General features: G+C 37.5%; 38 protein-coding genes and 2 tRNA genes (1 of these 40 cut by a window edge). 9 read left to right on the top strand and 31 right to left on the bottom strand.

Annotation, left to right across the window (positions count from 1 at the left end):
• Positions 1-125: 125 nt before the first annotated feature.
• The 4 genes from RMR09_RS03765 to dnaE form a co-directional block, all read right to left on the bottom strand.
• Positions 126-199 (bottom strand) — tRNA-Asp (locus RMR09_RS03765).
• An 86-nt stretch (positions 200-285) separates the two neighbouring features.
• Entirely contained in the window at positions 286-1,212 is a 927-nt protein-coding gene (locus tag RMR09_RS03760) for a DUF58 domain-containing protein (RefSeq protein WP_310594477.1), read from the bottom strand.
• A gap of 90 nt (positions 1,213-1,302) precedes the next feature.
• A complete protein-coding gene (gene trxA, locus RMR09_RS03755) occupies positions 1,303-1,620 on the bottom strand; it encodes a thioredoxin (protein WP_229318210.1) in 318 nt (105 codons plus the stop codon).
• A 120-nt stretch (positions 1,621-1,740) separates the two neighbouring features.
• A complete protein-coding gene (gene dnaE / locus RMR09_RS03750) occupies positions 1,741-6,282 on the bottom strand; it encodes a DNA polymerase III subunit alpha (protein WP_310594476.1) in 4,542 nt (1,513 codons plus the stop codon).
• A gap of 643 nt (positions 6,283-6,925) precedes the next feature.
• Between dnaE and leuC the strand changes: the two genes are divergently transcribed.
• The 4 genes from leuC to leuB all read left to right on the top strand — a co-directional run bounded on the left by leuC (position 6,926) and on the right by leuB (position 11,773).
• On the top strand, positions 6,926-8,320 hold the full coding sequence (leuC, locus tag RMR09_RS03745; RefSeq protein ID WP_310594475.1) for a 3-isopropylmalate dehydratase large subunit: 1,395 nt from the start codon (positions 6,926-6,928) through the stop codon (positions 8,318-8,320).
• 95 nt (positions 8,321-8,415) lie between these two features.
• Positions 8,416-9,012: a 3-isopropylmalate dehydratase small subunit gene (gene leuD, locus RMR09_RS03740; RefSeq protein ID WP_310594474.1), complete on the top strand. Its 597-nt coding sequence runs from the start codon at positions 8,416-8,418 to the stop codon at positions 9,010-9,012.
• Positions 9,013-9,149: 137 nt separating this feature from the next.
• Positions 9,150-10,673, top strand: coding sequence for an alpha-isopropylmalate synthase regulatory domain-containing protein (locus tag RMR09_RS03735; protein ID WP_310594473.1), 1,524 nt, complete (start codon positions 9,150-9,152; stop codon positions 10,671-10,673).
• A 38-nt stretch (positions 10,674-10,711) separates the two neighbouring features.
• Positions 10,712-11,773 (top strand): 3-isopropylmalate dehydrogenase, encoded by a 1,062-nt coding sequence (gene leuB, locus RMR09_RS03730; RefSeq protein WP_310594472.1) that lies wholly within the window; start codon positions 10,712-10,714, stop codon positions 11,771-11,773.
• Between the two features lie 69 nt (positions 11,774-11,842).
• Here leuB and RMR09_RS03725 read toward each other — a convergent pair whose 3' ends face one another.
• Positions 11,843-12,190 (bottom strand): RNA-binding protein, encoded by a 348-nt coding sequence (locus RMR09_RS03725; protein ID WP_310594471.1) that lies wholly within the window; start codon positions 12,188-12,190, stop codon positions 11,843-11,845.
• Positions 12,191-12,428: 238 nt separating this feature from the next.
• Between RMR09_RS03725 and RMR09_RS03720 the strand changes: the two genes are divergently transcribed.
• From RMR09_RS03720 to RMR09_RS03705, 4 genes are all read left to right on the top strand, one after another.
• Complete coding sequence (locus RMR09_RS03720) at positions 12,429-13,070, top strand: 30S ribosomal protein S16 (RefSeq protein WP_310594470.1); 642 nt, start codon at positions 12,429-12,431, stop codon at positions 13,068-13,070.
• 15 nt (positions 13,071-13,085) lie between these two features.
• Complete coding sequence (gene rimM / locus RMR09_RS03715) at positions 13,086-13,610, top strand: ribosome maturation factor RimM (RefSeq protein WP_310594469.1); 525 nt, start codon at positions 13,086-13,088, stop codon at positions 13,608-13,610.
• Between the two features lie 142 nt (positions 13,611-13,752).
• Positions 13,753-14,415 carry a methyltransferase gene (locus RMR09_RS03710; protein ID WP_310594481.1) on the top strand — a complete coding sequence of 221 codons (663 nt, stop codon included), beginning with the start codon at positions 13,753-13,755 and terminating at the stop codon, positions 14,413-14,415.
• Positions 14,416-14,516: 101 nt separating this feature from the next.
• Positions 14,517-15,299 carry a DUF3050 domain-containing protein gene (locus RMR09_RS03705; RefSeq protein WP_310594468.1) on the top strand — a complete coding sequence of 261 codons (783 nt, stop codon included), beginning with the start codon at positions 14,517-14,519 and terminating at the stop codon, positions 15,297-15,299.
• A 45-nt stretch (positions 15,300-15,344) separates the two neighbouring features.
• On the opposite strand, the gene RMR09_RS03700 is transcribed toward RMR09_RS03705, so the two are convergent.
• The 7 genes from RMR09_RS03700 to RMR09_RS03670 all read right to left on the bottom strand — a co-directional run bounded on the left by RMR09_RS03700 (position 15,345) and on the right by RMR09_RS03670 (position 19,545).
• A complete protein-coding gene (locus RMR09_RS03700; RefSeq protein WP_264533929.1) occupies positions 15,345-15,662 on the bottom strand; it encodes a 2Fe-2S iron-sulfur cluster-binding protein in 318 nt (105 codons plus the stop codon).
• Between the two features lie 48 nt (positions 15,663-15,710).
• Positions 15,711-15,950, bottom strand: coding sequence for a NifU family protein (locus RMR09_RS03695; RefSeq protein ID WP_296687247.1), 240 nt, complete (start codon positions 15,948-15,950; stop codon positions 15,711-15,713).
• Between the two features lie 11 nt (positions 15,951-15,961).
• Complete coding sequence (locus RMR09_RS03690; RefSeq protein WP_310594467.1) at positions 15,962-17,089, bottom strand: Mrp/NBP35 family ATP-binding protein; 1,128 nt, start codon at positions 17,087-17,089, stop codon at positions 15,962-15,964.
• Positions 17,090-17,251: 162 nt separating this feature from the next.
• Positions 17,252-17,584, bottom strand: coding sequence for an MGMT family protein (locus tag RMR09_RS03685; protein ID WP_310594466.1), 333 nt, complete (start codon positions 17,582-17,584; stop codon positions 17,252-17,254).
• Positions 17,585-17,591: 7 nt separating this feature from the next.
• Positions 17,592-18,227, bottom strand: coding sequence for a LysE family transporter (locus tag RMR09_RS03680; RefSeq protein WP_310594465.1), 636 nt, complete (start codon positions 18,225-18,227; stop codon positions 17,592-17,594).
• Positions 18,228-18,288: 61 nt separating this feature from the next.
• On the bottom strand, positions 18,289-18,963 hold the full coding sequence (trmB, locus tag RMR09_RS03675; protein WP_310594464.1) for a tRNA (guanosine(46)-N7)-methyltransferase TrmB: 675 nt from the start codon (positions 18,961-18,963) through the stop codon (positions 18,289-18,291).
• A gap of 84 nt (positions 18,964-19,047) precedes the next feature.
• Positions 19,048-19,545, bottom strand: coding sequence for a nuclear transport factor 2 family protein (locus tag RMR09_RS03670; protein ID WP_310594463.1), 498 nt, complete (start codon positions 19,543-19,545; stop codon positions 19,048-19,050).
• 109 nt (positions 19,546-19,654) lie between these two features.
• Between RMR09_RS03670 and RMR09_RS03665 the strand changes: the two genes are divergently transcribed.
• Entirely contained in the window at positions 19,655-21,244 is a 1,590-nt protein-coding gene (locus RMR09_RS03665; RefSeq protein ID WP_310594462.1) for a L,D-transpeptidase family protein, read from the top strand.
• Between the two features lie 10 nt (positions 21,245-21,254).
• Here the strand turns inward: RMR09_RS03665 and RMR09_RS03660 are convergent, their stop codons facing one another.
• The 19 genes from RMR09_RS03660 to RMR09_RS03570 all read right to left on the bottom strand — a co-directional run.
• A complete protein-coding gene (locus RMR09_RS03660) occupies positions 21,255-23,477 on the bottom strand; it encodes a TonB-dependent receptor (protein WP_409070953.1) in 2,223 nt (740 codons plus the stop codon).
• A 93-nt stretch (positions 23,478-23,570) separates the two neighbouring features.
• Entirely contained in the window at positions 23,571-24,560 is a 990-nt protein-coding gene (locus RMR09_RS03655) for an aspartate-semialdehyde dehydrogenase (protein ID WP_310594461.1), read from the bottom strand.
• A 109-nt stretch (positions 24,561-24,669) separates the two neighbouring features.
• Positions 24,670-25,107 (bottom strand): large-conductance mechanosensitive channel protein MscL, encoded by a 438-nt coding sequence (mscL, locus tag RMR09_RS03650; protein ID WP_310594460.1) that lies wholly within the window; start codon positions 25,105-25,107, stop codon positions 24,670-24,672.
• A gap of 18 nt (positions 25,108-25,125) precedes the next feature.
• Positions 25,126-27,570: a bifunctional UDP-N-acetylmuramoyl-tripeptide:D-alanyl-D-alanine ligase/alanine racemase gene (locus RMR09_RS03645; protein WP_310594459.1), complete on the bottom strand. Its 2,445-nt coding sequence runs from the start codon at positions 27,568-27,570 to the stop codon at positions 25,126-25,128.
• 79 nt (positions 27,571-27,649) lie between these two features.
• On the bottom strand, positions 27,650-28,372 hold the full coding sequence (locus RMR09_RS03640) for a porin family protein (RefSeq protein ID WP_310594458.1): 723 nt from the start codon (positions 28,370-28,372) through the stop codon (positions 27,650-27,652).
• A gap of 232 nt (positions 28,373-28,604) precedes the next feature.
• Entirely contained in the window at positions 28,605-29,891 is a 1,287-nt protein-coding gene (locus RMR09_RS03635; protein ID WP_310594457.1) for a hypothetical protein, read from the bottom strand.
• An 8-nt stretch (positions 29,892-29,899) separates the two neighbouring features.
• Positions 29,900-31,057 carry a hypothetical protein gene (locus RMR09_RS03630; protein ID WP_310594456.1) on the bottom strand — a complete coding sequence of 386 codons (1,158 nt, stop codon included), beginning with the start codon at positions 31,055-31,057 and terminating at the stop codon, positions 29,900-29,902.
• A 10-nt stretch (positions 31,058-31,067) separates the two neighbouring features.
• On the bottom strand, positions 31,068-32,339 hold the full coding sequence (locus RMR09_RS03625; protein ID WP_310594455.1) for a tail fiber protein: 1,272 nt from the start codon (positions 32,337-32,339) through the stop codon (positions 31,068-31,070).
• 7 nt (positions 32,340-32,346) lie between these two features.
• A complete protein-coding gene (locus tag RMR09_RS03620; RefSeq protein WP_310594454.1) occupies positions 32,347-33,759 on the bottom strand; it encodes a tail fiber domain-containing protein in 1,413 nt (470 codons plus the stop codon).
• 17 nt (positions 33,760-33,776) lie between these two features.
• Positions 33,777-40,652, bottom strand: a complete 6,876-nt coding sequence (locus RMR09_RS03615) for a hypothetical protein (RefSeq protein WP_310594453.1) — start codon at positions 40,650-40,652, stop codon at positions 33,777-33,779.
• A 6-nt stretch (positions 40,653-40,658) separates the two neighbouring features.
• A complete protein-coding gene (locus tag RMR09_RS03610) occupies positions 40,659-41,285 on the bottom strand; it encodes a hypothetical protein (RefSeq protein WP_310594452.1) in 627 nt (208 codons plus the stop codon).
• A 4-nt stretch (positions 41,286-41,289) separates the two neighbouring features.
• Positions 41,290-41,766: a T9SS type A sorting domain-containing protein gene (locus tag RMR09_RS03605; RefSeq protein WP_310594451.1), complete on the bottom strand. Its 477-nt coding sequence runs from the start codon at positions 41,764-41,766 to the stop codon at positions 41,290-41,292.
• Between the two features lie 238 nt (positions 41,767-42,004).
• A tRNA-Ser gene (locus RMR09_RS03600) sits at positions 42,005-42,091 on the bottom strand.
• A 53-nt stretch (positions 42,092-42,144) separates the two neighbouring features.
• Positions 42,145-43,173, bottom strand: a complete 1,029-nt coding sequence (locus RMR09_RS03595) for an asparaginase (RefSeq protein WP_310594450.1) — start codon at positions 43,171-43,173, stop codon at positions 42,145-42,147.
• Positions 43,163-44,299 carry a 1-acyl-sn-glycerol-3-phosphate acyltransferase gene (locus tag RMR09_RS03590; protein ID WP_310594449.1) on the bottom strand — a complete coding sequence of 379 codons (1,137 nt, stop codon included), beginning with the start codon at positions 44,297-44,299 and terminating at the stop codon, positions 43,163-43,165. Before RMR09_RS03590 ends, RMR09_RS03595 begins: the two co-directional genes overlap by 11 nt.
• A 63-nt stretch (positions 44,300-44,362) precedes the next feature.
• Positions 44,363-45,130: a TatD family hydrolase gene (locus tag RMR09_RS03585; protein WP_310594448.1), complete on the bottom strand. Its 768-nt coding sequence runs from the start codon at positions 45,128-45,130 to the stop codon at positions 44,363-44,365.
• A gap of 19 nt (positions 45,131-45,149) precedes the next feature.
• Positions 45,150-46,364 (bottom strand): TCR/Tet family MFS transporter, encoded by a 1,215-nt coding sequence (locus RMR09_RS03580; RefSeq protein WP_310594447.1) that lies wholly within the window; start codon positions 46,362-46,364, stop codon positions 45,150-45,152.
• A gap of 120 nt (positions 46,365-46,484) precedes the next feature.
• Positions 46,485-47,705 carry a 2-oxoglutarate dehydrogenase complex dihydrolipoyllysine-residue succinyltransferase gene (odhB, locus tag RMR09_RS03575; RefSeq protein WP_310594446.1) on the bottom strand — a complete coding sequence of 407 codons (1,221 nt, stop codon included), beginning with the start codon at positions 47,703-47,705 and terminating at the stop codon, positions 46,485-46,487.
• 27 nt (positions 47,706-47,732) lie between these two features.
• Positions 47,733-48,215: the 3' end of a 2-oxoglutarate dehydrogenase E1 component gene (locus RMR09_RS03570; RefSeq protein ID WP_310594445.1), read on the bottom strand. The gene runs 2,289 nt beyond the window's last position; only the last 483 of its 2,772 coding nucleotides appear in the window; its start codon lies beyond the right edge, outside the window; the stop codon is at positions 47,733-47,735.

The raw sequence follows: 48,215 nt of genomic DNA, 5'->3' as shown, positions 1-48,215 counted from the left end.
AGCTTTTCATTGGTCTAACTACTAAACCCGGTCAGCTTACAAGGCCGACCAAACAACACAACTAGCCTTAGATACCATTTTTGGGCAAAAAAGCACTTCTTTACGAAGTGCTTTTCCCAATTTAGCGGTCTGGACGGGACTCGAACCCGCGACCCCATGCGTGACAGGCATGTATTCTAACCAACTGAACTACCAAACCTCTGCTTAATTGCGGTTGCAAATATACAACAGATTTCCATTTACGCAAGTGTTTTTAGAAAAAAAATTAAATATTAGTTCTTGAAATCAACCAAAGTTTTGTTTCTCAACCAAATAGGTCAATAGGATTTTTTCAAAATTTTCACCAACCGCTACGGGAACATATTGAATTCGATTTTGAGCACAAGTCAACGCTACCTTTTTGAAATAGGTTGTGACTTCATTTTTATATTCCTGTTGAACTGAATCGGCAAAAACAGCCACTTCTTCTCCAGTTTCCATATCCACAAATTTTCGAGGAGCCGTATCAAAATCAAAGCTTAATTCTGTTTTGGCATCATAAACGTGAAATAGCACCACTTTGTGCTTATTGTGTTTCAAATGTTGCAAAGCCGTAAACAACGCTGCTTCATTTCCGGATTGAAACATATCAGTGAACAAAATAATCATCGAACGACGATGAATTTTTTCGGCGATTTGATGTAAGAAAGTAATCGTATCGGTATTTTTTGAAACTTTGGGTTGTTCCAAAAGTCCCTCAAGCGCATTCAAAATCATTCGATGGTGGCGATCACTTCCTTTTTCGGGCGCATAATATTCATAGGTGTCTGAAAAAACACTTAATCCTACGGCATCACGTTGCTTTTTCAGTACATTCATTAAAACTGCTGCTGCCAATACAGAAAAACCGATCTTACTTTCATAAAAATTCTGATTGGGTTTTAAAACAGGATAGTGCATCGAAGACGAATTGTCGATAATAATATGACAGCGTAAGTTGGTTTCTTCCTCAAATTGTTTGGTGTACAAACGATCGGTCTTGGCAAATAATTTCCAATCGATGTGCTTTGTACTCTCACCAGAATTATACACTTTATGCTCAGCAAATTCAGCAGAAAAACCATGAAAGGGACTTTTGTGCATGCCTGAAATAAAACCTTCCACCACTTGATGAGCCAATAACTCCAAATGCTGAAAACTAGAAATTTTATCTCTTTGCGCTTCAATCTTCATCTTTCAAATATAGGAAAACGATCGGTATTTTTATACTAAAAAAGGGCTGACTTTCGTCAACCCTTTTTAGTATATATTATAATCTAATGATTACAACAAAGCATCTAAACTATCTGCGTAGGTTTGTTTTGGAGCTACTCCTACTTGTTTCCCAACTACTTCTCCATTTTTAAAAATCAAAACTGTTGGAATGTTTCTAACACCATATTTTGCCGCAAATTCTTGGTTAGCATCTACGTCTACTTTACCCACAACTACTTTACCTTCGTATTCATTGCTTAATTCGTCAACGATTGGCCCAACCATTCTACATGGTCCACACCAAGCTGCCCAAAAATCTACTAATACTGGTTTGTCTGATTTTAAAACTACTTCGTCAAAAGTAGCATCTGTTATTGCTAATGCCATAATATCTTTGTTTTTGTTTGTTTATTAATTGTACTGCAAATTTATAAATTAAAAACCATTCCTCTATCAATCCTAAATTAGTTTTGATTATGAATGTATTGCCTTTTTTTATGTGTTCGGCTAATTCAACTTAAAGTTGATTTGTCTTTTTTCTAATTCCAACAACAACTCATTGGATATTTTGACTTTTAATTTTCTACTAGGCATACTTAATTTAGTTACCACATTGATTTCTTCTACTTCAGTGGTTGTACTGATCTTTTGTGCTTCCATCAAAGGAACGTCAACATCTTCTGTATCCGTTTCTTCTACAAATACTTCCTCATCCGTTTCAGCAATTTCAGCGGTGGTTTCAACAATTTTGGTAATTTTTTCTAATTCCATAATTTCGAAAGTAACCGTATTATCCCCTTTATTCTCTTGAAAAAGTTGGTTCAACTGCTGAATAAAATCAGTTTGAATATCGTTGATATTCAATAAAAGAACCAGTTTTTTTGCAAATGACGGCAATACATCTTGTAGATATTGAATCAACGTAAATTGCAAACGAGGCTCTCCTTTTTTGCCTGTCTCTTTGTCGGCCCAACCTTCTTTAACCAACACTCGCATATAGGTAAAGTTATTCTGAATTAGAAAGTGACGAAATTTCAAATATTCTTCACCAAAAATTCTAAATTCATAACTTTCATCATAACCTTCTAAAGAAAAAGAAGCCCAACCTTTACCATTTTTAGCTACACGATGTTGTACATTATTAATAATTCCACCAAACGAAAGGGTTTTACCAACGAACTGTTCTAAGTGTTTTAGCGCTTCTAGTTTAGCGTTACAGAAGTATTTCATTTCGAATTTATAATCATCCAAAGGATGTCCAGAAATATAAATCCCAACTACTTCCTTCTCCTTAGCTAATTTCTCCATCGTACTCCAATCCTCACAAGGCGGCACAACTGGCTCAGCAATTTGTACATCGCTGCTTTCGCCAAACAAACTCACCTGTGAAGAATTTTCGTTTTCTTGAAACTTAGCTCCGTAGCGCATCGCTTTTTCATAGAAAGTAATTCCATCTCCATCATCATGAAAATATTGCGCGCGGGTGGTTCCTTCAAACGAATCAAATCCGCCGGCTAACGCTAAATTTTCTAAAGCTTTTTTATTGGCTGCACGCAAATCAATACGTTTAGTCAAATCAAAAATGGACTTGTATTTTCCGTCTTTTCTATTTTCTACAATTGTAGCTACAGCACCCGAACCTACTCCTTTTATCGCTCCCATTCCAAAACGAACGGCATAATCATCATTTACTGTAAACTTATAGAAAGACTCGTTGACATCTGGACCTAAAACTTGCAATCCCATTCGTTTACATTCTTCCATAAAGAACGACACTTGCTTGATATCGCTCATGTTATTAGAAAGTACCGCCGCCATGTATTCAGCAGGATAATTCGCTTTCAAATAGGCTGTTTGATAGGCAATCCAAGCGTAACAAGTAGAGTGCGATTTGTTGAACGCATATTCGGCAAAGGCTTTCCAGTCGTTCCAAATTTTCTCTAATTTGTCTTTGGCGTGTCCTTTTGCCATGGCTTGTTCAATAAATTTTGGCTCCATTTTAGCCAAGACATCGATCATCTTTTTTCCCATCGCTTTACGCAAAACGTCGGCATCTCCTTTAGAGAAATCGGCTAGTTTTTGCGACAAAAGCATTACTTGTTCTTGATACACCGTAATTCCGTAGGTGTCTTTCAATAATTCTTCGCAATCGGCCAAGTCATATTTTATAGGCTCTTCACCATTTTTACGTTTAATAAAACTTGGAATGTAGGCAATCGGTCCCGGACGGTACAAGGCATTCATGGCAATCAAATCAGGGAAAACCGTTGGTTTTAATTCCTTCATATATTTTTGCATTCCAGGACTCTCGTACTGAAAAATCCCTACTGTCTCACCACGTTGAAAAAGCTCGTATGTTTTTAGATCATCAATAGGAAATTCATCAGGATTCAATTCGATACCCGTTCTGTATTTCACTAATTTAACCGTGTCTTTGATTAAAGTTAGGGTTTTCAAACCCAAGAAGTCCATCTTCAATAACCCGGCACTTTCTACCACTGAGTTGTCAAATTGGGTCACGTACAAATCCGAATCTTTGGCAGTCGAAACTGGTACAAAATTCGTAATGTCATCGGGGGTAATAATCACACCGCAGGCATGAATTCCTGTATTTCGAAGATTTCCCTCTAATACTTTAGCTTGCTGAATGGTTTCTCCTCCTAAATCAGTTCCGCCTGCTAAAGCAATTAATTCTTTAATTTTATCGTATTCTTCTGGACGAACCGTTTTCTTGATTAAAGCGTCGTCTTCATTTAAAAAACGAGCCAAATTCCATTTCGACGGCATCATTCCCGGAATTAATTTCGCTATTTTATCCGCTTCAAACAAGGGTAAATCCAATACACGCGCTGTATCACGAATGGCTGATTTCGTTGCCATTTTACCATAGGTAATAATTTGAGCCACTTGTTTAGAACCGTATTTTCGAATTACATAATCCATTACACTGCTTCTACCTTCATCATCAAAATCAATATCAATATCGGGCAATGACACACGATCTGGATTCAAGAAACGCTCAAAAAGTAGGTTGTATTTCAGTGGATCAATGTTGGTTATTTTCAAGCAATATGCCACCACCGAACCTGCTGCAGAACCCCTTCCTGGTCCCACAGACACCCCCATATTTCGAGCCTCAGCAATGAAATCTTGTACAATCAAAAAGTACCCTGGGTAGCCTGAATTTTCAATCGTCATCAACTCAAAGTCCAAACGTTCTTGAACTTCGGGAGTGATTTCTGCATATCTATTCTTTGCCCCTTCAAAAGTCAAATAGCGCAAATACTTATTTTCTCCTCGTTTTCCTCCATCAACTTCATCTTCTGGAACTAAAAACTCGGCGGGAATTTCAAACTTGGGCAATAAAACATCTCGGGCTAAATCGTAAATCTCAATTTTATCTACAATTTCGGCAATATTCGAAATCGCCTCAGGCAAGTCGCCAAAAAGCTGCTTCATTTCATCGCCTGATTTGAAATAATATTCCTGATTGGGCAATCCGTAACGATAGCCTCTTCCACGACCTATCGGTGTAGTTTGTTTTTCACCATCGCGCACACATAATAAAATATCGTGCGCATTGGCATTTTCTTTATCGATATAAAAGGTATTATTAGTCGCTACAACCTTCACTTCATGTTTTCTTGCCAAAGCAATCAAAGCGGTATTCACCCGATTTTCATCTTCTTGATTGTGGCGCATGACTTCTATGTAAAAATCATCTTGGAATTCGTTTTTCCACCAAAGCAAGGCTTCTTCCGCTTGGTTTTCACCCAAATTCAATACCTTATTTGGAATTTCTCCGTAGAGATTTCCAGACAAAACAATAATATCTTCTTTGTATTCTTGAATGACTTTTTTGTCAATTCTTGGCACATAATAAAACCCTTCTGTGTAGGCAATCGAAGACATTTTAGCCAAATTATGGTAGCCTTTTTTGGTCTTTGCCAAAAGGACAATTTGATAACCATTATCTTTTCTTGACTTGTCTTTATGGTCTTCGCACACAAAAAATTCACATCCTACAATAGGTTTCATAGGAACTTCGGTAGGCTCCTCTCCATTTTCAACGGCAGCTTTATTTTTGGCTGCCACCGATTTATTATGCGCTAAAATATCACGAACAAAATGAAATGCTCCCATTAAATTAGCGTGGTCTGTCATCGCTACAGCAGGCATTTTTTGCTGTGCTGCCGCTTTTACCAAAGCCGCAATACTTATAGTAGATTGCAAAACCGAAAATTGAGTATGATTATGAAGATGCACAAAATCAGCGTCAATCAGTACTTTTTTATTCTCCGAAAGAGTGGCTTTAGAAACGGTTGTCGCTTGTTTTTCTCCAAACTGCTGACGAATTTTATCCGAAGCTTCCTTTAGATTGATATGTTGCAATCCAATTAACTCAATTTCTCTTGGATTTCTATTTTGAAAATCCTGGAAATAAGAAGCTGGTACATCAAGTTCTTCTTTTGTAAATATTTCGCGACGAATTAATTCTAGAAAACATCGAGTAGTAGCTTCCACATCGGCAGTCGCGTTATGAGCTTCTGCAAAAGGTCGTTTAAAAAGATAACTATGTAATTCTGTTAAGGTAGGCAATTTGAACTTTCCACCTCGTCCACCTGGCAGTTGCAAAAGAGACGCTGTTACTTCGGTACACGTATCCAAAACTGGCATCGAAGCCATTGGCGACTCCACTCCCATTCGGTGAAATTCACACCCCATAATATTGATATCAAAACCTAAATTTTGACCCACAATAAATTTGGCTTTCGCCAACGAAATATTGAATTTTTCTAAAACTTCTGCCAAAGAAATTCCTTCGGCTTCCGCCAATTCGGTAGAGATACCGTGAATTCGTTCCGCATCATACGGAATATTAAACCCTTCTGGTTTGACCAAATAATCTTGATGCTCGATGAGTTTTCCCATATCATCATGCAACTGCCAGGCAATTTGAATGCATCGCGGCCAGTTGTTAGTGTCGGTGATTGGGGCATCCCAACGCTTTGGTAATCCTGTGGTTTCGGTATCGAATATTAAGTACATAAATCTCCGTCCCAGCCCGTCCTGATAGGTCGGGAATCAAAATCGGTCGAATTTTGATTGTTTATTTAACTGGTTGTAAACATTTTAAAATTAGTAAAGCTCCTGAAAAAGGAGTTTCAAATTTAGTTTTTTTTAGCCTAAAATAATCGGTAAGTTATTAACAAAAAAACGAGGTTTGATTTTTTTGGATGTCGTAAAATTAGTTCAAAAAAATAGTCAAAAACATCCGCTTCTTTTTTTTAAAAAAAGACTACTTACACCTTAAAAAAGTAATGCAAACCCAAATCTTAAATTGGCCATTTTTTTCAAATTATGACTATTTTACACCCAAATGTTACATTTTTTCACTCAAAAACCATCAATTTAGACCAAAACAAGCCTAAATTTGCAAATTCTCAAAAGAGAGTAAATTGCATTAAAAAGAAGTTTCAAAAGGACTCTTATTACTAAACTGTAGAAAAAACTATTCGAAACCCACTCCTTTAGAATACTAATAGTATCATTAAAGGTATTTTGGGTATCGTATATACTACATATTGTATCAATAGTACTTTAATTCTTTTTTTAAATTTGCATAAATTGTTACAATTGTGCCTTATAAGCCTGTTGTGAAATACAGAAATACATTTAAAAAATAGTTACAATGAGTAAGACATTATTTGACAAAGTATGGGATTCGCACGTAGTGCGCAAAATTGAAGATGGACCAGACGTGTTTTTTATTGACCGTCATTTCATCCATGAAGTTACTAGTCCTGTTGCTTTTTTAGGTTTAAAAACAAGAGGTATCTCGGTTTTATACCCAGAGCGTACTTTTGCTACTGCCGATCACAATACACCAACCATAAATCAACACTTACCAGTTGCAGATCCGCTATCCGCTAATCAATTAAAAGCGTTAGAAGTGAATGCAAATGAATATGGTATTTCTCACTGGGGATTGGGTCACCAAAAAAATGGAATCGTTCACGTAGTAGGTCCTGAAAACGGAATTACTTTGCCTGGAGCCACTATTGTTTGTGGTGATTCACATACTTCTACTCACGGAGCTTTTGGTGCCATTGCTTTTGGTATCGGAACTTCTGAAGTTGAAATGGTATTGTCTACACAATGTATTATGCAGCCAAAACCTAAAAAAATGCGCATCAACGTTAATGGTCAATTAAGTAAAGGTGTGGGTCCAAAAGACGTAGCACTTTATATTATTGCACAATTAACTACTTCTGGTGGAACTGGATATTTTGTAGAATATGCAGGGGATGTTTTCGAAAACATGACCATGGAAGGACGTATGACTGTGTGTAACCTAAGTATCGAAATGGGTGCGCGTGGAGGAATGATTGCTCCAGATCAAACTACTTTTGATTTCCTAGAAGGAAGATTACACGCTCCAAAAGGTGAAGCTTGGGATAAAGCCGTAGCGTATTGGAAAACATTAAAAACAGATGCTGATGCCGTATTTGATGCCGAATTAAACATCAATGCTGCGGATATTGAACCAATGATTACGTATGGTACTAATCCAGGAATGGGAATTGGTATTTCTAAACATATTCCAAATGCTAATCAAGTTGAAGGTGGCGAAGAAACTTACAAGAAATCATTGGCTTATATGGGCTTCGAAGAAAATGATGTAATGATTGGAAAACCAATTGACTACGTTTTCTTAGGAAGTTGTACTAATGGTCGTATTGAAGATTTTAGAGCCTTTACTGAAATTGTAAAAGGAAGAAAAAAAGCAGACAATGTTACCGCTTGGTTAGTTCCAGGTTCTCATGTTGTGGAAGCACAAATAAAAGAAGAAGGATTATTGGATATTCTTACTGAAGCAGGATTTGTATTGCGTCAACCAGGTTGTTCAGCCTGTTTAGCAATGAATGACGACAAAGTACCTGCAGGAAAATATGCAGTAAGTACATCCAACAGAAACTTTGAAGGTCGTCAAGGACCAGGTTCTAGAACCTTATTGGCAAGTCCAATTATGGCTGCTGCAGCTGCAGTTACAGGAAAATTGACAGATCCTAGAGATTTATTTTAAGAATATATAGATTACATAAAAAATAGTGATCGAGATTTACTTTTCTGTACAGAAAATCAAAACTCTTCAATCGCTAATCAAAAATCAAAAATCAAATGGCATACGATAAATTTAATGTTCTTAGAAGTAGTGCGGTGCCACTACCTATAGAAAACGTAGATACCGACCAAATCATCCCAGCACGTTTCTTAAAAGCAACAAAACGTGAAGGTTTTGGAGATAATCTTTTTAGAGACTGGAGATACAATGGAGATGATACTCCAAAAACTGATTTCGTTTTAAACAATTCAACTTACAGTGGTAAAATCCTTGTGGGTGGCAAAAACTTCGGTTCGGGTTCTTCAAGAGAACACGCTGCTTGGGCAGTGTACGATTACGGATTCAGAGCAGTAGTATCTAGTTTCTTTGCTGATATTTTTAAAGGAAATTGTTTGAATATTGGCGTACTTCCTGTTCAAGTAAGTCCAGAATTTGCTGATACCATTTTCAGCGCTATTGAAGCAGATCCAAAAACTGAATTGGAAATCAATTTACCAGCACAAACGATTACGCTATTGGCTACAGGTCAAAGCGAATCATTTGCTATCAATGGATACAAAAAGAACAATATGATCAACGGTTTTGATGATATTGATTACTTACAAAGTATGAAAGAAGAGATTGTTGGTTTTGCCAACAAATTGCCTTACTAAAAATAGACCAAACAAATGCAGTTACTTGATGTCAAATCTACCATTTGACTGAGTAACTGCTTTTACCGTTTTAGACCAAATAGAATAATCTGATTTCAAAATACAGAAATCAAAGTGCTTTTAGAATCAAATTTATAATGGGAAAAAGAAAAATTGAAATAATGGACACGACACTTCGCGATGGAGAACAAACATCGGGAGTATCTTTTTCTGCTGCAGAAAAATTAACCATTGCACAATTGTTGCTTGAAGAATTAAATATTGATCGCATCGAAATTGCTTCGGCGCGCGTGAGCGAAGGAGAATTTCAAGGAGTGAAAGGCATTATGGAATGGGCTTCAGCCAAAGGTTATACTGATAAAATTGAAGTATTATCCTTTGTAGATGGCGGTGTTTCTATCGAATGGATGAAAAAAGCAGGTGCCAAAGTTCAAAATCTATTGACCAAAGGTTCGCTCAACCATTTGACCCATCAATTAAAGAAAACTCCTGAACAACATTTTACTGAAATTGCTCAGGCAATCGCTTTAGCAAAAGCAAATAACATTGAAACCAACGTATACTTAGAAGATTGGAGCAACGGAATGCGAAATTCTCCTGACTATGTTTTTCAATATTTGGATTTTTTAACACAGCAACCAGTTAAAAGAATCTTATTGCCAGACACTTTGGGCGTATTAATTCCGTCAGAGACATTTGAATTTATTTCAAAAATCACGGCCAAATACCCAAACACTCATTTTGATTTTCATGCGCACAACGACTACGATTTAAGTGTTGCCAATGCTATTGAAGCAGTAAAAGCAGGGATTCACGGCTTACACGTTACTGTAAACGGAATGGGAGAACGTGCTGGAAATGCACCATTAGAGAGTACCGTAGCGGTTATCAATGATTTTATTCCAGAGGTAAGCATCAACGTAAAAGAATCTTCATTGTACTCCGTAAGTAAGTTGGTTGAAACCTTTACAGGCTATAGAATTCCAGCCAACAAACCAATTGTAGGCGACAACGTCTTCACACAAACTGCAGGAATTCACGCCGATGGAGACAACAAAAACAATCTGTATTTCAATGATTTACTTCCAGAACGTTTTGGAAGAAAAAGAAAATATGCTTTAGGGAAAACTTCCGGAAAAGCGAATATCGAAAAGAACCTTCAAGAATTAGGATTACACCTGAACCAAGAAGATTTAAAATTAGTTACCCAACGAATTATCGAATTGGGCGACAAAAAAGAAACCGTTACCAAAGAAGATTTGCCTTATATCATTTCCGATGTTTTGGATAGCCAAACCTATGAAGAACGTATCACCGTGGAATCGTATGTATTAGTTCACTCCAAAGGAATGCGCCCATCGACTACGCTTTGTCTAAAAATTGACGGAGAAATTATCGAAGAAAACGCACAAGGTGACGGACAATTTGATGCTTTTATGAATGCGTTAGCTAAAATTTACAAAAGCAAAAAAATGAGTTTGCCAAAATTAGTGGACTACGCCGTGAGAATTCCTCCTGGAAGTAGCTCGGATGCGTTGTGCGAAACCATTATCACTTGGACCAACAACGGTAAAGAATTCAAAACTCGCGGATTGGATTCTGATCAAACCGTAGCCGCTATTGTTGCCACTCAAAAAATGCTGAATGTAGTAAGCATCTAAATAGATAAACAAATAAATAACACGAAAAATAATACCAAATGAAATTCAATATTGCTCTTTTAGCCGGAGACGGAATAGGACCAGAAGTAATTAATGAAGCTGTAAAAGTTTCGGATGCTATTGCAAAAAAATTCAATCACGAAATCAACTGGACACCAGCACTAACGGGAGCTTGTGCTATCGATGCGGTTGGCGTTCCTTACCCTGATGAAACACACGAAATCTGTATGAAAGCCGATGCGGTTTTATTTGGTGCCATTGGTCACCCAAAATACGATAACGATCCTTCAGCAAAAGTTCGTCCAGAACAAGGGTTGTTGTTGATGCGTAAAAAATTAGGATTGTTTGCTAATGTACGTCCAACTTTTACTTTTCCTTCATTGATTGACAATTCTCCTTTAAAAAGAGAGCGTATCGAAGGAACTGATTTAGTTTTCTTAAGAGAATTAACAGGAGGTATCTACTTTGGTGAAAAAGGCAGAAAAGACAACGGCGATACTGCTTTTGACAACTGTGTTTACACTAGAGCAGAAGTACAACGTTTGGCTAAAAAAGGGTTTGAACTAGCGATGACCCGTAGCAAAAAACTATGTTGTGTAGACAAAGCTAACGTATTAGAAACCTCTCGTTTGTGGAGAGAAACCGTTCAAGCAATGGAAAAAGACTATCCAGAAGTGGAAGTGTCGTATGAATTTGTGGATGCCGTTGCGATGCGTTTGGTACAATGGCCTAATTCGTATGATGTCTTAATTACTGAAAACTTATTTGGAGACATTTTAACAGATGAAGCTTCTGTAATTTCAGGATCAATGGGATTAATGCCTTCGGCTTCTGTGGGAGAACACACTTCATTATACGAACCAATTCACGGATCGTATCCACAAGCAACAGGATTGAATATCGCTAATCCATTAGCAACTATTTTATCAGCAGCGATGATGTTTGAAGATGCTTTTGGATTAAAAGCAGAGGCAGAAGCGATCAGAAACGTAGTTAACAAATCATTAGAAGAAGGAATTGTTACTGAAGATTTAGCTCCAAAAGGATCAAAAGCTTACAAAACAAGCGAAGTAGGCGATTGGTTAGTGGCGAATTTGTAATAGAAATCAACTTAAAATAAAAAAGGTGTCAATTTTCATTGACACCTTTTTTTATATAAAGAAAAAATACTAATATCCTCCTCTACCTCCACGGTCTCCACCGCCACGGTTGTTTCCGTAACCTCCGCGTGAATCTCCACCACGGTTGTTGTTAAAACTTCTTCTTTCGCCTTCTGGTTTAGGCTCAGATTTGTTTACTACAATTGTACGTCCTTGAACAGTAGCACCATTCAATTCATCAATTGCTTTTTGAGCTTCCTCGTCGCTTGGCATTTCAACAAAACCAAAACCTTTACTTCTACCAGTAAATTTGTCAGTAATAATTTTAACTGAATCTACTGCTCCGTAAGCCTCGAAAGACTCTCTTAAATCTGCTTCCTCAATACTGAATGGAAGACTTCCCACAAAAATGTTCATATAAACTTGTTTAATTAAGGGACAAATGTAGTCTTAATTAATCCTAATCTACTATGATTGAACTTATTTATGATTTATTTATCATAAAGGGAATTCAAAGTCAGCTAATTAGTACAAAAAATGCTAAACAATTATCTATCATTAAAATACGATTCAGATTAGCATTTTTAAATAAAAAATGTATCTTTGCACCCTTAATTAACCGAGGTCGAGTACCTCAAAATTTAATCATAAGATTATGTCAGTAAAAATTAGATTACAAAGACACGGTAAAAAAGGAAAACCTTTTTACTGGGTAGTAGCAGCAGACGCTCGCTCAAAAAGAGATGGTAAATACTTAGAGAAAATCGGTACTTACAACCCAAACACTAACCCAGCAACTGTTGAATTAAACCTTGACAGCGCAGTAAAATGGTTACACAATGGTGCACAACCAACGGATACTGCAAAAGCAATCCTTTCTTACAAAGGTGCCTTATTGAAACACCACTTAGATGGAGGAGTTCGTAAAGGTGCATTAACTCAAGAACAAGCTGATGCTAAATTAGCTGCTTGGTTAGAAGCAAAAGCTGGTAAAGTAGATGCTAAAAAAGATGGTTTATCAAAAGCGCAAGCTGATGCTAAAGCAAAAGCTTTGAAAGCAGAAAAAGAAGTTAACGCAAAACGTATCGCTGCTGCGGCTCAAGCTGAAGCTGATGCAATTGCTGCTGCAACTCCTGCTGTAGAAGAAGAAGTAGCTGTTGAAGCTGCTGCTGAAGAAGTAACTGAAACTGAAGAAGTAGTTGTTGAAGCTGCTGCTGAAGAAGTTGCAACTGAAGAAGCTCCTGCTGTTGAGGAAACTCCAGCTGCAGAAGAAAGTAACGAAACAACTGAAGCATAAATTCTCTAAGCGACAATGCGTAAAGAAGATTGTTTCTATTTAGGTAAAATCGCTAAAAAATTTAGTTTCAAGGGTGAAGTCTTAGCTTATTTAGATACTGACGAACCCGAGTTATACGAAAATCTGGAATCAGTGTTTGTTGAATGCAACAAACACTTGGTTCCTTTTTTTATTGAAACATCTTCACTTCATAAAAACGACTTTCTTAGAGTTCGCTTTGAAGATGTAACTACAGAAGAAGAAGCCGAAGCCTTATTAGGCAATGACCTTTACCTTCCTTTAAGTATGTTACCCAAATTAAGTGGTAATAAATTCTACTTTCATGAAGTAATTGGGTTTGAAGTAGAAGACCAACGTCTTGGTATAGTTGGAAAAATTCAATCCATCAACGATTCCACCGCGCAACCTCTTTTTGAAGTACTTAAGGGCGATGTCGAAATCCTAATCCCAATGATTGACCATTTCTTGGTAAAAATTGATCGCGAAAATAAAAAAGTAGTGATGAATTTGCCAGAAGGATTGATTGAGATGTACCTTTAAGCCATTTTAGATTCGCTGCGCTTTTAGATTAATAGAAACGTCTGCGACTTTAGAAAAAATCGAAGAAGTCTAATATTCTAAAAAATCTAAGTTGTCTAAATTCCAATTCAAACAATTTTCTGTTCAGCAAGAGCAATGCGCCATGAAAATTGGCACAGACGGAGTTCTATTAGGGGCTTGGGCGCCAGTCGAGCAAAATCCGTTTAGCATTTTAGACATTGGAACTGGAACTGGTATTATTGCTTTAATGTTGGCACAACGCTCTACTGCGCAACAAATTGATGCTTTAGAAATTGACGAACAAGCTTACGAACAAGCGACCGATAATTTTGAAAATTCACCTTGGAACGACCGCTTATTTTGTTTTCACGCAGGTTTAGACGAATTCATGAAAGAGCCAGAGGATGAGTACGATTTAATTGTATCTAATCCACCTTTCTATGCCGAAGATTACAAAACTAATAACGATCAACGTGATTTGGCTCGCTTTCAAGACGCACTCCCATTTGAAGATTTAATTGAAGCTGCAGATTTATTACTTTCTGAAAACGGAATATTGGCAGTCATAATTCCTTTCAAAGAAGAAGACCGATTTTTGGCTATTGCCAAGGAATTCGAACTGTATCCAACAAGAATTACACGAGTTAAAGGAACCCCAACTGCCGAAATAAAACGCAGTTTATTGGCGTTAAGCCGAAATAAAACTACCCTATTCTCTATTGACGAACTGACCATCGAAATTGGACGTCATGAATACACCCCTGAATACATCGCACTAACTCAGGATTTTTATTTAAAAATGTAATTGTTTTCTGGAAGTAAACAACTATTAAAGTATTTATAAAATCGATACTAAAAGTAGCTGTAAAACAAGAAGCTTTTCTATTTTTACAAAAAATTCAAGACATGAATATCGAAACAATTAACCACAGTATTCAATCTCAAAAAGAGGTATTATTACAACACCCCTTATACAATAAAGTACAGTCCATTGAAGACTTGCACCGATTTTTAGAAAGTCATGTGTATGCCGTTTGGGATTTTATGTCTTTGCTTAAAGCATTGCAATCTAAACTGACTTGTACCACAACCCCTTGGTTTCCTACAGTCAATACCGAAACACGGTACTTAATCAACGAGATTGTTGTTGCCGAAGAAAGCGATTTAACTTTAGACGGTCGTCGTCAGAGTCATTACGAAATGTATTTGGAAGCGATGCAAGATTGTGGTGCAGACACAACAGAAGTAGCAGGTTTTTTAGCGAATATCAATTCGTTAAACAATATTTTTGTAGCCATCAAAACAAGCAACTTACACCCTAATATAAAAGCCTTTTTAGATTTTACTTTTAGAGTAATTGAGGAAGGGAAAACGCACGAAATCGCAGCTGCTTTTACCTTTGGTAGAGAAGACTTAATTCCGAGTATGTTTACTTCGATTTTGAAAAATTTTCAAGCCAATTTTCCTGAAACAGATTTAAAAAAATTGATCTATTATTTTGAAAGGCATATCGAATTGGATGCAGACGAACATGGTCCTATGGCAATGCAAATGATTACCGAGTTATGCGGAACCGATACTCAAAAATGGAAAGAAGTCGAGGCTGTTTCTATTCTTGCTTTGGAAAAACGTATTGGACTATGGAATGCTATTGAAGAAAGTATTTCTTTGAAAACTGAAATGGCTTAAAACCATCAAACATAAAAAAAGCGAGAAAAATTTCTCGCTTTTTTATTAACTCTCTGGGGCCAATTCCAGTTCCAAACCATCTAACTCTTCAGTGATAGGAATTTGACAACCCAAACGGCTATTGGATTTCACATAAAAAGCTTCGGATAACATAGCCTCTTCATCGTCTCCTTTTTCAGGTAGAGGCACATCATTCAAAACATAACATTGACAAGAAGCACACATCGCCATTCCGCCACAAGTCCCTTCTACCGGAAGCTCATAAGCCTTGCATAATTCCATGATATTCATCGCCATGTCTGTAGGCGCCTGTAATTCATGTACCACTCCTTCTCTGTCTTTAATTTTAATTAAAACGTCCATTCTTATTTATTTCTAGTTGTGTGTATATATTCAAAAAACAGAAGCTATTTAAAGCACGTTAACTACTGTTTCTATTTGGGGTGCATATTTTTTGATTGTAGTTTCCACTCCTGCTTTTAAAGTCATTTGGTTTACACTACAACTAGTACAAGCTCCTTCTAAACGAACTTTCACATGCTTGTCTTCTTCAATTTCAACTAGTGAAATGTCTCCACCATCTGAATTTAAAAAAGGTCTAATTTCGTCTAAGGCTTTTAGCACATTAGCCAATACTTCTTCTGTTGTCATATCTTCAAAAATTATTTTTTAACCGCTGAACAACCCGCCATTGTGGTAATTTTTATCGCTTCGGTAGCAGGTAAACTATCATTTCTATTCACTGTTTGTTGGACTACATTTCGTGTAATTTCTTGGAAAACCGATTCAATTAGAGATCCTTCTTGCATTGCTGCAGGTCGTCCAAAATCTCCCGCTTCGCGAATGGATTGTACTATTGGTACTTCGCCAAGGAATGGTACATTCAAGTCGGCAGCCAAGTTTTTAGCACCTTCTTGTCCAAAAATATAGTATTTGTTATTCGGTAATTCTTCTGGTGTGAAATATGCCATGTTTTCTATAATTCCTAAAACAGGCACATTGATAGCCTCTGACAAGAACATTGACACTCCTTTTTTGGCATCTGCCAAAGCCACAGCTTGAGGAGTACTCACTACAACAGCACCCGTGATAGGCAAAGATTGCATAATAGAAAGGTGAATGTCTCCAGTACCCGGCGGTAAGTCAATTAACATAAAGTCTAATTCTCCCCAATCAGCATCAAAAATCATTTGGTTCAAGGCTTTCGCAGCCATTGGCCCACGCCAAATAACTGCTTGACTTGGCGAGGTAAAAAAACCTATCGATAGAATTTTTACTTCATAACTTTCAATTGGTTTCATTTTAGATTTCCCGTCCACTTCAATAGAAATTGGCTTCTCGTTTTCAACATCAAACATAATTGGCATTGAAGGTCCATAAACATCGGCATCTAAAACCCCTACTGAGAATCCCATTCTAGCTAATGAAACAGCTAAGTTAGCTGTAGTGGTAGATTTTCCTACTCCACCTTTTCCAGAGGCAACAGCAATAATATTTTTAATTCCTGGAATGGCTTTCCCTTTTATTTCAGGTTTATCAGCCACTTCTACTTTAATATTTACTTTGATTTTAGCTTCTGGAGAAACTAAATCGTGAATGGTTTTTTTGATATCATCTTCGGCTCTTTTTTTGATGTGCATGGCTGGGGTGTGCAATACCAAATCAACCACTACCTCATCTCCAAAAGTAATCACATTTGCAACTGCTCCGCTCTCCACCATGTTTTTTCCTTCACCTGCAATTGAAATGGTTTCTAAGGCTTTCAGAATCTCTTTTCTATCTAATTTCATTTTGTTTGTTCAAAAAAATTACGCGTTTAAATATTCCATTTATTTAAACTGAATATGAATTGCAAATATAACAGATTCTATTGTTATTTCACCGCTTTTAGATTGGATTTATTGATAATCAAATCGAGACTTATTATTTGATTTCAACTGTAAAAAGGAGGGTTATTTTTGGATTTCTGGTGTCCAAAAATGAATTTCAAAATCAACAATTTGGTTGTCTCTAACTTGAATTCCTTCGTTTTCTAATAATTGTTGCATTAAATTAGTTCCGTCAAAATGCAATTTCCCTGTCAACAATCCTTTCCTATTGACTACTCGATGCGCTGGAACATCTTCTAAATGATGTGAAGCGTTCATTGCCCAACCCACCATTCTTGCTGAACGTGCGGTTCCTAGAGCTTTGGCAATAGCTCCATACGAGGTAACTTTCCCGTAAGGAATTTGTCTTACAATAGCATAAACGCGTTCAAAAAAATTATCGTTTGATTTTGCCATCAATTATTTATTTCAAATAATATTTAACAACATTAAATAAGGTAATCAATGCAATGATTCCCGTTATAATCCCTATGATTTTATTCATATTTTGCATAAAGAAATCCGTCTTACTTTCTATTTTATTAAAGAAAGAAATGTAGCCATAAAAAACAAGAAAAGAACCCAAGATAGCACCTGCTACAAACACCATCACCGAAAGCGGTGCGAAGGTGAACCAACCATAAGAAGCTAAAGACAAACTCACTACTACATAATAGGGAACAGGGAAGAAATTTAATGCCGACAACAACATTCCTAGAAAAAATCGAGTCGAAGTACGTTGTTTTTTGATTTTGCCTTTTTTCTTTTGAGGCGTTTTGGCAATACCCAAAAAATAAATAGTGAGCAATGCAAAAACACCACAACCCACTTCTCTAAATAAAACCACTACTTGAGGACGTGATCCAATGAATTGAGCAAACAATAAAGCCAAATACACTTGGAAAAAGATGACAATAACTGCTCCAATTACAAACCAAAGTGCAGCACGTTTTCCTTCTTTGATATCTACCTTGGCAGCTGTCATATTGATTAACCCTGGAGGAAGAATCCCCACAACAGCGCTAATAAATCCGAAAAATAATGCGGTTATTATAGTCATATAGTGCCTGTTTCAGTACTAATGTGTTGCTTTTACTCCAATTCCTGAAACCGAAACGACACTATTTAATTTTAAATCGAATATACGTAATTGCCTTGTTAATTTCTAAGTATTGTTTTTCATAAAACGTTTGAAAAGCAGTAACTTCTTCAGGACTTCCTTCGTTTTTGTACACATTATGATTGGCATACAATACTTCATGTCCTTCTCCGTGCAACAAACCAAGGGTGTATCCGTGCATGAATTCACTATCTGTTTTCAGGTTCATCACACCTTCTTTTTTCAAGATTTTTTTATACAATTGCAAAAATTCTGAATTGGTCATTCTGTGTTTCGTACGCTTGTATTTGATTTGTGGATCTGGAAAAGTAATCCAAATTTCGTCCACTTCATTTTCAGCAAAAATATGATTAATCAATTCGATTTGAGTTCGAACAAACGCCACATTGTGCAGTCCTGTTTCTACAGCAGTTTTAGCCCCTCGCCAAAAACGAGCTCCTTTAATATCAATTCCAATAAAATTTTTGTTAGGATATCTTTCGGCTAAACCAACAGAGTATTCTCCTTTTCCACAGCCTAATTCTAAAACAATAGGGTTGTCATTTTTAAAAAAATCAGCATTCCATCTCCCTTTCAACGGAAATAAATCACCCACTACCTCTTCTCTTGTTGGTTGAAAAACATTAGTGAACGTTTCGTTTTCCTTGAACCTTTTTAATTTATTTTTACTTCCCACTTGTATTCAAATATTTCGACAAAATTAAGGAAATATAAACGCAAAAAAGACTCCTTTTGAAAAAATAAATTCGCAGTAAATCCCTTATTGTTTAGCCCGTAGCTTTTGAATTAAAAGATCCTCAATGGGCGTTTTTATTTTCACTACTTCTTTAGTAGTGTCATTGGGGATGGTCATTGACAATACATACTGTTTAATTTTCCACTCTTTGCCAATTTTAACCATAACCCCTGACCCTCTACAAATTTTCATTTGAGTATCTAGAAGTTCGTCAAACCAAGCTAAATTTCCCGTTGCATCAAAATAAATATGACGTTCTAGTGCAGTAAAAGACCAAGCCTTTCCTTTGTCAAAATACGGTTTGGCAAACTTTTCAAAACCGGCACGATTCCAGTTTTCATTGGCATCTGTTCCTATAAAAACGGCATCTTCTGTCATTAGCCCAAAATAAGCATTGTAATCTGCATTAGCAGCCGCTTTATGCCAGGCGTTCAAAGTAGAAGTTACAGCCGATGTTTGGGCAGGGCAAGTAGTGGTAGTCAAAAGAAACATTCCTAAAGCAACTAAAATACTAGGTTTCATATGGTATGATTTTTATTCAATTATTATACATAGTTACAAAATAATTCCTCCTTTTTTTAACCAAACGAGATATTTTTTGTAAATTTAATACACCTTAGATTTTCAAATCATGAAAAAGAGCCTCAGTCAGTTAACTAAAATCATTTTGTTTTTTTTACTGCTAATTGTTTCTTGCCAAAACAGTAAAAAAGAAACTAAAAAAATGGCTGTTAAAACCATTTCTAATTATAAAACACTAGAACTTACTCCTTTTGACAGTACTTTAGTTGCGCCTTTTTTTAACCAATATCCCGAACTTAAAAAATTCCAAAATGAAGTAGTGACTTTGTACCAAAAACAACATTACAATTACATTTGGTTTGACCAAAAAGGAATCAAAGAAGTGGGGTATTTATTATACAACAAGTTGAATAACTTGACTTCTGAAGGTATCAATGCTAAAATTCCGTATCAAAATCAGCTGGACACTATTTTCCAAGAAGAAACGACTAAACAAGACCCCGAAGTCAATTCTGAACTATTACTATCCTGTATGTATTTTTTTTACACTGAAAAAGTATATACCGGTTTACCCATTGAAAAAAGCAATCAATTAGGGTGGTATTTACCTCGAAAAAAACAATCCTTTATCAACTATTTGGATTCTATTTTAGCCAAACCTTCTCTAATGGACAAAGATGAGCGGGAGATTCTTGGACAATATTACCGCCTTCGCGAAGTTTTAAAAAAATACCGCGCCTTGCAAAAAGAGCCTTGGAATCCTATCCAACTTGACTCAGCAGTCAGCCAATTAAAAGTAGGAGATAGTGCCAAAGCCATTGCTGAAATTCGGAACCGATTGTATCTGTTAGGCGACTTGGATTCGGATTCGAAAAGCACTCTTTATGACACCATTTTAACCAAGGGCATTCTCAATTATAAAAAACGAAATGGTTTAGGAATCAATACTAGTATTTCTAAATCAATCCTTAATCATCTCAACATTCCAATTGCTAATCGTATCAAAACCATCATCGTTAATATGGAGCGTTGTCGATGGTTTTCATCGCCTTTATCCACTTCCAAAACGTTTATTTTCATTAATATTCCGGCCTATCAATTGCGTTATTTTGAAAATGGGAAACCCGTATTACAGTCCAAAGTGGTCGTGGGCAAAGCAATGAATAAAACAGCCGTATTTAGTGCTGATATGAAATACATTGTATTCAGTCCGTACTGGAATGTACCTAAAAACATCTTGTACAAAGAAGTACTACCTGCCATTGAAAAGAATCCTAATTACTTGTATGAAAACGATATGGAGTGGTTTGAGGGCGGCATTCGCCAAAGACCCGGTCCGAAAAATGCATTGGGAGTGGTCAAGTTTATGTTCCCTAATTCGAACTCTATTTATTTGCACGATACTCCTTCCAAAAGTTTGTTCAACCAAGAAAAAAGAGCCTTTAGTCACGGCTGTATCCGACTTGAAAAACCAAAAGAATTAGCCCATCTCATACTGAAAAACGATCCCAATTGGACTTTTGAAAAAATAGAAACTGCTATGCATAGCGGAGTAGAAAAATGGTATGCTTTGCCCAAAAAAATTCCTGTTTATATTGGCTATTTCACGGCTTGGGTAACCAAAGATGGTGTAGCTCATTTCTATGAAGATGTGTACCAAAGAGATGAACGATTAGCCGCAATGTTGTTAGAAGAATAACAAATACGCATTAGAAATTAAAATGCAATCCTAGCACCACATTTCTTCCCATATTCAAAATGCTATCTGTTTTGAGTCGGGAAAGATGTGCCATGTATTTTTTATCCGTTATATTATTCGCATTCAAATTGACCTCTACCTTCATTTTTTTAAAATGAAGTGTTCCTCCTATACCTAAATTCAACAAGCTATACCCACCTGTTCTAGTCTCAAAACCACTTATTTTATCTTGATTGAATGTTGAAGACAAACTAATTGTAGCAAATCCTTCCTTTAACCATTTGCTATCGTTCCATTCGAAACGTAGTGTGTTATTCCAATTGTTAGCCGGAATCAAAGGCAAATACTCTCCGGTTTGTTTTTTGCCAGTAACAGTTTCATAACTCGTCTCAAAATGCAACCAATCCAAGGGATGTGGATGAAAATGCAGTCCAATTTCACCTCCATAAAGATTGGCATCGCTTTGCTTATAATTGTATACTTGAATAAAATTAGCTGCCGCCGAATTATAAAAAGTAGTTCCCGTTGGAGACAGATAGATATAATTCGCAATGTGATTGTAAAATCCGTTGACAAAAAATTCTATGTGATTCGTTTTGTACTCTAGATTCAAATCCGTCTGAAAATTCTGTTCGGTATTCAAGTTCGCATTCCCCACTTCGTAGCGATTGGCACCTTCATGAATTCCATTGGAAGTAAGTTCTGCTAAATTAGGCGCTCTAAATCCTGAAGCCAGATTCAACCTCAAAATACAATCATCTGCCAAACTGGTTTTATATCCTAACGAGGCATTACAACTTGTATACGATTTATTGATTGCCAAAAAGGAATTGTGCGTTTGAGTACTAATTGTTCTATTGTCAAAACGCAATCCCGCTTGAATAACATTCGATTTCCATTCGTAATTGGTAGTCCCAAAAAGACCAAAGTCATGAGTTATCGCATCTGGAATTAAATATTCTTCTGCCGAGTTGGTATTCGTTTGGCGCATTCCCTGCACGCCAATAATAGTTTCCATTGTACCCCAAGCAGGCAAATAATACTTTGCATTATAATTCAACGTATTCAACTTCATTTTTAAATTAGGAATGGTACTATCTTCAAATTCGCTTCGATCATTGGAAATGTATCCCAAATCCAAATCTAATTTGGATTTCTTGAAAAAGAGAATCGTATTTAAACTGAACAAATGATTGGTAACTGCTTGTTTGGGAAACAAAACTCTTTTACTATTGCTTTGTTCAGCTATACCCGTTGGAATTCCTAAATCAAGATAGTTGTAGTTGTATCGAAAAACAGTTGAAAAAGCCGCATTGCTATAACCGATTCCTGTTTTAAAATCGTTCTCTTGGTAACGAGTATTAGTTACCCGCTCGCCTCCTCCTGTGGTATAATCCGAATGGGTATTGAGTGAACCTCGTGCTAAAAATTTCCAATTTTCAGTTGACGTTTTTATTCCTAAAGTGGAATTACTCCCCAAGGTATTCGCAAACAGTTTTTGACCAAAATCAACTTTAAGCACATTGGGATTAGCAAATTTCTCCGGATTAAAATACAATACACCACCCAAGGCATCTGAACCGTACAATAACGAAGCCGGTCCTTTAATTACTTCAACGCTTTCCACTCCTGCATCATTTAAGCCTAAACCATGCTCGTCGCCAAATTGCTGATTCTCCACCCGAACACCTTGTGAATAGACTAAAACTCGGTTACCACTTAACCCTCGAATGACTGGTTTTCCTATTGAAGTCCCTGTTGACACCTGAGACACTCCAGGAATAGTGGCTAACCCTTCAATTAAAGTGGATGTTCCCTTAAGTGTTAAATTTTTGATGGTTTCATGGGCTACTTTCATTACATTTTGCGATTGTAATTTATTGAAAGCCGTCGATACCACCACCTCATCCATTTCAAAAATCGTAGGTTCTAGTTGAATGTCTAAATGGTTTTGTTTTTGAACTTTATAAATGGTTTTGTTTTGGGTTCCATAACCCATTAAAGCAAACGAAATAGAAATAGTCCCATTAGGCAAATTGGTCAAACTATAGTTGCCATTGGCATCTGAAAGTGTGCCTTTTTGAAGTTCTTGAATATAAATGGAAACGCCCTGAAGCGCTTTATTATTGGAATCCGTTATGATTCCTGAAACCATATTTTGTGCATATCCCAATATAGAATTTAATAGCTCTAGTACAAACAAAAAACGGATAATGAGTTGTTTTGATTTCATTGGCACAAAGATAATGAAACAAAAAAAGAAAACCATTTACAATCCAGAATTCTCTGAATCGTAAATGGTTAACTTAATTAATTGTTGAGTGGCTTACACCAATTGAGCTGCAATTAAATATTCTGCAATTTGAATGGTGTTGGTAGCTGCTCCTTTTCTTAAGTTATCCGCTACAACCCACATGTTTAAAGTATTCGGCTGGCTTTCATCACGACGAATTCTACCTACAAAAACTTCATTTTTACCCTCAGCATATCTTGGCATTGGATAGGTAAAAGTGTCCAAATTATCTTGCACCACTACACCATCCGTTTGACTCAAAATAGTACGCACTTCGTCCACATCAAAATCATTGGTAAACTCCACATTCAAAGCTTCGCTATGACCTCCTACTACAGGAACACGAACGGCAGTTGCAGTAACGGCAATACTGTTGTCACTTAAGATTTTCTTCGTTTCGTTAACTAATTTCATTTCTTCTTTAGTGTAGCCATTGTCTTCAAAACTGTCACATTGTGGAATACAGTTTCTATTGATTTTGTATTTGTACACCATATCACCTTCAATACCCGCACATTCGTTTTCAAATTGCTGTACTGCTTTTACTCCTGTACCCGTAATCGATTGGTAAGTAGAAACAATAATACGTTTGATGTTGTATTTTTTATGCAAAGGAGCCAATGCCAAAACCATTTGAATAGTCGAACAGTTAGGATTAGCAATAATTTTATCTTCTTTAGTCAATTCTCCTGCATTGATTTCAGGAACTACTAATTTTTTAGTAGGATCCATTCTCCAAGCAGATGAATTATCAATTACAGTAGTTCCTGCTGCTGCAAATTTTGGTGCCCATTCCAATGAAGTTCCACCACCCGCAGAAAATAAAGCAATATCTGCTTTCATATCGACAGCTGTTTGCAATCCCACTACTTTGTATTTATTCCCTTTGAAATCAATTTCTCTACCCACTGATTTTTCAGAAGCTACAGGAATTAACTCCGTTACAGGAAAATTTCTTTCTGCTAATACTTTTAACATTATTTCGCCTACCATTCCGGTAGCACCTACTACTGCTATTCTCATTGTATATTTTTATTATTGAATTCTAATTTTATTTGGCAAAAGTAACCAATACTCTACTCGAAACAAGGGGGTTCACAAAAAATAACAAATTGTTATATTTATAACATTTCTATTTATTTTTCAACAAATCTCTAATTTCCGCCAATAATTGTTCTTGAGTTGGCCCTTTGACTGGTTTGGGTTCGTCCTCTTTTTTGATTTTTTGTTGGGCTTTCTCATAGGCTTTCAAAACAATAAAAATACAAAAGCCAATAATTACAAAATCGAAAATAGTTTGAATAAAAGCGCCATAATTTAAGGTAACCTCAGCGATAGCAGGTGTTTTTTGCACCCCATGCTCTACCACAGCAGGAACACCATCTTGGAGAACTAATTTTAGATTTTTAAAATCTACTTTCCCTAAAAGTAACCCAATAGGCGGCATTAAAACATCATTAGTAAACGAAGTTACGATCTTCCCAAAAGCACCCCCAACAATAACCGCAGTGGCTAAGTTGACGATTTCGCCTTTCATCAAAAACGCTTTAAAATCAGAAAAAAATCCCATAGTATTTATATTAATTATTTATTCTCTGTAGAAAACTCGTTTCACTCGTTGTGAAATACTAGTTAGAATCTCATAGGGAATAGTATGTGTTTTTTGTGCCATTTCAATCACTGTTGGGCTTTCGCCAAAAACAATCACCGCAGCTCCTTCGGCACAAGCAATTCCTGTAACATCCACCATGAGCATATCCATGCACACGCTTCCTAAAATTAATGCTTTTTCCTTATTAATCAAAACATAACCTACTCCATTACCCCAAAGTCGGGCAATGCCATCAGCATACCCTATAGGAATTGTGGCTACTCGAGTTGGTTTTTCTGCCATAAATCGGCGACCGTAGCCCACGCTCTCTCCGGTAGGAACAGTTCTGATTTGCGAAATAACCGATTTCAACGTACTTACATTTTCCAGGTATTTTTGTTCTTCGCTATCATTAGAAACACCATACAATCCGATGCCTAAACGGACCATATCAAACTGACCTTCTGGGAAATTACTAATTCCAGAAGTATTCAAAATATGACGAATCGGTTGAATGTGTAACTCCTGCATCAATTGATTTGATAGTTCTTCAAACAATCGGATTTGAGCAAGTGAAAACGCCTTGTGTTCTTCGGCATCACTGGTGGCCATGTGCGACAAAATACTTTTTATCACAACACGTTGGTTTCCTTTCAAAGTCTGAATCAACTCCTGAATGGTATCGGCTTCAAAACCCAAACGGTGCATTCCTGTATCCAATTTAATATGAATAGGGAACTGATGTAAATTGTGCTGCTCTGCTATTTTAAGAAAGGCTTTCAGTCCTTTTAAACTATATATTTCGGGTTCTAATTCGTGTTGAATAATGGCCGGGAAGCTTGTCGACTCCGGATTTAACACCATAATAGGCAATTGAATCCCTGCATTTTTAAGGCTAATTCCTTCATCGGCAAAAGCCACTCCCAAATAATCAACTTGATGGTATTCTAATAATTTAGCAATTTCAAACCCCCCATTTCCGTAGCCAAAAGCTTTCACCATCACCATCATTTTAGTGTTGGGTTGCAATTTGGATTTATAAAAATTCAGGTTGTGACTAATCGCATTCAAATTGATTTCTAAAACCGTTTCATGTGTTTTTTCTTCTAAAGCAGCCACAATTTTTTCAAACTGAAAACTACGCGCGCCTTTGATTAAAATCGTTTCGTTTTCAAAATTCAGTTGTTCTAATTGGGCTAAAAAATCAGAGGTGTTTTTAAAAGTGATGCAATTTTGAAATTGATTTTCGAACTGAGCAATCGTTGCCCCAATTCCTATTACACGGCTAATTTTATTGGCAACCACTAACTGTCCCACTCTTGAATACAACTCCTCATTGGTCAAACCACTTTGAAAGATATCCGAGAGAATTACTGTTTTATTGGAAGATTGTTTTTGGCTTTCTAAAAAGTCCAAAGCAATTTTTAAAGACTGAAAATCGGCGCTATAACTGTCGTCAATCAAACTACAATTATTGATTCCGTCCTTTACTTTCAAACGCATTTCGACTGGATATAATAATTCCATTCGGTTTTGAATGGTTACTACATCATAGTTCAAATACAAAAGCACTAGCAAACACGAAATAGCATTTTCTATTGACGCTTCATCATGAAATGGAATGGTAATTTCAAACTGCCTCTTCGCTTGACGAACGCTTAAAATAGTGTTGTTAGTACTTCTTTGTTTGGTTAAAAACACATCCGCATCAGGAGCAGTACAACTCCACGAAAAAGTGGAAATGGCTGCTGGAATCAGTGTTTCTACTAGGTCATTTTTCTCGTAAATCAAAATTTGAGAACGATCAAAAAGATGTAATTTTTCTTTTATTTTTTCATCTGTATTCGAAAACCCTTCATCGTGTGCTGAACCGATATTGGTCAATACTCCAATGGTTGGTCGGATAATTGGCTCCAATTTTTCCATTTCGGAAACAGTAGAAATACCGGCTTCAAAAATGCCAAAATTGTGTTGTTCGTTAATCCCAATTACTGATATTGGAACGCCTACTTGCGAATTGTAACTTTTGGGACTTCGAATGATATTATAATCGGGACTTAATACAAAATTAAGCCATTCTTTTACGATGGTTTTGCCGTTGCTTCCTGTAATTCCAATTACTGGAAAATCAAATAAGGAACGATAATAAGCGGCAAAGTGTTGCAATGCCTCCAGGGTGTTATTGACAATTAAAAAATTGGCTTTGCCCTGACAGCCTTCAGGAATATGAGTTACCACAAAATACTGAACCCCTTTCTCAACAACCTCTTTGATATACGAGTGTGCATCATTATTGGGCCCCACCAAAGCAAAGAACAAGGTAGTCGAACTGTTTTGCAACGAGCGGCTATCAATGGCTACCGCATCAATGATGGCTTCTTTTGGATTGCCAACAAATTCAGCTTCTAATAAGGTAATGATTTTTTGGATGGGTATGTTCATGAATTCAAAAAGCGAGCAAGCTCATTTTATAATTTTGTTTATCAAAAATAGCACTTCTTTTCGAATTCAGGCTTTCGAACTATAAAATATAAAAGATGAGTCCAATATTTAAAGACTTCATATCGACTTTTGTGCCTGCTATTTGTGCTGTTTTGAATATTGGGTTTAACCCATAATAGACATACAAATTGACTCCCCCATAACCTGCCGACACATAGGTCCCGTACAAGAGTTTATTAAAATCGGCATTACCTGTAATGATACTATCTCCTGAACCACTTCGATACACAGAGCGATCATACAACAAATAACTCAACTTGATTCCTCCGTGGATGCGAAAAAAATTGTGATTTTCAAAAGTAGAACCTCTCCATCTGAACTCCAATGGAAGATCTACTAGTAATTGGGAAAATTTATTATTAGAATAGGATGTTGCATCCGTTAATACGGTGTAAACAGGCACACCATTTGCTGTAGTGATTGCAATGTTTTGACTGTAATTATTGAATGTCAATCCCAACCCAGGAGCAATGGCAAGATTTCTATTTTTATTAAGAGGCATGTCTCTCAAGAAACCCGCCGAAAAACCTGTGGAGAATTTATCGTTAGAAAAATCGGTTGGTGCGTTTTTTAATAAATTATACGTTACCCCAATATAAAACTGATCTTCTCGGTACAAGGAATCGATTTTTGTAGTTGACAGTGCTGTATTACTGTTTTCTTGTGCCAAAGTAGCAAAGCAAGAAAACAAGAATACTACAAATAAGACTGTTTTTTTAGTATTGAATGATAGTGCTTTCATCGGCAGTTGGGTTGGATTCTATACAAAGATACTACTTTTCGGTTGTCGGTTGTCGGTTGTCCGATATTGATTATCAGTTAAAAAAATTGGTAATCGCAATGCTGCAATCTAAAATCAATTTTTGCCGCGAAGACACAAAATCAGGAAATTATTACACGGAGGAAGAACGAAGAAATTTTTTGCTATAAAAAGAACCTCTAGTGATTTGCAAATTTTATTAAATCCTATAATTTTAATACCCTAAATAAATAAACGTATTGACCACTAAGCTGCGTGGGGTTTTGTCTATAACTTGTTGAATTACTCCACCATTGATACTCGATGCTGTAGCGGCATGGCTATGGGTATCCATAGTATGACTGTGAGTACCTGAAGAACCAATAATTCCTGTCGTAATGAGGCTAGCAAAATTACCTCGGTCTGTTATGTCTGAATAAGTTTCATTCATTGGTGAAGGGGCTACCCCAGTTTTAAAAGCATGGGGGTTATTCGCTGCATATCCTCCTGTTGAACTGGGAACAACATTAACAGGATGATCGTGGTAACCTCCATTTTGCATAGTGGCCACAGTATTGTTTACGGTTATAGTTGGTGCAATATTAGGTAATTGATTTTGGGCAAGCGTGGTACTCATACTTCCTGTTATGGTTCCTAAAGTGCCACTGGATTGCATTAAAACAGCATTCGTAGCGTCAGGGAGATTCGTACCAATCCCAAGTAAATTAGCTTGAATCTGTTGCGAAGCAGACAAAGAAGATTTTAGTCTACCATCTAACTTAACCCAACCGTTGTGATCGCCAGTTTGTATTCCTGTTTTAACATCGCCTAAAGTATATTGGTTAATCGGTAAATTACCAGCTATTAATTTATAATGAATTTTATCATAATCTCTATAGTCCCTGCTTCCAGTAGTTGTTACCACCTGTACATTATACGTTTCTCCTACATTTAAATTAACTTCAAATCTTCCTTCATATTCAGCCCAAATATTGCTACTTGTCGACTGATGATAATCTGAAGCTAAAATTGTTGTCCCGTTTCTAACATTGAAAGTTAGCTTAATAATACTGCCATTTGAATTCCAACCCGTACAATTAAAGATAAATTCATATCGTCCAGATACAGGCACAGTAAAGCTATAACCACTAGAGCTAGGTGCTTTCCCAATTGTTGTACTATATGCCTCTTGGTATAATTTTACTAAATCACTTGCTGTCACACTAGTTCCAGCCAAACTTGCCGTAGCAATGGTAGCCCAATTAGCTCCATTCCAATAATAATAACCCGCTTGTAATCCAACCGATCCCACATTGTAAACTAACAAACCTACTGCAGGGGATGGAATTGTTGCCGCATCAGTTACACCTGTTAAGGTTACTCGCGGTGGCAAAAATCCTTTGTTAGTAGCACTCACTTCTAACTTTGCTGATGCATCAGGAGTAGTAGTACCAATACCTGTTTGGGCATTCAAAAAATTAAAAGCTACAATTGAAACGAATACGAATACTAGTTTTTTCATTTTAATGCTTAAAAACCTAAGTAAATAAAAGTGTTAATAGACAAGCTTTTAGGAGTTATATTAATTTGTTGTTGTGTAACTCCACCGTTTAAGGGAATAGTTAAATTAAAGGTTTCTGTTGTACCGCCACCACCAGCATTTCCCCATGAAGTGCCGTTTACTCTTGAAAAGACTCCAGATGCAGTAGCACCTATTGCTGCGCCATGAGCCAATTCCGCAATTTGCCCGATGTAATTAACATTTGGAAGTTGATTTTGAGCCAAAGTAATTGAATTACTCCCAGATACTGTTCCAACACTACTCCCATTTTGAACTAAAAAAGCATTGGATGCATCTGGCAAATAAGTTCCTATCCCTAATATGGTTGCTTGTGCTTGTTGTGTTGCACTTAAGGTTGATTTTAATCTGCCATTTAATTTCACCCAACCATTATGATCTCCTGATTGAAATCCTGTTTTAACATCGCCATAATTGATAACCGACATCGCCGCATTCCCACTGATTTTTTTCCAAGTTACTCCTGTTTTTCCATTAAATTCGGAAACAGCAGCATAACTCCCATAAGATGCCCAACCTTTTATTTTATAAATGGCAGCTCCTGTAGTGGTAACTCTTACTACGCCTGTTCCTGTGGCGCCATTTGGTCCATAGGCTGCTAAAATTTCAGAATTAGGAACCAATGTTTCGGCGGGATCATAAATACCATATTCTCCTGCAAATGGAGGAGCACCCTGCGCACGTAAGAAATAAATCAACTCCCAAGTTCCAGCAGAAGGCAAAGTAAATGAAAGTACATCGGTTGGTGTCGCTGAACTTATTGTAACCGAAGTTCCTAAAATTGCTGAACCATATTCAGCAGCAACACTACCTGATCCACCTGCCGTAGCAATGGTAGTCCATACGGCTCCATTCCAATAGTAATAACCTGCAACCAATCCTGGATTATTACCCGTGTTGTATACCAACAAGCCTGTAGCTGGGCTAGGTATGGTGGTATTATCTGTACCACTAGTTAAGGTTACTCGCGGCGGCAAAAATCCTTTGTTTGTAGCACTCACTTCTAACTTTGCTGAAGCATCTGGCGAAGTCGTGCCAATACCTGTTTGGGAGTAAGAAACTGACACCATTAGGAATAACCCTAACACAAAGAAATGATTTTTAATCATTTGAATTAGATTAATATTTAATGATATAGTTTAAAGATAGAAATGGATTCATCACACTGAATGATGTTCCGCTTCCTGTACTATTGATCGAAATGCCTGTATAATTTGTATTAATATTATTCCAAGTTTTACTTCCAGCACCGTCTGCTGAAAACCCTGGTGGATTTCCTCCACTATTATTAAAGTCATCATTAACTGTTGACTGAGAATGTGTATGTCCCGGGTCATTTATAGTATGACTGTGGTTAGGCATTTCGGCAATTGCTAATGTCTTTGACTCAATACCCCCTATGCTTGCTAAAGTTCTATTAGTTAAGCCGGAACCTTGTCCAGTACCTACAATGGTTCTTGATCTCAAATCAGGTACATTAAAGGTAGTACTTCCGTTTCCTATTCCATAAGTTGTGCCTATTATTGCAAACAGATTGGCATACGTTGTTCTATTCACTGCCGCACCATCACAAATTAAATAGCCTGAAGGAGCTAGACTACCGGCAAACGCCGTGATAACTCCAGAAGGAGGAACTGTGGTCCAAGCTGGAGTACCAACTCCATTAGTAACTAATGACTGACCATTAGTTCCATCATTAGCAGGATATCCAGATATAGGCAAATTACCAGACATCTGTTTCATGTAAACTCTACAATAATCATTATTATAAATGCTGCCATAACCAGAAGTTGTTTGAACTAGTACATTATAGGTTTTCCCTGCCACTAAATTCACTTCCACTTTTCCATTATATTCTGCATGCACATTATTGCTATAACTAGTTTGCATATCAGATTTTAATACTGTTGCTCCATCTCTTACATAAAAATTCATGATAAGTATTCCTCCTCCATTTGATCCGCTACACGAAAAGTCAAATAAATAAGTTCCAGATGTTGTCACAGAAAAGGTAGCGCCATCTACATTTATGTTAGTTGCATTACCAACACCGTCATAAATTTTTCTCAAATCCGACGAAGCCACCCCATTACCTGCTGAAGTAGCAGTGGCTATGGTTGCCCAATTGGCTCCATTCCAATAATAGTAGCCAGCAGCTAATCCCGCATTATTCCCATTGTTATATACCAGTAATCCTTCAGCAGGAGAGTTGATAGTTGTTGCATCTATAGCACTTGTAAGTGTTACACGAGGCGGCAAAAATCCTTTATTAGTGGCATATACATCCAACTTTGCCGAAGCGTTCGGCGTAGTGGTACCAATACCCGTTTGGGCATTGCTCTGCCAAACACAAAAAAATGTTACCACAATAATTAAGATTCGCTTTTTCATCATCGTATTATTTCAATTTGGCTTCTAATTGGAGTAATCGAGCTTCCATATCGGCTTGTTGCTTTTTCAAGGTTTCAATTTCGGCTTGTTGGGACTGAATCACTTTTAAAGACAAGGCGTGTAAGGCTTGGTAATTTACTGATTTGGTTTGCATTTCATCGGTTCCCGTATTCACCATTTCAGGAAAAAGAGTTTCCACTTCTTGAGCAATTAAACCGTATTGTAATTTTGTATCTCGAGATCGATCTTGATTCCAATAATAACTTACCGGTCTTAATTGCAAATACTTTGCAATTAAATCATTAGTAATGGTAGTAATAGTATTTTTCAATCTTTTATCTGATCTTGCTGATAATGAAGTATAATAAATCCCAGCGCAAGAAAAATCAAAAGTAGCTAAGCCGCCTCCCCAACCTGAGGGCCAATCTGTCACATAAGTTCCCGCACTAGCCGGTATGATAACTCTAGATTGACCTGTTCGATTAATGATAATGGCATTATTACTAGCAGTAGTATTAAAATCCCAACTGGTATTTAAAACCATTTGATCGGTAGGATTATTAATCCCCATACTATACCCAAATGCACCATTCACGTCCAAACTATAATACGGCTTACCACTCCCTGTCCCCGCCGTTCTGACGCTTACAGTCGAATTAGCAGTTGTTGAGGCATTGTTAGTATTATAGACATATATACTCGGGCTTGATGTACCTCCAGGGTTTCCAAATGTGTTGCCATTTTCGATATGAAGCGATGTAGTAGGACTTGAAGTTCCTAAACCCACTTTTCCATAAGGATCTATTCGCAATCGCTCAATGCCTAACGTTCGCATTGCAATAGTACTACTCATATCAGCTACCGTTGAATACCCAGATAAATCAATAGAAGCTTGCGTATTTGTACTAGTTCCACCACCTGCCGATAATCGTAAGAATCCATCATCTGATGCATCTGACTGCGCTGTACCGCCACCACCTGCACCTACACCCCTAATTTCGTAACTACCCACACTCCCTGAATTTAGAGCAGGTCGGGTTGTTGCATTTCCAAAACCAGTGGCAATTCGAATGCCTCCACCTGCAATATTGAGTCTAGCAGTAGGCGATGTGGTTCCAATTCCCACATTCCCTCCATTAGGATTCAAGGCTAAATTATAAAAAGTGCCATAGGCCGATTTAGACCTGGCTTGCAACCATGAGTAGGTAGAAGAAGAACTCAATCCAAAATCCAAGACATGACTTCCTGTAGTACCACTCAAACGAAAGTTGCCATTGGCAGATGCGCCCGAAGTGGCCGGATCAGATGTAGTCGCTTCGACCTGAAATTTATTTACTGGCGTAGTGGTGCCAATACCCGTTTGGGCCCTCCCGCTCAGGAAAACCAAAAACAACCCTAGTACTGCTACACCTTTTTTCATATTGACTACGCTATCGATTAGAATAAAGCTCTGAATGCAATCCATTGTGTTCCATCCGAAATAACACGAATCCAGTTATTAGAAGCTTCTACACCCAAACTTGCTGTAATTGCGGCATTGTTTACATTATCAACTACTATTTTTTGACTAGATGTAGTATTTACTGTTACTCCAAAAGCACTAATATTTTTAATTATATATTCTTTACCAGCTCCCACACCTGTAGCAGTAGTAGCGTCTGGCAAAGTAATTGTTCCTGCAGCAGCATTGGAATAAATAACATATTTATCTGTTGTCGCTACGTTATAGGTTGTAAGAGCTGAAACAGTATAAATAGACGTATTAGGATTTGAAGACCAAGTCGCCAATCCAGCAGCATCAGAGGTTAACACTTTACCGGCCCCCGGAGAACCACCAGCTACTTTTAATGTTCCTGCAATAACCGTATTTCCAGTTGAAGCATCTATTGTAAATTTATTTGTATTAACTGCTATATTCCCAGTAACACCTAATGTACTCGATAAAGTTGTAGCTCCTGTTACTGCTAATGTGCCTCCAAGGGTTGTTGCACCAGTTCCTACTGTCAATGTATTTGTTCCACTTACAGAAGTATTCCCGTTTAATGTTGTAGCGCCTGTAACGGCTAATGTACCACCAAGAGCTGTTGCTCCTGTTCCTACAGTAAAAGTATTTGTTCCACTTACAGCAGTATTCCCGGTGAATGTTTTAGCTCCCGCTATTGTTTGTGCATTGGTCAAATCCACAAAATTTTGAGTAGTTGATCCTGTACCTCCATTAGCAATGGCTACCGTACCTGTAACATTCGCCGCATTACCCCCAATATTTAAGTTAGCCACTGGCGTAGTAGAGGTAACCACTAATGGTGCTGTTCCTGTGGCTACGGTAGAGGTTAATTGTCTTCCTGTAATACCCACCGCTGAAGTTATCGCTCCAGAAGTATTTACTAAGGTTACTGAGCCATTTCCTAATTGGATTGTGTTACTTGCGGTGACTGAAGCACCATTACCAATGGCCGTTGAATTTGTTAAACCATCTGCGATATCAGCACTATTTCCAAGAGCCGTTAAATAAGTTCCTGTTGTATTCGTGGTTAAGGAATTATTACCTATTGCAGTATTATTAGTCCCTGATATATTGTTTCTTAATGCGTAATAACCAAGGCCAACATTATTACCTCCTGTGGCATTATAACGACCCGCTTCTGTACCTAAAACAATGTTATTGCTTCCCGTTGTATTGGCCATTAATGTGTTTCCACCAAAAGCAAAGTTGTCAGTACCTGAGGTATTCCCATTTAAGGTATTCGCATTACCCATGGCGACATTAGAGGCAATATTTCCTGCTCCATTTTTTAAAGTCACACCATTAAATGTTGCAGCAGTCACTTTGCCTGATGTTACGATATCGGCACTTGTATTTACTTTAGTTAGTGATCCGTTACCCAATTGAATCGTATTGCTTGTGGTAACATTTGCTCCATTACCAATTGCTGTTGCATTGGTTAAACCATCCGCTGCATTTGCTCCATAACCTAAAGCAGTTAAATACGTTCCAGTTGTATTGCCTGTTAAGGTACTCTCTCCAACAGCCACATTGTAACTACCGGTTGTATTATTTCGTAAGGTGTAATATCCAAGACCCAGGTTATGACTACCAGTCGTATTGTATCTAAAACCTCCATTACTTAGAACGAGATTGTCACTACCCGTGGAGTTATCCATACCATTTTCTAAATTACCCATAAGGATATTGGAACTAACAGCGCCTCCGCCTAATCCAAATTTAATACCATTTACTTTAATGTCACTATTGAAGGTCTTTACACCTGCAAAAGTTTGGGCTGATGTCGTAACCACACCACCGTAGGTTCCGTCGGCCGGTTGTAAGGTAAGTGTAGTTCCCGAAACACTTGCCCCATTAGCATTGGGTGTACCACCAATAGCAGCTACTGTCGCGATACCTGCTGGTGAAGCCCAAGAGGGCGCTCCACTGGCTAGGGTTAATACTTGTCCATCGGTGCCTTTAGCCAATACTGTTCCTACACCACTAGTACCACCATAAATAATATCTCCGGCATCCGTCATAGGTGACAAGGCATTAAAAGCTGCTGCCTTTGTTGTTGCGCCTGTTCCACCGTTAGCAATTGGCAAAGCCCCTGTAACCTTAGTAGTCAAATCAATAGATCCTGCTAACATGGCATTGGTTACTTTGCTATTTCCAATAGTTAACTCGGTAGAACCTGTTACATCACCAGTATGTGTGGCATTTGAAACCAATCCACTATACAAACTATTAGTAGCATTATCTCCAGTATTACTTCCAGACAAGGCTGACCAAGATAAAGTTTGTGTTGAATAAGTGGTACTGAAATAAAAATCCCTAGCAAAACTTCCAGAATTTTGATATGCTGTTCCGCCTGAATACAGGTCTCCAGATGAATTCCATCTAAATCCTCCTGTTATAGAAACAAACTCGAATGTATAATGCTGCCCACTTGTTAATGCAATTGGTGTTGTTAAATTAAAAGTATTAATGCCTGCAGTATTTATTGTAACTGTTTGAGATCCTAATAAAGTTCCGCCCACACCGTCACCATTATAAAATTTTAAAGTATACGTTCCTGGAGAGTCAATATTACCTACATTAATAGTAACTGCTGTTAAATTGGCATTCATTGATGGAGTAAAAGACTGAGCTTCATTTATTGCTGGACTTGGCATTCCCATAAAGGTACTTGCGGGTGCTACAGGATTATTTCCTCCGTTATTTAAGTTACTTTCTCCTGAAACGTTATTTACCGTTGAAGAAGCATAGAATTCAGCTGCGCCAGTTGTAGTGTTATAAATTACTGAGCCTTCTAATGGATTTGTCAATGCGTTTCTTTGTGTTGTAGTCATTCTTGGTACTACCAATGTTTTGGAAGTAGATGACAAATCCAAAATAGCCGAAGAATTTGGAGAAGACGTTCCTATCCCTAAACTTCCATTTGTATTGTCCCAAAATAAATTAGCATTAGAACTAAAAGCATTGGTTCCGTTCCCAAAAGGAATATATCCTGCAGTTAAACTCGTCAATCCTGTACCTCCATTAGCCACTGGTAATGTACCTGTTACCCCAGATGATAAAGGCAAGCCTGTTGCATAGGTTAATACCGCAGCACTTGGAGTCCCTAAATCCGGTGTCACTAATGTTGGAGAAGTTGCACGTACTACATTTCCTGAACCTGTTGTAGCAATTTCTTCTACGACTCCTGCTCCTGCTGTTACACGTCCTAATACTTTATCAGTAGCACTTATATTTTGGATTTTGGCATAGGTAACATTCGCATCGGTAATTTTTGCCGTGGTTACTGCGGCAGCTTTAATTTTTGCAGTTTCTACTGCATTATCAGCTAAATCAGCTACAACTATAGTTCCGTCGGCGATCATGCCCGTTAGTACTTTACTTGCACCAATTGTAGTAGTATTACCTGAACTAGTTACATCTCCTGTCAAGTCTGCATTGGTAGTAACCGTAGCGGCATTTCCTGTAATAGAGCCCGCGATTGTAGCACTAAACGTTTGTGTTCCCGTAAATGTTTGTGCGGCATCTGTTCGTGCCAAAGTTGCGTTAGCATCAGGCAATACAAAGGTCTTTTCGGAACTTGTTGGGCCGGTAAATTTAGCAAATCCATTGCCTGTTCCTCCATAAGTTGAAGCAATAATCCCTGATAAACTCGCTGATCCATCAAAGTTATTCCCATAAATAGCACGGGCATTAGTTAATGTAGCAGCACTTCCTGTTGTATTTTGATTCAAAGTTGGGAAATCGGCAGCTACTGCAATACTAGGTACACCTGTCGAAGTTGTATTTTTTAATATCCCTGTAGCCAAACCAGCTAATGATGTACCATTAATTTTCCCTACTATAGTGGCTCCTTGGGTACCTGTAACATCTCCAGCCAAAGCTCCAGAAAAATTAGTTGCTGTTCCGCTAGTAATATCAGATGTCAATGCTACTGTGCCTGTTGCAGCGGGCAAGGTAATCGTATAGTCTGTTGCAGAACTGTTAGCACTAGCAACTGTTGTTTTTCCTGTTGAACTTCCAGTAAGCGTTGGAGTAGTTAAAGATGGTGATGTGGAAAAAACCACATTCCCTGTTCCTGTTTCGTCTGAAATAACTCCCGCTAATTCAGCTGAAGTTGTAGCTGATAAAACACTAATTTTATCTGTTGTTACAACTAATGTCTTTGAGGACGGAATAGTAGTCCCATTTACACTAGTTGCTGTAGCTACGCCTAAAGTTGGTGTTACCAAAGTAGGACTTGTGGCAAAAACTAAAGCCCCTGTTCCTGTTTCATCGGTTACCGCAGCAAGTACATTCGCACTCGATGGAGTTACTAAAGCTGTTGCTACTCCCGTTCCTAATCCGCTTACCCCTGTTGCAATTGGCAATCCAGTAGCATTGGTTAATACCGCAGCACTTGGAGTTCCTAAAGCTGGTGTCACTAAAGTAGGCGAAGTAGATCTCACTAGATCACCAGTTCCTATAGTTGATAATTCTTGTACTGACCCTGTACTACCAGAAAAATTTCCTAATACTTTATTGTCGGCTACATTTTGGATTTTGGCGTAGGTAATAGATCTATCTGAAACCCCTGCTGCTGCATTCAATCCATCAACATAATCTTTGATTAATTTCACTGAAGGGTACTTCGTAGTAGAAGTAGCATCTGCTACAATATCAGTACTTTTGTTGGCTAGATTTTCTTTCAAATCCAAAGCCGTTTGTGTTGCTGTTGAAACTGGTTTGTTCGCATCTGTAGTATTATCAACATTACTTAAACCTACCATCGTTTTGTCAATACCCGAAACCGTTCCTGTGAACGTTGGTGAAGCCAAATTGGCTTTCAAATCCAAAGCCGTTTGTGTTGCTGTTGAAACTGGTTTGTTCGCATCTGTAGTATTATCAACATTACTTAAACCTACCATCGTTTTGTCAATACCCGAAACCGTTCCTGTGAACGTTGGTGAAGCTAAATTGGCTTTTAATCCCAAAGCTGTAGTAAGTGAAGATTCAGCTACTCGTGCTATGGTAGCTTCGGCTGCCAAATTAGTAGTCAATGTAGCTTCCGCAGCCGTAGCTCTATTTACCTCTGTTGTCAAATCAGTAGCATTGGCTTTCAAAGCCAATCCTGGGACAGTTGGTGCAGCGGCAGTTCCTGCTAAGTCTCCCGCTAATTGCAATTTCCCTTTGGTTGTAGCATCTGCATCCACTATAGTGCCTCCAGCTACTGCAGCGTCTACGTATGTTTTAACTGCATTTTGTGTTGGAAACAATACATTGCTTGTCCCTAAAGTGGTTGCTGTGGATTTGTTAGCAGCATTTTCTTTTAAAGCAATAGCTGTATTTGCGGTAGCTAAATTGGTGGTCAATGTAGTTTCGGCTGCTGTGGCTCTGTTTACCTCTGTGGTCAAATCAGTAGCATTGGCTTTCAAAGCCAAACCTGGGACAGTTGGTGCAGCAGCGGTTCCGCCTAAGTCTCCCGCTAATTGCAATTTCCCCTTGGTAGTAGCATCCGCATCCACTATGGTGGCTCCAGCTATTGCTGTATCAACGTATGTTTTTACTGCATTTTGTGTTGGAAACAATACATTGCTTGTTCCTAAAGTGGTTGTAGTAGATTTGTTAGCCGCATTTTCTTTTAAAGCAATAGCTGTATTTGCAGTAGCTAAATTAGTAGTTAATGTTGTTTCTGCTGCGCGCGCAGTAGCCGCTTCAGTTGTAATAGCTGTTGCATTGGCTGTAACATTAGTTGTCAATATTGTTTCTGCTGCAGTAGCTCTGTTTACTTCTGTTGTTAAATCGGTAGTGTTGGCTTTTAAAACCAACCCTGGGACAGTTGGTGCAGCGGCAGTTCCTGCTAAGTCACCTGCTAATTGCAATTTTCCTTTGGTAGTAGCATCTGCATCCACTATGGTGGCTCCAGCTATTGCTGTATCTACGTATGTTTTTACCGCGTTTTGTGTTGGAAACAATACATTGCTTGTTCCTAAAGTGGTTGTAGTAGATTTGTTAGCCGCATTTTCTTTTAAAGCAATAGCCGTATTTGCAGTAGCTAAATTAGTAGTTAATGTTGTTTCTGCTGCAGTAGCTCTGTTAACCTCTGTTGTCAAATCGGTAGTATTGGCTTTCAAAGCCAATCCCGGTACCGTTGGAGCTGCGGCAGTTCCTGCTAAGTCACCTGCTAATTGCAATTTTCCTTTGGTAGCAACTGTTGCATCTGCAATGGTTGAATTCACTATTTGACTATCTACATACGTTTTAGTTGCTGTAGACATCGGTTTGTTTATATCTGCTGTATTTTCTACATTCCCTAATCCTAAATTAGTTCTTGCTCCAGCTGCAGTTGTAGCTCCTGTTCCTCCATTGGCAATCGCAACCACTCCCGAAATATTTCCTGCAGTTGAAGCCGCATTAGCAAAAGGAACGGCATCTAGTTTTTCAACTGACAATTCATCAAATTGATTGCACAATCCAGTCGCATCCAAAGCTACTTTTAATGATTTATCTACAGCAGCACTCCAAACTATTGCAGCATACGAACTCGCATACCCTCCAGTTTGATTGCCTGAACCAATGGTAATATTCACCATCCCGAATTCATCTGTAGTAGTTTTCACTACTTCTTCATATTCAACAGCTGTCGCCGCATCTATAAAACTAAATTTCAAACAAATAGACCTGTTGGTTAAGGGTATATTAGACACATTCACACCTGGGACGTTTTGTCCGCCCGGAGCATAAATTACCGCTTGGTACGTAATGCCTCTATTTTGTGCAAAACCAAAAGTAGAAACCAGTAATACAAGGATGTAAAATAATTTTTTCATGTGGTATTATCTTTTTATTAAATCAAAATATCCGCCAAATAGAATCTGGCAATTATTAATAGAAACATTATCTGAATTGTTGCCTAACTTAACACTCTTGCTTAAGTTCAATCCTGCACTTAAATAGCCGCTTTTAGACAAATAGTATTTGGCATACACCCCAACAACGGGCTGTACAATCAAACCTGAAAACTCAGTATTGTGAGCCAAGTTGTAGGCCGAATTGTCAACTTCTTGCTTGCCACGAAGAATAGTAGACAGATTCAATCCCGCTTTTGCACTTAAGAAAAAGTAAAACGAATCGTAAAATTGATAGTCTACTGTGCTTTGAACACCTAGGTAAGTGGTTTTCCATTCAATTTTATTCACAGCTGATTCGGCAATCGCATTATAGTCGTTGATGGTAATGCTTCCCGTATAAGATAGATCTTTGTAGTTTTTGTATTTTAACGGATGGGTATATCCTAATTCATAAGCATCGCCTACGCCGTTAATGGTTAGTTGATTCGTGTAAGCGGAATGGTTGGTGTACGAAAACGAACTGAAATTTTTTCCGAGATTGAAAAAAACGCCTTGCGAATACGTTGTGATTGTGAGTAGGAAAAAAAGGATGTGGGGTACAATTTTTTTCATTTTTTTATTTTGATTTTAGAATGGTGGTCACAAAGGAGTACCTATTCCCGTCGAGCTTGACGAAATACTCTCCTGCTGCGAGCAATAAATTAGTTATGGTGAGTATATTATCTTCGGCTTCTTTTTCTTGATAGAGTAAAAGTCGGCCATGAATATCAAAAATAGACACAGCGATTTTGCCTTCAACCGGTGCCGAAAATTTAAAATTAACAATATCTTCTACAGGATTAGGATACACTAAAGTGTTGATAGCATCGTTTTTGACAATGGCAGCATTTGAGATTTTGCTTTGTTGAAATCCTTGACTTACAATGGCTTTTTTTGTAGCCGAAGTTCCTATCACTCCTTTTTGAGCAATAGTTTGACTCACTTTAAAACCTTTAGACGTAGTAGCAACTCCCCCCTGAGCAGAGAGCATTTGATGGTGCAGTTTTTGCCCATACATCAAACTACAAAAGAAAAACAAGACTACTACTTTCATTTTTAATCACTCCATTTTTACAAAAAAAAGGCACAAAACCGCCTTAGTATATATACCTATATGTGTTAACCTACAAAAATAATATTATTAGCATAGGTTTGTATAAAAAACACAACAAATTTGTCAAGTAAATTTAAAAATAAGACGATTTTTCAATTTGTAAATTCCTGATTCCAAATAGTATTATAAAAAATCCCCAAGAAATACGGTAATCGCATTTCTTGGGGATTCAAAATTGCAGAGAGGATGGGATTCGAACCCACGATATAGTTACCCATATACAAACTTTCCAGGCTTGCTCCTTCAACCACTCGGACACCTCTCTAATTGGGATTGCAAATAACTTAAAAAAAACTGATTTAGAAAAATGAAACGAAACTATTCTTGAATTTCGCCACGTAATGAAGTTTCAAATGTCTCTTGAAATTGAGAAGGCACAATACCCTCACCTAGGAGATACATCAATTTAGTAATGGCAGCCTCAGTTGTCATGTCTTTTCCAGACATTACTCCGATGGATCTTAAAGCGGTACTCGTTTCGTATTGACCCATTCGAACACTACCTCCTGAACATTGTGTTACATTCACGATGTGAATTCCTTTTTGAATTGCCTTTTGCAACACCTTCAAAAACCATTCGCTCGTAGGAGCATTTCCTGCTCCGTAAGTTTCCAAAACCACTCCTTTTAAATTGGAAATTGAAAGCACTGATTCCACTACTTGCTCGCTTATTCCAGGGAATAATTTCAGAATTATTACATTGGTATCTAGCTTTTTATGAACGTATAAGGGCAACTGATTTACTGGCAAAAACAACTCAGCATTCCATTTCAAATGCACCCCCGATTCCATCAAAAAAGGATAATTGGGCGAGGTAAATGCTTTGAAATGTTCGGCATTGATTTTAGTAGTTCTATTGCCACGGTACAACTTGTATTCAAAATACAATCCCACTTCTTGAACAACAGCTTTTTCGTTGTCACGCAAGGACGCAATTTGAATGGCGGTAATTAAATTTTCTTTGGCATCCGTTCGCAAATCACCTATAGGCAATTGAGATCCTGTAAAAATAATTGGCTTTGCCAAATTCTCCAACATAAAGCTTAAAGCCGATGCGGTGTACGACATGGTATCAGATCCATGAAGAACCACAAATCCATCAAAAGAAGCATAATTATCCTCAATAATTGTGGCTAATTGTACCCATTTATCTGGATTCATATTGGAAGAATCTATTGGATTTTCAAACGAAATGGTTTCGATTTCACAATCCAATAATTTAAGTTCGGGAATGCGTTGTAATAATTTACTAAAATTAAAGGCCTTCAACGCACCCGTTGTAAAATCTTTCTTCATACCGATGGTTCCACCAGTATAAATCAAGAGTATTTTTGCTTTAGAAAGCATTGGTGTATTTTAATTTATTCACGACAGGATTAGCATACATCGCTAAAAATCCTTCTAAGGAAATTGGATTGTCCAAGCCTATTCGCATTTCTAAACGACGCTCAAAAAGTGACTTTTCCGCCTCGGTATAGCGATGAGAATACGTAGTCGTTTTATGTAAAATGTCGTAAGCAATAAAATTAGTAGGCCACAATTTGTAACTACTCAATATTGCATCGTCAATTTCTTGTGCCAAAGCTTGAATTTGCTTGTTTGATGAATCATTTTCAGCTACAATTCGGTCAATTTCAGTATCCAAAACTTTTCCAATATGCAAATGGATACGTTTCTTTTGCCCCATCACTCCACTTAAAATGGTATTTAAATCTTCATTTTTAGATTTTACATACACTTCGTTATTCGCTTCTGCCAATAACTGCGGCATTTTCAACACATCGGTTGGGTCGTACTCATAGGATATAGATACTGGAACTATTTTTAATTTTTTGAAGTACAGCATCACATCCGCTTCATCTGATGCCATCCCAATCATTTTCAACACCCCTGGATTGGTTTCGTCATTGCCATCTTTAGTTCGTCCTTCGCGTTGTGCAATCCAAACCGAACGATTTTCATGCAACAACAATTGACCAATATATTCTGATAATAGCTTAGAACTTTGCAACATTTCTCTTGGCGACAATCCTCTCAAAACTAAAAAGTTACGATTTAATCGTGCCAAGGTTTTTATAAAGGATTTTTGCACCAAATTATCTCCAATTGCCGAAGCTGTCATCAAATGACCGTTTTGAAACAAAGCGGCATTCAACAAAGTAGTATCCAAAAGAATGTCTCTGTGATTCGAAATGAACAAATACGAATTATTTTTTTCTAGATGTTCAAACCCAGAAGTGGTCAAACCATCGGAACTATTTTCTAAGATTTTTTGAACCGTATGATAGATGAAATTACATTGGAAATCACGGATAGAGTGGGTTTTTCTTAATTGTTCTTTCCAAACCTCATCTTCCATTTCTGGAAAAGTAAAATTCATCAAAGCCTTCATCATGGGATGTGGGATCACACTTTGTAACGCCTCATTTACTTCAGTTTCATAAAACGGGCGAATCGCATCGAATTTTTGCATTTTGGAATAATTTTATAAGCAACAAAAGAACAAAAAAAATATGAAACTAAAGGCAATTCTCGATTAAATCCCAAAAACAGCTTTGGAGTTTTCGGTCGTAATACGCGCTATTTCATCTAAGGGCAACTGGTAAATTTGGGCTAATTTTTGGGCTACCAAAACCGTATAACTGCTCTCATTACGTTTCCCTCGATGGGGAGCTGGAGCCAAATAAGGTGAGTCTGTTTCGAGCACAATATGTTGTAAGTCGATTTGATTTAAAAACTGATCGATTTTCCCATTTTTGAATGTCGCAACGCCTCCAATTCCTAATTTTAACCCCAATGAAATCGCTCTTTTGGCCTGTTCCAAATCACCGGTGAAACAATGAAAAATTCCAAATAATTCAGCTGATTTTTCCGATTCCAAAACTTCAAAAACTTCATCAAAAGCATCGCGACAGTGAATATTGATGGCCAAATTATGTTTTTTAGCCAATTGAATTTGGCGTTGAAATGCTGTTTTTTGAATAGCTAAAGTCGTTTTGTCCCAATACAAATCAATCCCAATTTCGCCGATGGCATAGAATTTATGAAGGGCTAATTGTGCTTCAACATGGGCTAATTCTTCCAAATAATTTTCTTTTACATAACACGGATGCAATCCAATCATCAAACGAACATTTTCTGGAAATTGTGCCTCTAAATCATACATTTTTTGCGTTCCTGTACTATCAATTGACGGAATAAAAAATCGAGAAACCCCAACTTCAATCGCACGCTGAATCATAGCTGTTCGGTCTTGGTCAAATTCTTCTGAACACAAATGTGTATGGGTATCGGTAATAATCATGAATGAAAATTTATATTGTTTAGTGGCGCTTTTTAAAAGAAAAATAAGCAATAATAGTACTCAATAGCATCAATACGCCTCCTAAAACAAAAGGCGCACCTGGAAATTTAAACGGCGCTTCATTATGTGTAAAAAAGTAAAAAACAGTAGACATCATTGGAGGTCCAATAATCGCCGAAGCGCTCATCAAACTAGACATAGTTCCTTGGATCTCTCCTTGTTCGTTAGCCGGAACTTGTTCTGAAATTACGGCTTGCATGGCTGGCCCAGCGATACCTCCTAAACAATACGGAATTAAAAAGACAAACATCATCCAGCTCTCGGTTGCAGTGGCAAACAAAAACATTCCAATCGTATACAATGCCATTCCTATATAAATACTCTTTTGATTTCCTAATCTTGGATTAATCCAACGGATCAAACCTCCTTGCACCAATCCTACCAAAAGTCCAATTACTCCTAAAGAAATTCCCACCATTTTTTCGTCCCAATGAAATTGGTACATGGTAAAAAAACTCCAGTTGCTCTGTATTGCATGAGAAGCGACATACAATAAGAAAGTAGCGATGACTAACCCAATCAACTTGGGGTGTTTTTTTAAATGTAATAAAGCGCCAATAGGGTTGGCTCTCTTAATATCAAAATCCCTTCTGTATTCTTTTGAGAGCGATTCAGGCAAGATAAAAAAGCCATATAAAAAGTTCAACAAACAAAGAATTGCTGCGGCATAAAATGGCACTCTAGCTCCGTATTGCCCTAATAAACCACCTATTACTGGCCCTATAATGAATCCCAATCCGAAAGCCGCTCCAATCATTCCAAAGTTTTTCGCTCTGTTTTCAGGTGTACTCACATCAGCAATATAAGCCGTCGCTGTCGTAATACTCGCACCTGTAAGTCCTGCAATAATTCGCCCCACAAATAACCATTCTATTGTTGGCGCAAAAGCCAAAAACAAATAATCCATCGAAAAGGCAAACAGTGAAATCAATATGATAGGTCTTCGTCCAAATTTATCACTTAGATTCCCTACTAATGGAGCAAACAAAAACTGGGTGATCGCATACGCAAAGGTCAACCATCCCCCATATTTAGCTGCTTCGCTAATATCACCATGAATTAGTTCTTTGATTAATTTAGGGATAACAGGAATAATAATTCCCCAACCCGTAATATCAATTAACATGGTAATGAAAATAAAGCCGATTGCTGCCGATTTTTTATTGGATGACATAGTTGTAATTTTTAGGAAAGGCAAATAAACAAAAAAATCCCAAACTCTTTAAGGAGTTTGGGATTTAGATTCTGAATCAAGTTCAGAATGACAATTATTTTAACTGAGCTTGTAAAATTCTTACAACTCAAATGCTTTTTTAGGATTGTTATCGCAAAGCAATTCTGCTGGATTTTCTAACGCTTCTTTAACCGCTACTAAGAACCCAACAGACTCACGTCCGTCAATAATTCTGTGGTCATAAGATAAAGCCACATACATCATTGGGTGAATTTCTACTTTTCCATTCACCGCAATTGGACGCTCAATAATGTTGTGCATCCCCAAGATTCCTGATTGTGGTGGGTTGATAATTGGCGTAGATAACATACTCCCAAAAACACCTCCATTAGTAATGGTGAATGTTCCTCCTGTCATATCATCTACAGAAATTTGTCCGTCACGAGCTTTGATTGCCAAACGTTTAATTTCAGCCTCAACACCACGGAACGTTAAATTCTCTGCATTACGAACTACGGGTACCATTAATCCTTTTGGACCAGAAACCGCAATAGAAATATCGCAGAAATCAAAAGCTACTTTATGGTCTCCATCCATCATCGAATTTACGTCCGGAAACAATTGTAAAGCTCTTGTTACTGCTTTTGTAAAGAAAGACATGTATCCCAAACCAACACCAGCGTGTTTTGCTTTGAAAGCGTCTTTGTATTCGTTACGCAAATTATTAATAGGCGTCATATTGACTTCGTTAAAAGTAGTTAACATCGCTGTTTCGTTTTTAGCAGCTACCAAACGTTCTGCTACTTTACGACGCAACATCGATAATTTTACTCTTTCTGTACTACGACTTCCTCCTGTTGGAGTTCCCATTGAAGGTACTGCATTTACTGCATCTTCTTTGGTAATACGTCCGTCTTTACCTGTCCCAACAATGTCAGAAGGTTGGATGTTTTTTTCGTCTAATATTTTTCTTGCTGCTGGAGAAGGTGCTTGAGCAGCATACGTCGCTGCTGGAGCTGGAGCCGCTTTTGGCGCTTCTACCTTTTTTTCTTCTGCTTTTGGAGCTTCAGCAACTGGTGCTGGTGCTGAACCTGATGGTTTTGCCGCAGCGGTATCAATCAAACAAACTACTGCACCTACTGCAACTGCATCGCCTTCTTCTGCTTTAAGTGTAATGACACCACTCGCTTCTGCTGGTAATTCTAAAGTCGCTTTGTCTGAATCTACTTCAGCAATGGCTTGGTCTTTTTCTACATAATCGCCATCTTTTACTAACCAAGTTGCGATTTCTACTTCTTTGATTGATTCCCCTGGTGAAGGGACTTTCATTTCTAAAATCATCGTTTGTAATTTTATTGTTGTCTATTATTATCTAAATAAATTTTTGTCAAAAACCATTCTAATGGCGTCTGCATGACGTCTTCTATCTCTTGTATGACTTCCAGATGCTGGTGCAGAGTAATTTTTCAACGAAGCTAAACGCCATGGAACCAAATCAAAATTCACCAACATATAGCTGTAAGCCCCCATGTTTTTTGGTTCTTCTTGTGCCCAAACGTAATCATCCGCATTAGGATAGGTAGCAATAATTGCTTTTAATTGCTCTGTTGGTAACGGAAATAATTGCTCGATACGAACCAAAGCTACATCATTTCGTTCTAATTTTTCTCTTTCCGCTAAAATATCATAGTAAAACTTACCAGTACAGAAAACTACTGTTTTTACTTTTGATTTATCTACAGAAGTGTCGTCAATCGTTTCTTGGAAACTTCCATTAGCCAATTCCTCTTGAGTAGAAACACAAGACGGGTGACGCAATAAACTCTTAGGAGAAAATACTACTAATGGTTT

Source organism: Flavobacterium sp., from assembly GCF_031537875.1.
In the GTDB taxonomy this organism is placed as follows: Bacteria; Bacteroidota; Bacteroidia; order Flavobacteriales; family Flavobacteriaceae; genus Flavobacterium.
The sequence above is the reverse complement of the archived record's forward strand: the minus strand, read 5'-3'. Positions and strand labels throughout refer to the sequence as shown.

What these genes read in the sequence shown, in the direction of transcription:
- RMR09_RS03710 (WP_310594481.1), top strand. Translation starts at nt 13,753, where the DNA reads ATGAAAATTGGCACAGACGGAGTTCTATTAGGGGCTTGGGCGCCAGTC.
- RMR09_RS03735 (WP_310594473.1), top strand. Translation starts at nt 9,150, where the DNA reads ATGGGAAAAAGAAAAATTGAAATAATGGACACGACACTTCGCGATGGA.
- RMR09_RS03705 (WP_310594468.1), top strand. Translation starts at nt 14,517, where the DNA reads ATGAATATCGAAACAATTAACCACAGTATTCAATCTCAAAAAGAGGTA.
- RMR09_RS03585 (WP_310594448.1), bottom strand. Translation starts at nt 45,130, where the DNA reads ATGATTATTACCGATACCCATACACATTTGTGTTCAGAAGAATTTGAC.
- RMR09_RS03615 (WP_310594453.1), bottom strand. Translation starts at nt 40,652, where the DNA reads ATGAAAAAATTATTTTACATCCTTGTATTACTGGTTTCTACTTTTGGT.
- RMR09_RS03720 (WP_310594470.1), top strand. Translation starts at nt 12,429, where the DNA reads ATGTCAGTAAAAATTAGATTACAAAGACACGGTAAAAAAGGAAAACCT.
- leuD (WP_310594474.1), top strand. Translation starts at nt 8,416, where the DNA reads ATGGCATACGATAAATTTAATGTTCTTAGAAGTAGTGCGGTGCCACTA.
- odhB (WP_310594446.1), bottom strand. Translation starts at nt 47,705, where the DNA reads ATGATTTTAGAAATGAAAGTCCCTTCACCAGGGGAATCAATCAAAGAA.
- RMR09_RS03725 (WP_310594471.1), bottom strand. Translation starts at nt 12,190, where the DNA reads ATGAACATTTTTGTGGGAAGTCTTCCATTCAGTATTGAGGAAGCAGAT.
- RMR09_RS03620 (WP_310594454.1), bottom strand. Translation starts at nt 33,759, where the DNA reads ATGAAAAAAGGTGTAGCAGTACTAGGGTTGTTTTTGGTTTTCCTGAGC.
- leuB (WP_310594472.1), top strand. Translation starts at nt 10,712, where the DNA reads ATGAAATTCAATATTGCTCTTTTAGCCGGAGACGGAATAGGACCAGAA.
- RMR09_RS03580 (WP_310594447.1), bottom strand. Translation starts at nt 46,364, where the DNA reads ATGTCATCCAATAAAAAATCGGCAGCAATCGGCTTTATTTTCATTACC.
- RMR09_RS03655 (WP_310594461.1), bottom strand. Translation starts at nt 24,560, where the DNA reads ATGAGAATAGCAGTAGTAGGTGCTACCGGAATGGTAGGCGAAATAATG.
- leuC (WP_310594475.1), top strand. Translation starts at nt 6,926, where the DNA reads ATGAGTAAGACATTATTTGACAAAGTATGGGATTCGCACGTAGTGCGC.
- RMR09_RS03635 (WP_310594457.1), bottom strand. Translation starts at nt 29,891, where the DNA reads ATGAAAAAACTAGTATTCGTATTCGTTTCAATTGTAGCTTTTAATTTT.
- RMR09_RS03700 (WP_264533929.1), bottom strand. Translation starts at nt 15,662, where the DNA reads ATGGACGTTTTAATTAAAATTAAAGACAGAGAAGGAGTGGTACATGAA.
- RMR09_RS03670 (WP_310594463.1), bottom strand. Translation starts at nt 19,545, where the DNA reads ATGAAACCTAGTATTTTAGTTGCTTTAGGAATGTTTCTTTTGACTACC.
- dnaE (WP_310594476.1), bottom strand. Translation starts at nt 6,282, where the DNA reads ATGTACTTAATATTCGATACCGAAACCACAGGATTACCAAAGCGTTGG.
- rimM (WP_310594469.1), top strand. Translation starts at nt 13,086, where the DNA reads ATGCGTAAAGAAGATTGTTTCTATTTAGGTAAAATCGCTAAAAAATTT.
- RMR09_RS03625 (WP_310594455.1), bottom strand. Translation starts at nt 32,339, where the DNA reads ATGAAAAAGCGAATCTTAATTATTGTGGTAACATTTTTTTGTGTTTGG.
- RMR09_RS03645 (WP_310594459.1), bottom strand. Translation starts at nt 27,570, where the DNA reads ATGAACATACCCATCCAAAAAATCATTACCTTATTAGAAGCTGAATTT.
- RMR09_RS03640 (WP_310594458.1), bottom strand. Translation starts at nt 28,372, where the DNA reads ATGAAAGCACTATCATTCAATACTAAAAAAACAGTCTTATTTGTAGTA.
- RMR09_RS03690 (WP_310594467.1), bottom strand. Translation starts at nt 17,089, where the DNA reads ATGAAATTAGATAGAAAAGAGATTCTGAAAGCCTTAGAAACCATTTCA.
- RMR09_RS03590 (WP_310594449.1), bottom strand. Translation starts at nt 44,299, where the DNA reads ATGCAAAAATTCGATGCGATTCGCCCGTTTTATGAAACTGAAGTAAAT.
- RMR09_RS03685 (WP_310594466.1), bottom strand. Translation starts at nt 17,584, where the DNA reads ATGGCAAAATCAAACGATAATTTTTTTGAACGCGTTTATGCTATTGTA.
- RMR09_RS03660 (WP_409070953.1), bottom strand. Translation starts at nt 23,477, where the DNA reads ATGAAATCAAAACAACTCATTATCCGTTTTTTGTTTGTACTAGAGCTA.
- RMR09_RS03605 (WP_310594451.1), bottom strand. Translation starts at nt 41,766, where the DNA reads ATGAAAGTAGTAGTCTTGTTTTTCTTTTGTAGTTTGATGTATGGGCAA.
- trxA (WP_229318210.1), bottom strand. Translation starts at nt 1,620, where the DNA reads ATGGCATTAGCAATAACAGATGCTACTTTTGACGAAGTAGTTTTAAAA.
- RMR09_RS03695 (WP_296687247.1), bottom strand. Translation starts at nt 15,950, where the DNA reads ATGACAACAGAAGAAGTATTGGCTAATGTGCTAAAAGCCTTAGACGAA.
- RMR09_RS03630 (WP_310594456.1), bottom strand. Translation starts at nt 31,057, where the DNA reads ATGATTAAAAATCATTTCTTTGTGTTAGGGTTATTCCTAATGGTGTCA.
- mscL (WP_310594460.1), bottom strand. Translation starts at nt 25,107, where the DNA reads ATGGGATTTTTTTCTGATTTTAAAGCGTTTTTGATGAAAGGCGAAATC.
- RMR09_RS03610 (WP_310594452.1), bottom strand. Translation starts at nt 41,285, where the DNA reads ATGAAAAAAATTGTACCCCACATCCTTTTTTTCCTACTCACAATCACA.
- RMR09_RS03665 (WP_310594462.1), top strand. Translation starts at nt 19,655, where the DNA reads ATGAAAAAGAGCCTCAGTCAGTTAACTAAAATCATTTTGTTTTTTTTA.
- RMR09_RS03595 (WP_310594450.1), bottom strand. Translation starts at nt 43,173, where the DNA reads ATGCTTTCTAAAGCAAAAATACTCTTGATTTATACTGGTGGAACCATC.
- RMR09_RS03760 (WP_310594477.1), bottom strand. Translation starts at nt 1,212, where the DNA reads ATGAAGATTGAAGCGCAAAGAGATAAAATTTCTAGTTTTCAGCATTTG.
- RMR09_RS03680 (WP_310594465.1), bottom strand. Translation starts at nt 18,227, where the DNA reads ATGACTATAATAACCGCATTATTTTTCGGATTTATTAGCGCTGTTGTG.